This is a genomic window from Acidithiobacillus concretivorus (assembly GCF_018853445.1).
Taxonomy (GTDB): domain Bacteria; phylum Pseudomonadota; class Gammaproteobacteria; order Acidithiobacillales; family Acidithiobacillaceae; genus Acidithiobacillus; species Acidithiobacillus concretivorus.
In genome coordinates this window covers 1-57,671 of the sequence record NZ_JABELD010000068.1, presented here as the reverse complement: position 1 = coordinate 57,671, position 57,671 = coordinate 1, and the positions used below count along the sequence as shown (strand labels likewise).

Here is a 57,671-nt window from a genome sequence, read left to right as displayed (position 1 = left end):
GGCATTGACGGCCTTGTTTCGGGGCACCTTCTTACCGTATCTGGTCCTTCGACTGGTTAAACGACTGGATATTCAGCGCGAATTCACCCCGCTGCTGAAGCCTTCTTCCAGTATGATTCTGGGTGCCGTACTGGTGATTTTTTCTTATGAAGTATCCCGGCAACTGGGCATTGCTCTCCATCTGACTGATAATATTGCTGTACTAGCCCTGACCTGCATGTTCAGTCTCAAACTGATCGGTTTTTTGATGATGATTTTGCGTTCGGAGGCTATCAGTCACATTCTTGGCTTGCTGGTCATCGAAAACGGAATATTTTTGGGTTCGCAAATTCTGGTTCCGGGTATGCCCGCGCTACTCGAACTGGTGATCATTTTTGACTTGCTGACGATCGTCATGGCCTTCGGAATGCTGGTACGATTCCTCCAGACCCATGCTGGCACAACCAGTAGCCGTGGCCTGCAAAAGCTGGTGGGTTAACCCATGATAAATTTTGATGCACTGATTGCCGCACTCTGGATTATCCCCGGCGTTGCCATCATTCTGATGCTGGCCCTGCGTCGGCCGCATCTGGCCGAGTATCTCAATCTGCTGACTTCCATAGCGGTTTTCGGCCTGACTCTGGCGATTCTCGTGGCTGTTCCCGACAAGGCTCTGGTCATCGGGAAGCAATATATTTTATTGACCCCATTGGGCGCCTGGGTCCTGTTTTGTGTGGGCCTGGTATATTTGCTGGCATCCATCTATGCCATTGGCTACATGCGCCTGCTTCCCGAAGAAAAACCCCGGCTGCACAAATACTATGCCCTGCAAGCAGGTTTTGCCCTGACCATGCTCATTGCGCCGTTGATGAATAATCCGGGCATTTTCTGGATTGCCATTGATTTCACCACCATAGTCAGCGCTTTTCTGGTGGGTTTTGAAAAAGAAGCCGAATGCATAGAAGCTGCCTGGAAGTATCTGATTGTCGTTTCTGCGGGGCTGGCTCTGGCGCTGTTGGGTATCATCCTTTTTTACTGGGGTGGCACCTTTGTGCTCGGTCCGACTTATGCCCTGACCTGGGACAATCTCCGTGAAGTCGCCCCCAAGGTTCCCGAAACCCTTTTGTTTTTGGCTTTTCTCCTGACTCTGGTGGGTTTTGGCACCAAGGTGGGTCTCGCCCCCATGCACACCTGGCTTCCGGATGCCCATAGCGAAGGTCCAGCCCCGGTATCCGCCATGCTTTCCGGTGCTTTGCTCAACATTGCCCTGCTGGGGATATATCGTTTTTTATCCATTGTCGACAGTGGTGGTTACAGCCTCATGGGACACACCGCACTATTGGTCCTGGGCGTACTGTCGCTCTTTGTGGCAGGTATGTTTATTGTTCGGCAGGATGGTGCCAAGCGCATGCTCGCCTATTCATCCCTGGAGCACATGGGGGTACTGGCCATTGGTTTCGGCTTTGGTGGCCCCATTGCCTTTGCCGGAGCCATGTATCACATGGTCAATCACTCCATGAATAAATCCCTGATGTTTTTCGGGGCGGGCAACATGATGCGCGCTTACGGCACCAAGTCCATGAGTAAAATGCGGCAGGTACTGCGCTACTACCCGGTGACGGGCGCCCTCTGGTTACTGGGTGCCGTGGCTATTACCGGAGCCCCGCCCTTCGGATTGTTTTTATCGGAGCTGACCATTTTACGAGGTGGCATTCTCAGTCCCAACCCCTGGGCGGTCTGGGTGATGGCCATTTTGCTCATTCTCATATTTATTGCCTTCATGAATCATTTTAGGCGCATGATTTGGGGCCCGGAACCGGAACCCGATGAGGCGCCCACGCTCAAGTTATCCCTGTGGAATAGCCTACCCATGTGGCTGGCCCTGATTCCTGTACTGGTACTGGGACTTTGGTGGCCCAGTGGCTTGTGGGGATTTTTCCAACAGGCATTTATGGTGCAACCATGAATATGCACAGCCCAATGAACAATTGCAGCCTTCGCGCTGTCACGACTGAGCAGCTCGCGGCAGTTGCCCAGGAATGCCTAGATCAGCAGATGCGTTTCCTTATGGCCTGGCATGACTGGGAAGATCAACAATGCGTCGTACGCTATTTGTTGAGTCAAAAAGACAATCCCGAATTTGTCCTGTTGGAAGTACGCGGCACGGATACCCTTCCTTCGCTTGCGGCGCTTATTCCGCTCTTGGGCTGGTACGAACGGGAAATGCAAGACCTCGGTGGCCTTCATTTTACCGGACACCCCGAACCCTTCCCCCTGATTATTCACGAAGGCTTCAGTGTTCCCCAGCCGCCACTCGGGATAAACGGCAGTTCAGGTCATTTAAGCGGCATTTACCAGCCACCTACCATGCCCGAAGTACAGGGTGACCAGGTGCAGGATTTGTATTGGGGACCGGTGCGTGCGGATGTGGTAGAAACCGGTGAATTTCACTATTCCTATATTGGTGAAGCCATTCTTCATTATCACCCGCGCCTGTTTTTCAAGCACCGGGGTATGGAAGCCCGTTTTGCCGGCCAAGACGCGCAGCGCAGTGTTTACCTGGCCGAGCGGGTTTCCGGAGTGGGTAGCGCCTGCCATGCTCTCGCCTATTGTCAGGCCGTAGAAAATGCCTGGGGCATTGAAGTCCCGCCTCGGGCGCAACTGCTGCGGGTGATCCTCGTAGAACTGGAGCGTCTCTATAACCATTTCCACTATTTTGGACAGTTGTCCAAAACCACGACCCTCAAAGTTGGTGCCGCCACCGGTTTCCTGATGGAAGAAAAAGTCAAACAACTGGCTGGAGAATTAACGGGTTCCCGTTATTTGCGCAGCTTGCTGCGGGTGGGTGGGCTCCGCCGGGACTTGCAGGCCGAGCATTTGGCGCACGCCCTGGAGCCCATCATTGACGAAGGCGAGGCTTACCTGGATCGACTGCAGCAAACAGCAACCCACCTGGATCGACTGATGGGCACCGGCGTACTTTCGCAAAGCGCCGCTTTTGATCAGGGTGCCACCGGCCCCGTCGCCCGCGCTTCCGGGCTCGATCGTGATTTGCGCCGGGACCACCCTTATGCGGCTTACCACAAATTACGTTTCAACGTACCAGTGCGCCAGAAAGGTGATGCCATGGCCCGCAGCGAAGTTCGCGCGGAATCCCTGCGGGAAGCCATTGCTCTGCTGGTACAGGCAGCGGGTCGTCTCAAAGCCGGTCCTGTTCATACGGAATACGAAGTGCCAAGTGGAGCACAGCAAGGCCTGGGCTGGGCCGAAACACCGCGAGGCACACTGATTTACGCCGTCCGGATTGAGGATGGACGTCTGCAACGGGTTAAAATCAAATCACCCTCGTTTTCCAACTGGCGGGTGTTTCCACTGACGGTACATGGTACCAACATGATGGATTACGCCATTAACGAAGCGAGCTTCGGCCTCACCATTGCCGGTTGCGACCGCTAGGAGAAAAGCATGCCTTTATGGACCTGGACAGGACTCAAAGCCGGTAAAGCGGCCACCCGCTGGCCCAAAAGTGGACCCGATGGGCAGGAGGGGGTATTAGGCATGCCGCGCCTGAATATTGATGCCTGCCGCAGCGGTTGTGATCTTTGTGTGCAAAGCTGCCCCACTCAGGCCATTCATCAGGTGAATGGCGAACCGGTGATTGATTACGGGCGCTGTATTGTCTGCCAGCGTTGCGTGGAAGAATGCCCCGAGGGAGCCATGCAAAGTTCCTATGACTGGGCTTTTGGGGTGCGTCAGCGCAGTGACCTGATCTGGTCATCCGCACTGGAAAGCAGCGCAGCCGGAGACCTGCGTAAACGCATTGCGGCCAGCCAGCGTCGCAGTCTGCACATTCGCCATGTGGATGCCGGTTCCTGCAATGCCTGCGAGTCCGAAATCAGCGCGCTGGACAACCCCTTTTATAATTTGCACCGACTGGGCATTTTCTTTACGCCCTCACCACGTTTTACCGACCTGCTGATGGTTACGGGACCCGTAACCGCCGCCATGCACGACGTGCTGCTGGCCACCTGGGAAGCCATGCCCGAACCACGTAGTGTCATGGCTACAGGGACGTGTGCCGTCTCAGGCGCGCCCATGGATGAGGGCTATGCCGGTGGATCCGGACTGGAAGACATTCTGCCAGTGGACATCTGGCTGCCGGGCTGTCCACCCAATCCGGCAGCACTTATTCATGCCTTGCTGCTGCTGGTAGAACGCATGCCGCAAAAGGTGTCAGGAGGCCATTATGCTCGATAGTTTCCTGCTGGGCGCACTGCTTTTTGTTCTCGCCATTCTTCTTGGTCTGCTGCGCCTGAGCTTCGGCGCACGTATTGCCCTCATTTTCGGCACCATAGCAATACTGGTGGGTAGTGTCCTCAGTTTGGCTACAGGATCAGGTCCTGATACTGGACAGCTTTGGTCCCTGGGCACCATCCCCGTCACCTGGCACCTGCAGGCGGCTGCCGCCTGGCTGGTATTCTGGGGTGGACTCGCCGCGTTGGCCGCCTTCCTTTCACCCAGCCGCGCCAAAAATCCTGGCATCTGGATGTCCGGGGCAGGATTGGCTTTACTGGGAAGTCTCGGGGTTGCCGGTTTACAGGAAGGAATCGCCTTTCTGATTGCCTGGGAATTTTTGAGTTTTGGCGGTGCCATCATGCTGCTCGCCGACGGGCTGCAACAACGTGAAAAAAGCGGTCAATCCAATTTGTATATGCTCGCGCTGCTCGAGATTGGCGCCGTCGCTTTGTTGTTGTGCCTGCTATTACTAGGGGCCAGAAATACTGAATTTGCGGCCTGGGCGGGGTCTTGGGCAACTTATGGCGCAGCGGCCTTTGGCATTGCCGTTTTGTTCATTATTGGCTTCGGTGCCAAGCTGGGTATTTTGCCCTTCTACGAGTGGTATCCCGGTGCCTACAGTAGTGGCAGCGGCGCATCGGGGGCATTATTATCCGGCATCATCCTCAATGTGGCCTATTTTGCCCTGGGCCGGGCCATGCTTGACTGGTTACCTCGGAGCAGCGCCACCGGCACCGGTATTTTACTGGTTGCATTGGGCACCATCACCGCCATTTTGGCTATTTTATATGCCTTTCAGCAGGAAGACTGGCGCCGCCTGCTGGCTTTTTCCACCGCTGAAAACGCCGGATTAGCGGTCGTCGCGCTGGGCGCTGCCTCTCTGTTCCGGGCTGACGGTTTAAATATGCTCAGCACCCTGGCCTGGACGGTCGGCCTCATTCATCTGGGCGGTCACAGTCTGGCCAAAGGCAGCATGATGCTCAGTGCCGACCGGGTCGCCAGTGTGCGCGGCGATTACAACATAGCGCAGAGCCGGGTGCTGGCACTCGCTCCCTGGACCCTGGGCATCGGCGCACTGCTGGGCGCCATGAGTCTCGCCGCCATGCCGCCTACTGCCGGGTTTGCAGGAGAGTGGTATTTATTTCAGACGGTCTTTCAGGATTTTCATCTGACCAGTTCTGCCGCCAGAGTCACCCTGGCTTTGGGTGGAGCGGGGTTGGCACTGACTGCCGCCATCGCCCTGGCCACCATGATCAAAGTCTTCGGCCTGGGTTTACTGGGTCGCGAGGAAAACCAACACCGCATTACCGGACGCTGGCCCATTCTCGCATTGGGCTTGTTGGTTCTGGGGTATGCTGCGGCACTTCCCTGGACCCTTGGCTTTCTCGCCGAGGACAACTGGCCCGCTGTTCCCGCCGCCCTGGCCAGCATGGTGAAAGGACCAATTCTGATACCGCTGCGTTTTCATTTTGCGTTTATTTCACCGCCTCTGCTGCTGCTGATGGGACTGCTATTATCTTTAATTCCATTAGCCATGCTGGGCTGGAGTCATCTCCGTCAGGGGCGCAAGCGGGTACCGGTCTGGGGTCACGGATTACGCCAGATCCCGGCCAACAATGCGGTCACGGCTTTGGCTTTTTCCAATGCTTTGCGTGAATTCTACAGTTTTGTTTATCGCCCCAGCACCAATACCCGGAAAAGCCATAGCGAAAGAAATTATTTCGTTCGTGAACTGCATTTTGATTACAGTCAGGCCCCGGTATTCGGTCCCTGGTTATTTCGTCCCGTGGTGCGTTTTGTGCAAATTATGAGCGACCGGCTGGGACTGGCCTTACAAAATGGTTCTCTGAATGCCTATCTGGCCTATATCGGAATACTGCTCATCATTATTTTTGCGAGTGTTTTTTATATTTAATTAAGTAAGGAGTAAAAATGTTTGCCACTTTCGGCTTCATCGCCGTATTTGCCGTTTTGGGTGCCTGGGCACGATATGGACAGAGTTTGCTGGTACAAACAGTATTCGGGCGGGGTTTTCCCTGGGCAACACTGAGTATCAATATCATGGGCTGCTTCATCATGGGTTTCCTTTTTTTTGAAACTCTCGAACGCATTTCTCTCAGTCCAGAATTGCGTACAGGTATACTTACCGGGGGCCTTGGCGCTTATACCACCTTCTCGACTTTCTCCCTGGAGACTCTGGTTCTTTTTGAAAACGGCGAAGCACTGAAAGGTTTGCTCTATATGTTTTCTTCACTGTTCCTGTGTGTAGCAGCGGCATTTGCCGGTGCTTGGGTATCCCGCAGTATTTAAGAGAGGTGAAAATCATGACCAGCGTTTCCGTAGTCCGTATTTACATCAAAGAAGGTGATAAACACGACGGCCACAATTTAATGGAGGAGATATTTCGCATGCTCCATGATCAGTACAAAGTGCATGGAGTTACTGCATTCCGGGGTATTGCCGGCTTTGGCAGCAAGGGCGTGGTTCATGCCGATGATGTCTTGCGCCTGAATGTGCATCTGCCTTTGGTGCTGGAGTTTTTCGACGAGCCGGAGACCGTCGATGCGGTCATGCCGCACCTGCTCGAACTGGTACCCGGCAATCACATTCTGCGTTGGGAAGCGGACTGCGGCTGCACATGAATCATCATTATTGCCCACTCTGCTTCGCTGAAATTCCGGTTGCTGTGGAGCTTTGTCCGGCTTGTGGTCGTAACATTGAGGCCTGGGAACGACAAACGCCTTATTATGATCGTCTGATCTGGGCGCTCAAAAATCCTCATTCGGAAGTAAGAATGGGGGCCATACTCAGTCTCGCCAATCAAAAGCATCCAGAGGCTGCCGGCCCTCTGGCTGAATGCGCCCTGGATTATCCTGTTGATGTGGTTCAGGGCATGGCCGTTCTCAATGCCATTGATCATTTGCCTGCAGGTACTGAAAAACGTCAGGCACTCGAAAAACTGTGTAAACATCCGGCCCATGCAGTACGCGTTTCGGCACAAGAAAGGTTTGACCGAATATCTTAAAAATATATAAAAAAACAGAAAATAAAACAGCGATAAAACTTGACGGATTAACTGCATAATAATAAAATAATTGACATGGTGATGAAGTCCACCAAATAACCGCCATTGTGGCTGATGACTTCTACATGACCCCAAATATCATTTGGCATGTGGGAGGCAATTTGATGATTTTTAAATTAATAAAACCATTCATCCTAATAGTTAAAACAGCATACAGGGTTGCGTGGATCTGACTATGCGTCAAATCGTTGCGCTCAAACAGTCCGTCGAAAGTCTCACCGACAGAGTCTTAAGAAAGACCGAAGAATATCCTAAAGTCGGCGTAGATCTTTGGATTTGCAATAATGGTACCGCCCATGTTATCCCTGCAATTCCCAAACTCAGATTTCACAAAAAACCTCCGACAACCGGCTGTGAATTTATCGGACATTATCAGCATCCCTGTTCGTGGCATAATGTAATTGACGATATTGAATGGGTGCTTCATGGCTAGTATCGCTACGGCGAGCAGTTTTGTAGGCGCTGCCATTCCTCTCAGTGTGGCTGTGCTGTTTCCACGTCTGGTTTTTCTCCCCCTAGTGGCTGCCAACCTGACGCTGATGGGCGTCGGCCTCACTCTGGGTCTCTGGGTGCAGGGTGCCCGCTGGAAATGGGCGCTGGGGCTCATGGGAATTGGTGATGTTCTGGCGTTGTTGGGCTACAAAGTAGGCCTATCATGACCCCCATCTGGACACACCTCGCCCTGAATCTCGGCCAAATAGCTTTTATTCTGGTGCTTTCTCCTCTGGTGGAAGGGGTACTGCACCGTATCGAAGAAAATATTCAGGGTAAAAGCGGGGTCAGCATCTGGCAAACTTATCGCGACATCTGGAAACTGTTCGGCAAAGATGAAGTGGTTTCAGAACAATCCACCTGGGTATTCCGCTTCGCACCGATTGTCGCTTTTGTGATGCCTATTTTCGTAGTTCTGCTGATTCCTGCTTTCACGGCTTACCCGCTGTTTTTTGCCTTCATGGGCGATATGGTGGCCGTAGGCTTCCTGATGGCTGTTTCCGGTTTTTTCGTAGCCCTTGCGGGCATGGATACCGGCAATATATACGCTGCGGTAGGTGCCAGCCGGACCCATATGGTGGGCTTTCTGGCGGAACCGGTTTTTATTATGGTGTTTTTCAGCGTGTCCTATGTGGCTAACAGCACCATTCCTTATTTTGTGAATGCCACCTGGGGGGCTTCCTGGAGCAGCATGCTGCAACCCACACACCTCATGGTCATTCTGGCTTTTTTTCTGCTCATTCTGGCTGATGAAGGGCGTATTCCGGTAGATAGTCCCGCAGGAAAAGTGGAAATTGCCATGATTGGTCATTCCAAGGGACTGGAATATTCGGGCAGCAGCGCGGCCCTGATGAAATGGGGAGGGGCCAGCAAGCTCATGGTATTGGCCCTGATTTTTGTAAATGTCCTCGTCACCCCCTGGGGTCTGGCCCCCACGACCCAGTGGACCGCCGTGCTTTCTGCTATGGGTCTGGTGCTCCTGAAATTGCTGGCCTTTGTGATTATTCTGGCACTAGTTGAAACCACCCTCGCCAAGTTGCGGCTATTCCGTATTTCTGAATTCCTGGCCGTAGCCTTTGTTATATGTCTTTTTGCGGTCAGCATCCGCCTGGTAGGCATCGCATGATGGCCCCGGTCAGCACCATTATGCTGAGCATTGACGGCTCGATAGCGGCTCTTTTTGTGGTATTCGGACTGGGAGTCATGGTGTCCCGACAGATGCTGGCCTCCCTGCGCTTTTTTATGTGGCAAGCCAGCGCTCTGACGGCATCTGCTCTGGCACTGGCTTACGCCCTGCAAGCGGTCAACCTGCTCTGGGTGGCGCTGATCACCTTCGCCACCAAAGTCATTGCTGTCCCATTGGTACTGCGCTGGGCCGCTGGCGAAGAAGTATATGGTCGCCGCGAAGTAGATCAGGCCATGGGAATACCTGCCTCGGTGCTGGTTGCCGCCATGCTCGCTCTGGTTGGTTGGTTTGCAGTAGCGCCAGTATTGCCGACCCTACATGGTGTGCCCTTTGCAGCCATCAATCTGCCGACCGGATTGATCATGGTGCTTTGGGGAGCGTTTACGGTCGCCGTGCGCCGCGAAAGCGTTGCGCAATTGATGGGTTTACTCATCATGGAAAACGGCGCCTTTTTTGGGTCCATAGCCATTGTGCACAACCTGACGGTTATTGCCGAAATTGCAGCAGCCGTCGATGTACCGATTGTCGCCCTGGTCATCGGTTTACTCATTCGCAGTATTCGCCGAGTCACAGGTTCTACCCGGGTGGGTACACTGGATAAACTCCATGAACAATGACTGGTTGCCTGCTCTTATTTTATTGGTGCCCCTGTCCGGCGCCCTGCTCGCGCTGCTCAATCGGCGTGCAGCACCTTACTTCAGTGTCCTGGCGGCTTTCATCACCCTGATTTTAGGGATCAGCGCGGCGTGGCATGTCGAAGCCCAGGGTCCTATCCATGCCAGCGATGGTCTGTTTGCCCTGGATGCATTGGGTGCCCTGTATTTACTTCCGGTCTGTTTTGTTTATTTCACGTCGTCCCTCTATGCCATAGGGTATTTATGGGCCAGACAGCAAGAACAAGCTAAGGACGAAGCCGAACCCCGCTATCGCCAATATTTTCCGTTGATGAATGTGTTCGCCCTGGTGATTCTGGCCGTTCCACTGGTTGCCAACCTCGCATTAATGTGGATTGCCATTGAGTTAACCACGGTATTTTCTGCTTTTCTGGTGGCTTATGAAGATCGTGCGGAAGCACTGGAAGCGGCCTGGAAATATGTCGCATTGACCAGCATGGGTGCCATGATTGCTTTGCTCGGCGTCCTGATGCTGTACTACGGAACGCATACAGCCGGTCAAGCACCCACCTGGGATGGCTTGCTGCGTGCCGCGCCGCATATGTCTGCTCCCCTGCTGCTCCTGGCTTTTGTGCTATGGCTGATTGGTTTTGGCGCCAAAACGGGTCTGGTGCCCATGCACACCTGGCTCCCGGATGCGCACAGCCAGGCACCCGCTTCTGTCTGCGCGGTTCTATCGGGCGTGGAAACCAGTGCTGCCCTGTATATGCTGCTCCGCATCTACCCAGCGCTGGCGGCAAATCCGGGCATTCATGATCCGGCCGCCTGGTATATGACTGCCGGTCTCATTACGGTGGGAAGTGCTGCATTCATGTTACTGCAGGTGCATGACTTCAAGAGAATGTTTGCCTATTCCACTATCGAACACATGGGCATCATCCTCACCGCCTGCGGGATTGGTGCCGCTATTCACGAACAGGGAACGGTCTATCAGCTATTTGCCCATGGTTTTACCAAGTCCTTCTGCTTTTTTGCGGCGGGTTTGGCGGGGATTATTTTTGGTACCCAGGAAATTGCCAAAGTAAGAGGCTTGATCAGTCGTTCTCCGGCTGTAGGCTGGGCCTTGGTGCTCGGCACTCTGGCCATCGCCGGCGCGCCACCCTTTGCACTCTTTTTGTCGGAATTCGAAATTCTCTATACGGGTTACAGCAGTGGTCAGTATCTGCCTACCGGCCTGTTAACGGCATTCATTGTCATTGCATTTATTGCCCTCGCCTATCAGGCTACGCGGATTGCTTTTGGCGCCCCGGACAATGTCCCGGAACAGCACACAGCGCCGACCATCAGGATTCCCCGCAGCAGTCTGGCAGCTATGGCCATCGCCTTCATTCCGATGTTTGTTTTTGGCTTTTATCTCCCGGCACCCTTGCTCCATCTGGTGCATGAAGCAGCGCTCATGCTGGAGGTGCCCGCATGAGTACTCCAAAGACATTGCCGGAGTGGTTGCAGAGCATTCCCGGTCTGCAACTGCATAAGCGTTCCGAACAATGGCTGCAGCTGCTCTGTCCTGCCGAACAGCTACCCGAACTGACCCGCCACCTGGTGGAAGAGGAAGAGGCCGAATTTGCCACCCTTCTGGTTGAAGAAAGTGCAGATGCACTGACTGTGCATTACTTTTTTTACCTACCCTCCACCGGCAATCTGCTTGAACTCAAAGTAGAGGCCCCGACGGGTACAGAATTACCGGCTATCAGTGATACGGTGCATGCCGCTGACTGGCATGAGCGGGAGGCCTGGGATTTATATGGCCTGCGTTTCAGTGGACATCCGTTCCTGGGCGATTTTGTCTTGCATGACGATGACTGGCCGGAAGGCCTCGATCCCATGCGCCGCCGTTTTGACGGGAGTCATCGTCCTGATCTGCATGGCTCTGGAGTGGACTGGGCACCCCCCCGTCTTTTGCAGGAAGAAGGGGCCATGGTTTTTCCCGTCGGTCCCGTCTGGGGAGATTTCAACGAATCCGGTCTTTGGCTACTGGAAACCCCCGGTGAACAGATTCGCTATTTACATACCCGCCTGTTTTACAAATATCGCGGCGTCGAAAAAATCGCCGAAGGGCGCACGGTAGATCAAGGCCTGCTCCTGGCTGAACGCTTTGCCGGCGCTTCCGCCTTTGCCCATGCTTGGGCTTATTGTCAGGCGCTGGAGCAGATTGCTGCCTGTCCGGTCCCCACCCGCGCCCAGCAATTAAGAATCGTGTTTGCGGAACTGGAACGTATCCGCCACCACGCTGCAAATATTGCGGAAATTGCCGGGTCCACGGCGCTGTCTGTAGCCAAGGCACTAGCCCAGGGAATTGTCGAAGACTTGCTGCGCCTCAGTGCCCGACTCTGCGGACATCGCTATTTTTTTGGTGTATTGACGCCCGGCGGTCTTCGGGAAGACCTGGATGAAAGCAAAATCAAACTGCTCAGACAAACGCTGCCAGAACTGAACCAACGCATGCAGCAGCTCGAAAAACAACTGGAAAACAGTTCCAGCTTTCTCGACCGCATTGAGGAAATGGGTACTCTGGATAATGAATTGGCGCGTATATATGGCGTAGTTGGTCCCATTGCCCGCGCTTCCGGCAGAAGCATTGATTTGCGTCGCAACTTGCCTTATGGCCAATACGTATTCCTGTCACCGGATATTCCGGTAGAACAGGAAGGGGATGGTTACGCGAGACTGCGCATATTTTTTGCCGAAAGCCGAATCAGCGTAAAAATCATTCTGGAGTTGCTACCTTTCATCGCGGATGGGCCAATACAAACGCCTTGTCCGATTCAGGAAGGTCATGCCCTGTCCTGGGTGGAAGCACCTTCTGGTGCCACCTTTCACTGGTTGCGCTGCACCGGTGACGGCACTATTACCCGCCTGCGCCTTGGCACTCCGGGTTTTCGCAACTGGCATGCTTTTGAAAGAGCCATTGAAGGCGCAGCATTTCAGGATTTTCCCATCATTCTGGCCACCTGGGGCCTGTCCATTGCGGAGAACGATCGCTGATGAGCTTTTGGCCATATTATGGATTGCAACGGGGAATCACCACGACCTCCTGGCCAGATGGTGCGGAAGACAGCCCCGGCATTACGCCGGGGCGCCCCCGCGCCGGAGCGACTGAGCGTGCTGAAGAAATTGCTGCACTTTGCCCCACCCAGGCACTGAAAGTCGTGAGCCAGGATGAGACTGATGGCGTCGCGGTCGATTTTTCCCACTGTATTCATTGCCAACGCTGCCGCCAGGGCGAAAATGCTCTGCCTTGGACCACGGATTTCAGTTGGGGAGCCCCCAGCACTTCCGCCCAGCCTTCTCTGGGATCACGTTTTACGCGTTCTCTTCAGGTGCTGTACGTAGATGCCGGGGCCTGCGGAGCCTGTGTCAATGAAGTCCGCCTGATTGATGCACCTCCCTACAACCTCCATCGTCTCGGTATTTTCGTGACCGCAACGCCCCGCGATGCCGATGTCCTGCTGGTTGCCGGTCCGATTACCGACGCCATGCGCACGGCCATCAGCAAGGCTTACGCAGCCATGCCTGAACCCAAACGGGTTATGGGCATGGGAACCTGCGCCATCAATGGCGGGGTATTTGGCGAGAGTTTTGCCTGTGCAGGTGGTCTGGAAAAAATTGTCCCGGTAGATTTGTGGTTACCTGGCTGCCCGCCACCGCCTCTCGCCATTATTCATGGGTTGCTCAGCCTGGTCGGACGCGTAGCACCTGCCGCTCTGGAGGAACAGCCCTGATGCTTTACATCATTGCTTACCTGCTTTTTGCCGCTGGTCCATTACTGGCGCTGATTCCTGGCCGCCGGATTCCCGCCCTGCTCGCCTGGTTGCTGATGAGCAGCGCCTGTGTGCTGGCGGGCATTCAGGGCATTATAGCTATTGCCGCAGGGCAGAGCCTGCCACTGATCACCCTCAGTCTGCCCATCATTGGCCCCTTTGATTTTGTACAAACTCCACTGGGTGGTCTGCTCATACTTATCACCTCCAGTGTTTTTGCTGTGGCCATTCCCTTTGTGACGCGCGATGCCAACCTTTATGCATCGGGACGACGTGGCCTGTTTCTGGGCATTGCCATGCTGACTTTAGCCAGTATGATCGGCTTTTTCCTGGCTGGCAGTATTGTTGCTTTCATTTTTTGCTGGGAACTGGCCGCACTGGCTATTTGGGGTCTCATCACCTTTGAAACCCGGCAAAGCAAACCTGTTGCCGCAGGACTGCTCACCCTCGCGCTTTCTGAATTGGGGAGTCTGGCCGGCCTGGTAAGCCTGTTGCTGCTCGCCTCTGCCGCTGGCACGCCACAACTGACCGGAATTGCCCATGCGGTTCCGGAAATGTCTCCAACCTTGTTGATGATCGCGGGATTATTGGCATTTTTCGGGTTTGGCATGAAAGCAGGCATCATTCCTCTCAATGTCTGGTTACCTGCGGCGCATGGCACAGCACCACGTTCCACATCCCCCATACTCTCCGGTGCCACGCTTAATCTGGGACTGTATGCTTTTTTGCGCATTGACGCCCCCGTTGCGCTACATCAACCGCAGCTCGGTCTGATTATTCTCAGCAGCGGCGCGCTCACCGCACTCATCGGCATTATCTATGCGCTCGTTGAAAAAGACATGAAACGTCTGTTGGCGCAAAGTTCAGTGGAAAACATGGGAATTGCTACTGCGGGTATTGGTGCCGGTCTAACCTTCGCCGCCTATGGTCATCCCCTGCTCGGCGGTGCCAGCATGGTGGCAGGTCTTTATCACATGATTAATCATTCCACCTTCAAGACCTTGCTGTTTCTCGGCGCGGGTGGCATTGACGCCAGCACCGGCACGCATAACCTGGATGAACTGGGTGGGCTGATGAAACGCCTCCCGGCTCTGGGCAGCTTTTTCCTGATAGGCGCTTTTGCCATTGCCGCACTTCCGCCTTTTAACGGTTTTGTCAGCGAATGGTTATTGCTGGAATCTTTGCTACGCGTCGTCGAAATACCGGATATACCCGTGCGCATCACTTTCGCGCTCTCCGGGGCCCTGCTGGCACTGACCTCCGGGCTCGCCCTGACCTGTTTTATCATGCTCCCCGGTAGCGCCCTGATGGGACTGCCGCGCTCCACTCAGGCTGCCAACGCCAAAAAAGCTCCCCTAACGGTCGTGCTGCCCATGGGCTTGTTGGCATTGCTGGCTTTGTTACTGGGCCTGGCCGCTACCCTCGTCATCCCGGTTTTGTCCAGGTTGGCGGCGACCCTGCTGGGGACGAATCCCACGGCTTCTCTGGTGCCTGATTTCTTCCATATTCCCAGCCAGGTTCCCATGGCTATCCGTCATGCCCTGGATCCCATTGGGGCCAGCCTGGGCGGAGCATTTCTGCCCTTGCGCAGCCTGGTCGTGATGCATCTTGATCAAACCCCTGCCCCGGTGGTCTACGCCATGTCCACTTTGCTCACCTTTGGGGTACTGGTAGTGATGCTTGGCAGCGTGTGGATTTTGGTGCGCGTTATACGCCGGCGCCGGGTCACCCGGAATACCTTGTGGGATGGCGGACTTACCCGCCTGCGTCCGGAAATGACCTACACAGCCACTACTTTTGCTGCGCCGGTACGTGTGGTGTTTCAGGGATTTTTTCATCCCTTGATTGAAGAAAACGAAGAACGCCACGGCGCCTTTGTACTGACACGCAGTTACCATCAGGTTATTACCAACATCTCCGAACGCCTGGTCATCCGGCCCAGCATTCGCGTGGCCCTGTACATCGCGAGTCGCCTCGCCAAAATGCACAAAGGACACGTAAATACCTATGCCAGCTATATCCTCGTCGCCATGGTTGTGGTGCTGGTTATTGTTGCCAGTGCAGGAACCCGTTAAATGGGTGCCTTCCGTCACCCCGATTCGCACAGTGTGCAAAATGGACGGAAATGGATTGTTCTATAATCAAGTCAGGGGGTTTCGACCCCAATAGAAGACTTTTGACTATTTCACTTGCTAATTAAAGGAGTTGTTACGTGAAAGACTTACGAACCACCTTTCTGGATCATGTCAAAAAAGGCCTCAATGGCAAGGCGCTGCCCTTACGGGTCTTTTTTTGGGATGGTCACGAATATGCTTTCGATGAACCCACATTGGTCACCATGCATCTCAAATCCGCCAAGGTCATTACCCAGTTACTCACCGGCAGCGCCCTGGACGTATTAGGCGAAGGTTATGTGGAAGGCAATATTGGCATTGAAGGACGCTACCAGGACATTCTGGCCGTTGCCGAAGGCCTCAGCGACGCATTTCCGGCCAAAAAGCCCAAAACCGGCATTCTCCACAAGGCGTTACACAGCAAAGCCAAGGACAAGGAAGCCATTCACTATCATTACGATGTTTCCAACGACTTCTACAAGCTTTGGCTAGATCGCAACATGGTGTACTCCTGTGGCTATTTCAAAACCGGCAAAGAAGATATTGATGTTGCCCAAGAGCAGAAACTGGATCACATCTGTCGCAAGCTCCATCTGCAACCTGGCGAAAAACTTTTGGATATTGGCTGTGGCTGGGGCGGCCTGCTGACCTGGGCCGCTAAACACTATGGCATTCAGGGGGTGGGCGTTACCCTCAGTGAAGAACAGTTTGCCTTTGCCAAAGAGCGCATTGAAAAAGAAGGTCTCGCCGATCGGCTAGAAATTCGTCTGCAGGACTACCGCGATATTCCCGAACGCGATTATTTTGACAAGGTGTCATCCGTCGGCATGTTCGAGCACGTGGGTCGTGCCAAGTTACCCGAGTATTTTGAAGTCATCAACCGGGTACTCAAGGAAGGCGGTTGGGTCATGAATCATGGTATTACCGCCAGCCAGCAGGATGACGAGGGGGGACATCATTCCGGCAGTGATTTCATGGATAAATACGTGTTTCCCGATGGGGAAATTCCTCACCTCTGGCGCCTCGTCCGGGATATGGCCGGACAGAATCTTGAGGTGATTGATGTCGAAAACCTGCGTCCACACTATGCCCAGACCTTGATTCATTGGGTAGATCGCCTGGAAGCCCATAAGGACGAAGCTATCGCCATGATCGGAGATAAACGCTATCGGATCTGGGCCATTTATATGGCAGGATGCGCTTACGCCTTCTGGCGTAACTGGTCGGCGTTGCATCAGGTGCTGGCCATCAAGCAAACTGGAGAAGAACTCACTCCGCGCCCCTGGGAACGACGCTATCAATATGACAATGATCAATACCGTCTGGCTGAACCGGATTGGGGCGATTTGTAAGCCCGAAATATTCCCTCACGGAATAATCATGCTTAATATACCCTGACTGATCAAACTAAAAAAGGCAGTTGGCTTGGGGGCTTTGCCGCGACTTTGGCCCGCGCCGTTGTTGTTCTTGGTGAAATCCTGCGCCCGTCAGGAGAGCTGTTTGAGCCCAAAGGGCGAGTTCTCTCCTGACAGCAGGGTGAGCCTTAGAACAACAGGCAAGGGACGTTGGAGCAAAAAGCCCCCAAGCCAACTGCCTTTTTTATGATCAAATAGCTGCAGACAGTCAGGGAGAAAGTATGGGCAGAAACCGCTTGGAAGCCTTCAGTGATGGTGTTATTGCCATCATCATCACCATCATGGTCATCGAAATGAAGGTACCTCACGGGGAAAATATGGCAGCACTGTTACCCGTGCTGCCCGTATTTCTCAGCTACATAATGAGCTTCATTTACGTCGGTATTTACTGGAACAACCATCACAACATGCTGCAAGCCAGTGGAAAAATCACCGGCAGTATTCTCTGGGCCAATTTGCATCTGCTGTTCTGGTTATCACTTTTTCCCTTCGTCACCAGTTGGATGGGTGAAAACCATTTCGCCACAGCACCGACAGAATTATACGGCGTGGTCCTTTTCATGGCTGCCATTGCCTATTTCATCCTTCAGCAGCGCATTATCGCAGCCGGAGCACCGACCCTGCGGCGCGCCATTGGTCGGGACTGGAAAGGAAAAGTCTCGCCCGTCTTCTATTTCATAGGCATTATTTCCGCTCAATGGTCACCCACAGGTGCCAAACTTATTTATCTGGGACTCGCTTTTTTATGGTTGATTCCAGATCGCCGGATCGAAAACCTTCTTGTCGACAGCAAAGAATGATAATCATTGTTCCATCTGCCCAAACCGGCCACTTCTGAAATCTGCAATGGCCTGTTGAATTTCCGCTTCCGTGTTCATGACAAATGGACCATATCCGACAATAGGCTCATCCAGCGGTTCGCCACTGAGCAGCAAAAGCACCGCATCACTGTGGGCTTCGATGGAAAAATCCTGGGCCGCAGCATCCAGCACCAGCATCTGCGAAGCCTGTAGCACCTTTTCACCGTTCACCATCACTTCTCCTTGCAACAGCACCAGCGCCACATTCCATCCTTCGGGCAGCGTCCATTGACTGCGCCCCCCGGCCAGCAGGCGAATATCCCAGACCTGTAGCGGCGAAAAAGTTTGGGCCGGGCCTTTTTCTCCGGCATATTCACCTGCAATCACCCGTAATGATCCAGCCTGTTCCGGCAACGCCACTTGCGGAATATCTCCATCTACAATGGCCTGATAAGCAGGCGTCGTCATTTTGTTACGCGCCGGAAGATTCACCCAGAGTTGCACCATCTCCAGCTCGCCCCCGGCTGCCGTGAATGCTGGCGAATGGAACTCCTCATGCAAAATTCCTGAGCCCGCAGTCATCCATTGCACATCGCCGGGGCCAATTATTCCGCCACGACCGGTTGAATCCTTGTGCGCGACCTCGCCCTTATAAACAATGGTGACCGTCTCAAAACCCCGATGCGGATGGGTACCCACGCCACGCGGCTGTTCACTGGGGGTAAAATGCATAGGCCCGGCATGATCCAGCAGCAAAAAAGGGCTCAAGATTTTGCCGTGTTGATGATAAGAAAACATCGAACTGACCGGAAAGCCATCGCCGACCCAATGGGAAGGCGGTGCATCATAAATACCCAATATTTTTTTCATGCTGATCTCCTTGAGAAGCGTCCATACTGGCTACGCTATTAATATAGATCTTGATCCAAAACATGCGTAGTGGCCAAATTTGCTTATCAGCGTCTCATATATAGGACAACGCATCCGTACGCGCCCTGATAGATTTTCTCAAAGCGCGTTTTGCCGGGCTACAGGAAGGCAGTCCGCATTTTTAGCCGACGCCATTACACTTGAAACCAACTTTTGGTCCCAGATATGGTCGTATAGGGTATACTGTTTATGGAGAATCCACATGGAGGAGCCGTCATGCCCATGGTCAATATCATGAGTATCATTGGAGTCATCATTGCACTGGGCATCCTTGCCTTTCTGGTCCTGGCACTGGTCTATCTGATTTCGCCACAAAAACTGGACAGTTTTCTGCGGGGAATCGGCGTTCATCGCGGCATTGGCATATTCACTGCCAAAAATGTATTTACGGTACTGTCGCGCCTGGCCGGAGTCATGATTCTTCTTGGCGCGCTGACCATTGCCATGGTTTTGTTTCAGTCCTGGCCCAGAGGATGGCTGATCCCGGCTGCGCAGGAACTTGTCATGGCTGTCATTTTATTTGCTGTCAGCTACTGGGGAAGTCGGAGCAAAGCCCATGACGGTAGACCGGGAACTTCCCGTTAAGCTAAAATTCAAGGGCTTGGACTGGCTTTGAACCAATCCAGGATTATGTCGGTCAATATGCGGGTCAGTCTCATTTTTGCGGAGCAAAATCATGACGAAGCAACGCTTGGCTTTATGGACCACCCTGATCAGTGCGGCCTGCCTTTCCGGTTGCGCAACTGTTACTCCGGTCAGTGGTAGTTTTCCAAACATCACCCCTGTCGCCGCACAAAGCGGCAACTTCAATGGCCACCAGGTTCGCTGGGGTGGTAAAATCATTGAAACCCGACCCGAAACGCAGCAAACCTGCTTCACCGTCATGGGTGAACCCCTGCGTAATAATGGCAGACCCCAGTCGGAAGAAGGTGAGGCGCATATTGGTCGCTTTGTGGCCTGTGCACCCGGTTTTTATGATCCCATGCTTTATCGTCCCGACCGTGAGGTCACTTTTATCGGAATGATTACCGGCACTGAGCACCATGATGTAGGTCAGTTCAGTTATACCTATCCCAAGCTGGCAGCGAATACCGTGTATTTGTGGCCTATAGAACCGCCCCGTGCACAGGTGGAGCAACAGGTTTTTGTCGGGACCGGCTTTGGTTTCTTTCCTGGTTGGTACGGACCCGGTTGGGGATATTGGCCTCGGGGCCGCTGGTAGCCTCTTCTTGTAGCATAAATGATTGACTGAAATTTCATCTCGCTATGATTGAAAAAAGGAAAACAGAATGCTGAAAAGAGCTTTACTGGTATTACTGTGCAGCACCTCGCCGTTTATTTTTCAGAATGCATGGGCGGCCAATCCCGGCGACTGCAGCATTTCGGCACCTGATCACAGCCAAAAACAATTTGATCGCTTGATGACAGCCCTGGTTCACAAGGATTTTAACCTATGGACACAAAATGCAGATACCCAGTTCACGACAGCGGCTTCAGCGCAAAGCTTTAAGGAAATGGCTGCCGGGCTTGATAAAAAATTGGACCTGCAAAATCACTGGACGGCGAATTATGTGACCACCCTGAACGAAGGAAAATATCGGAGCGGAATATGGCGCCTGACCATGGCCAACGGCCAGCAGGTTCTGGTTCAGATTACCTTTGTTTACAATAAAGTTGCAGGATTTCATGTGCTGTGAGAGATTGCTCGTAGTCAAGCCGGGGGTGGGCGTCACCATGGCCTGCTCCCTAAAAACCTGCTTTATTGAGGATTTGTCATGAAAAAAACCTATATTTCTGCTGCACTCGGTTCCGCTTTTGCTTTGTCCATGGCGGCATTACCGGCAACCGCCATTGCCGCCACCATTGGCACGGCGACCCTGCAGCCAGTAGCCATGATGGGCAGTAGCGCCAAAAATGAAGGTAATTGCTCGCAGATGATGGGCAAGGGTCAACAGGAAGGCAATTGCTCAAAAAACATGAACAAGATGCCCCCCAAAGCTGCAAATAACGCCAAGGCGAAGGAGGCACATTGCGTCAGTAAAACGGCCATCAAGGCCCATGACGGAAAATGCGGCAAAAAAACCATGGAAAAAATGCACAAGTCGGCCATGGCTTCCTGATTGCACCGTCTTCGTCGTTTATGAAGCCCACGTCAGCCCACTCCGCGCTGCCCGAAGCCGCATAAATGCCGGGAACACCTGGCGCCAGTCTGCCTGAAAATGCCATTGGCCTTGGCCTGCGCAGGGAGTTTCTGGACGACTTACTGGCCCATGCCCAAAGTGATGTCCGTTTTTTTGAACTGGCTCCTGAAAACTGGATTGGCTTTGGTGGCCGCCCGGAACAGCAGCTTCGCCAGCTGACGGATAGCTACCCTTTTATTTGTCACGGTCTTTCCCTATCCATCGGCGGGCCGGAACCGCTCGATGTGGATCTCCTGGAAGCCGTGCGCGACTTCATGCAAGAGCACGGTATTCAGCACTACAGTGAGCATCTGGCTTTTTGCGCCGACCGGGGTCAACTTTACGATTTATTGCCCCTGCCGCTGACGAAAGAAATGCTGGAATATGTCGCGCAGCGGGTGATGCAGGTCCAGGATTTCCTGAAAATGCCCTTGATTATCGAAAACACGGCCTACTATGGTGATTACGCACACAGCACCATGAGCGAGCAGGACTTTCTTTTGGGGCTGCTGGCAAAATCTGGCTGCAACCTGTTATTGGACCTCAACAACCTGTATGTGAACAGTTACAACCACCACTACGATGCTTTGGAATTTTTGCAGTCTTTGCCGGCAGAACGCATCGTTTATCAACACATCGCCGGACATCAGCAGCATGTGAACGGCTGGCTGATAGATACCCACGATGCTGCTGTGGACCCTGCCGTATGGAAACTGCTGCAACACAGTCGGGAGCAATTTGGCCTCAAGCCCACTCTGCTGGAATGGGATAACCAAATCCCGCCTCTGGCGGATTTATTGCGCGAGGCCCAAAAAATTGCACAGCAAACAGTAGCTCATGCGGATTTCTGATACGCCCAACGAACAGGACCGACTGAGGATACTGACTGCCCATCTGCGCAATCCGGTCCAGCAACCCCGTCCAGGCTTTATGGATGCCCAGGCGGTAGATCTTTACCGGGAACTTCTGGTGGGTAATTTTGATGCCGCCCTGCGTGCCTGTTTTCCCCTGTGGATACGCTGCCTGGGGGAAGCCCAATATGTGCGCTGGCGGGATGAGTTCATTGCTGAACATGCCTGTCGCAGTCCGTTTTTTCGGCAGATTCCCGATGAATTTATGGCCTATCTGAGCCAAACTCCGGAACGCCTTCAGCAGGATCTGCCTTATGCTCTGGAGCTGGCGCACCTGGAATGGCTGGAATTGGCTCTGGGTGTTGCCCAAGCCGACACAGTCCCAGAGCACACCGGATCAGAATCGCAGGACCCCTGGATCACCCCGCTGCGGCTGAACGCGGTGCATGCGCTGGTTCAGTATGCGTATCCTGTCCAGCAACTGATATTGCGGCCAACATTCTCCGCAGCCCCCGTTCTCGACCCGAATCCGGTTTCCCTGTACCTTTATCGGGACCGGGACGACGCTGTCCAAATGCTGGAGCCTGATGCCTTGAGCCTGCAAATACTGGTCAGTCTGGATGCGGCCCCGCAATCCGGGAGCGCCATTTTTAAGCATTGGCTAGATCACGGGAAGATTGAAGGGAATGCCCAAACATTTGCAGAACAAATGCATAGGCTCTTGCAACAGATGCTGGATCTACAGATGATCGACTTTATGAGCAGCCATGACTGCCGAATCTTACATGACTGAAACACTGGCCGGCTCCCTGGAGCCCGGTTTTATTGTCCTCCACGGTGATCGTCTGGAATGGCTTCGTGATGCCGTCCTCGAATGGCTGCGCAGCCACCCGCTGCAACCCCTCGAAGAAGAGATTTTTCTGGTCCAGAGTAACGGCATTGCCGAATGGCTGCAGTGGACCCTGGCACAGCACGAAGGGATTTGTGCGGCGGTCAAGGTCATGCTGCCTGGGCGTTTTCTCTGGGACAGTTACGCCAGAGTACTGGGCCGGGAGCAGGTCGCCAGTCGTTCTCCCCTTGATAAGCCCGCACTCACCTGGCGGCTGATGCGACTACTTCCGCAACTGCTATCCGCCCATGATTTTGCTCCCCTGCAGCATTACCTCAACGGCAACAGCAGTACGGCTATGGAACGCCGCTGGCAGATGGCAGCGCAAATTGCCGACCTTTTCGATCAATATCAGGTTTATCGCAGTGACTGGCTGCAAGACTGGGCTGAAGGCCGGAATACGTTGCGCAGCGCGCAAGGACAACTCGTCGGCATACCCGAAGATCAGCGTTGGCAGTCTCGACTCTGGCAGGCTGTCCAGCAGGATCTGCACCTGCAGAATCAAAGCGTCGTCATGGGCCGGGCCGAAGTGCATCAGGCTTTTATGAAGGCCATGACAAACGGAGCAACACCACGTCCGGCCCTGCCTCGCCGGGTCGTCCTGTTCGGGGCGGCCACCCTGCCCGAACAAAGCCTGAGCGCCCTGTCTGCACTGGGGCAAAGCATGCAGGTGATTCTCGCCGTGCCCAATCCCTGCCGCTTTTATTGGGGGGACATCATTTCAGGGCGAGAACTGTTGCGCCGCGAAAGACGCCGCCAGCCCCTGCGCCAGGATCGGGATCTGAGCCAAATAGCTCCCGAAAATCTGCACAGTGAATGTAATGTATTACTCGCCCAATGGGGTCGCCAGGGTCGGGATTTTCTGAACATGCTGGAGCAATGGGATGATACCCGGGCCAGACAAAGCGCGCTGGCCATCCCGCGTATTGACCTGTTTAGCGAAGACCGGGGCCAGACCCTGCTCAGACAACTGCAGGTACTGATCCGCGAGCAGGAAGTCATTGCTCCGGAACACTGTCAGCCAGTCTGCGAAACCGATCATTCTGTTGTTTTTCACGTCGCCCACAGCGCCCTGCGCGAGTTGCAGGTTCTCCATGACCAGCTTCTGGACCATCTTGCCACGGGTTCCATGCAGCCTCGGGATATCATTGTGATGGTCCCGGAAATCAGCCGCTTTGCCCCGCTGATTCGCGCCACCTTTGATCAGTATGATCGCGAAGATGCACGCTATATTCCTTACCATATTGTGGATTTGCAGGCGCGCGAAGAATCTCCCCTGCTGCAGGCACTGGACTGGTTGCTGCAATTACCGGAACAGCGCTGCCAGCAAAGTGAAATCCGTGATCTGCTGCATTGCCCGCCCTTTCGTCGACGTTTTGGCATAGAAACCGATGACCTGCCCCTGCTCGAATCCTGGCTTGAACAATCTGGATGGCGCTGGGGTTTATCGGCAGAACATCGCCACGCATTGGGCATGCCTTACTGCGGCGCGCAAAACACCGGAGATTTTGCCCTGCAGCGGCTGAATCTCGGTTATGCCAATGGTCATGATAGTCACTTCGCCCATATCGAGGCCTATGGCGAGGCCGGGGGGCTCGACGCGGCACTGCTGGGTCCTCTCAATCAGATGCTGGAACGTCTGGAAAACTGGCAGCACACGCTACGCACAGCCCGGAGTCCGCAGGCCTGGGCTGAAGCGGCCCGGCAGTTGCTCCAGGACTTTTTCAGTACCGAAGACAGCGATGACCGGGACATTCTTCAACAACTGGATACCGCCCTGCAACAATGGCAGGAAGATTGCCTCCTGGCGGATTTTGCCGAAGACCTGCCCTTGGCAGTATTTCGCGCCAACTGGCTGGACATGCTTAACCTGCCAGAATTACATCGTCATTTTCTCGGTGGTGGAGTCACCTTCTGCACCTTGCTACCCATGCGGGCGGTTCCATATGCCATGATCTGCCTGTTGGGCATGAACGAGGAAGACTATCCGCGTCGCAATCCGCGCCCGGATTATGATTTGATGGCCTTGGCAGGCATGAGTCGTCCGGGTGACCGCTCACGTCGGGATGATGATCATTACCTGATGCTGGAAGCTCTGTTGGCGGCACGGCAAATCCTGTATATCAGCTGGACAGGTCGGGACCCGCGTAATAACCAGCCGCGTCAGCCCGCCTTAATGATCAGCCAATTGCGCGATGCCATCGCCAAGGGCTGGACGGTTAAAGATCCCGCCGCCGACCCCGCGCCCGAAAAAAACCGCCTGCTCCGCCGCATCACCCTGGAACACCCGCTGCAGGCGTTCAGCAGCAGCTATCTGGCGTATCCACAAAAACACTATACCTGGGCGCGCGAATGGTTCCCTGATTCCGAAGAAAATCCCCCACCCGAACAGACACTGGCGATTCCCGAAACAGCCACCAGAAGGCTGAGAGATTTTATTGAGTTTTTTCGTTGTCCTTCCCGGGCGTTTTATCGGCAACGTCTGGACACGTTTTTTCAGGATGAACCCGCTGGCAGCGCCGATAATGAAACTTTTGTCCTGAATGGGCTGGATCAATATGGCCTGCTCAACGCCGTCCTGGAAGCAGGTACAAACGCAGAGCATACCCAATATCCGCAAGTGATTGCGCAAAAAATCGCCGCACAACTGCGCAGCGGTCATTATGCCTTCGGGATTCTGGGACAGCGGCAGGCGGAAACCTTGCGGAGCAGCGCCGCGCCCATTCTCAGCGTCTGGCAAACGCTGATGCAAAGCTGGCAGCCCGACCATCAACGCCATGCGCTTTATCATGAAGCGGGACATCTGTTGCTGGATGACTGGCTTCCGCCTTTGTATCTGAATGCCGAGCATCATCGGGCTTTTCTGCAATGCCGTGCCAGTCGCCTGCTCAATGATAAAAACCAGATTCAGGCTGACAAAATGGCAGATATATGGATACAGCAATTATTGGCCGCAGATTTGGGTATTGCCAGCCGCGCCATGGTGCTGGGCAAGGATGCCGTGATCCACAGCACCCAGCCCTGTGAAAAGGCCTCCGACACCCTCAAAAATTTGCTGAAGTTCTGGGGAGAAGGCCTCCTTCAGCCTCTGCCTGTCACCCTGAAAACAGCGGTTGCCGCATTACAAAATACCAACCCCACTGTCATTTATGAAGGGAATCAGTATAGCGACGGAGAAGTACAGCGTTATCCTGGTCTGGCCCGGGACTATCCGGATTTTGCCCGTTTGAGCAGCCAGCGCTGTGGTCCTCAGCAGTGGGGTTTTCAGGAATATGCCGAAGCCCTGTACCATCCCTTTGCCGACTGGCTGGAAACACTGGAAGTGGAGCCACTCCCATGAGTACGGCGCTAAACCCTCTGGAGATGCCCCTCTGGGGCAGTCGTCTCATCGAGGCCAGTGCCGGCACCGGAAAAACCTGGACCATTGCGGCATTATACTTACGCCTGATTCTTGGTCACGGGCAGGTCGGCCAGCCCGTTCTAGCCCCTCTACTACCCGAAAACATACTGGTAATGACCTTCACCCGGGCCGCCACCCAAGAACTGAAAGAACGGATACGCCAGCGTCTGCAGGAGGCGGCCGCGTATTTTCGTGATCCGGAGCAGCAGCCGGCTGATCCATTTCTGCATACCTTGTTACAGGACTATTCAGAGCCAGCCGCACGTCAGCATGCTGCCTGGCGACTGTCTCTGGCCGCCGATGCCATGGACCAAAGTGCCATTTTCACTATTGATGCCTGGTGCCAACGCAGTTTGCGTGAGCATGCCTTTCTGACCGGCAGTGACCTGCGCGAAAGCCTGCTGCAGGACGACAATGATCTCCGCGCCGATGCCATCCGCGACTTCTGGCGGCAGGAGGTGTATCCACTCCCGGAAAATCTGCTGGAGCCGGTGCTGGCGGTGTTTGCTGATCCCGACCAGGTCCAGAGTAAAGTCGCTCCGTTGCTAGCTGGCGGTGCGATTTTTGACCAGCCTTCCCGGTCTCTGCAGCTGGTACTGTCGCAATCCATAACCGCGCCGCAACAACAGATTAAAATGTTAAAACAGCGTTGGGCTGATCAGCAGGCAGACTTGCGGAACTACTTACTCCAGATTCTGAATGGTCCCAAGGCAGACAACCCGCTCAATGGCGGAAAATATAAGCCAGAAGCCATAGAAACGGTTTTCGAGGCCTTACAAGAATGGCTGGACAGCCCCGAACAAAGTCTTCCTGCCAACCTGGAGAAATGTCAGTTACTCCGCGCCAGCAGCCTCCAGGAAAACTGCAACAAAGGTCGATCCATTGCAGCACCGCCTTCGGCCCGGATTCTGGAAGCGGTTCTTGACGAGCTGGCCACGCTCCAGGCCCGACTCCTAAAAATTCATAATGATATTCAAAGTCATGCCGCCGCATGGATTCAGCAGCGACTGGAAACCCTCAAAGCCGTCCATCATCAGGTCAGCTTTCACGATTATCAACGTCGCCTCGCCGACGCGCTGAGTGATCCGGCCCGTGCCGAACGACTCAAAAGCCGTCTGCAAAGTCAGTATCCGGTGGCCATGGTCGATGAATTTCAGGATACCTCCAGCCTGCAATACCGGATATTCGACGCCATTTACGCCACCGCAAGCAACCACTCCGAGCGCCTCCTGCTGCTCATTGGTGACCCCAAGCAATCCATTTATCGTTTTCGCGGCGCCGACATCCAGAGTTATCTGCAGGCACGACGCCTCACCGCCGGCCGGCACTATCAGCTCGACACCAATTTCCGCTCCAGCGACCCACTGGTGGACACACTTAATGCGCTCTACAGCGAAGCCGAAGCAGAACTATCCGAAGGTGCATTTGCCTATGCCGAAGCAGGTGCCGATAATCCCTTGCCCTATTGGCCCGTCCGGGCCAATGGCAAAAACGACTATTGGCAACTCGACAGGCAACCCGGGCCCGCCCTGACCATCTGGGCCGCTGCAGAAACCTTCAACAAAGCGGATTATTTACAGTATGCCGCCGAACAGGCAGCGGAATACATTGTCCAGATACTCGCCAATCCTGAAACCGGTTTTCGTCAGAAAAGCACTGAGCTAATGCGACGGGTAAGCGGGAGAGACATCGCCATTCTCGTGCGTGACCGCCATGAGGCCGCCTGTATCCGCGACGCCCTGCAACAGCGACGCGTGCGCAGTGTTTTCCTCGCGCAAAAACAATCTGTATATAGCAGCCCGGAAGCACAACATCTGCTGCTCTGGCTGGAAGCCGTTGCTGATCCAGAAAACACCCAACGCCTGCGCGTCGCTCTGGCCCTGCCGCTGCTCGACTTGTCTCATCAGGATCTGGATGCTTTCAATCGGGATGAAAATGCCTGGGAAGAACAACGGGGCAATTTTCAGGACTTGTCGCGCAGATGGCGGCGTCAGGGCATTTTGGCCATGTTGCATCACAGCATCCACCACTTTGCCATAGCCCGTAAGCTGTTGCGCCGCCCTGATGGAGAACGGCGCCTGACCAATCTCCTTCAGCTTGGCGAACTCCTGCAAAGCGCCAGCGCCACCCGCGAAGGACCTGAGGCGCTGATTCATTTTTTGCGCGAGGCCATCGCCGCAGGCCATGATCAGAGTGATGCCCACATTCTCCGCCTGGAAAGTGATGCCGAGCTGATTCGGGTGGTCACCATCCACGCCGCCAAAGGCTTGCAATACCCTCTGGTTTTTCTGCCGTTTATTGCCACTTACCGGAAAGACAAATCTGAGGATTATCATATTCAGGCCGAAGAGGACGGCGCAGCGCGCATTATTTGGGAGCGGGGTGACACAGCCGCGACGGAACGCGCTCGCCTGCAAGAGGATTTACGCCTGCTTTACGTGGCGCTGACCCGTGCGGAGTATGCCCTCTTCCTGGGACTGGCGGCACCCAGTAGTGCTAAATCGCCCATTTTTGACCACAGCGCCATCGCCTATCTATTGGGGTATCAGCACCACCATATGGCCTTGCCCGAACTGCTCATCCGTCTCCAGCAAAACGCCACCCTCAGGGAAAACCTCCAGATCCATCCCCTGTCTACAGAAACCCCGGTTACCCCATTGGTCGCCAGCACCAGCAATACGCAAAGCCGGATTCCCGATTATCATGGTCACTTTGATAAAACCTGGGGAGTAGGCAGTTTTTCCCTGCTGGTGCGTGATCTTTCCTCATCGGCCCCGCTCAGTGCGCGACGTGCCCGACAAGGGGCCATCTGGCACCAATACCCACAAGGAATGCGTGCCGGAACTTTCCTCCATGACCAACTGCAAGCCCTCGCGGGGCAAGGGTTCACAGCCGTTTTGCAAAAAGGCAACGCATCACGCATCGCCCGGGCCTGTGAACAGGCGGGTCTGCCCGACTGGGCAGAAGGCACCCTGGAATGGCTGCAAACCATCGTCCAGACGCCCCTCACGGCATCCGGCCTCACCCTGGAAAACCTGCAGCACTATCAAAGTGAAATGGCTTTCTGGTTTCCCAGCGCCGCACTGCGCAGCCAGGAGCTGGACCAACTCTGCACCCAACACCTGTTTCCCGGATGGCAACGGCCGCGTCTGCCGGATCGCGTTCTGCACGGCATGATGCGCGGCTTCATGGATCTGGTATTTGCCGATGCCGGTCAATATTTTGTCATGGATTACAAATCCAATGTCCTCGGCAGCGAGGACCAGCATTACCATGAACAGGCCATGCAGCAGCAAACCCTGCAACATCGTTATGAACTGCAGGCCAGTTTGTATCAACTGGCGCTGCACCGTTTATTGCAGCAGCGCCTGGGCAGGAATTATGATCCGCAGACGCATTTGGGGGGAACTCTCCTGTTTTATTTGCGCGGACTGGAAGGACCGCAACGCGGAATCCTTCATCTGCCCGCTCATCTGGCACTGATTGCAGACATGGACCGGTTGTTTGCGTCCGGAGAACGCGCATCATGAATCAGGCCACTCGCCATACCCATCCCGAAGCCATTCTGCAGGTTTTGCAAGACTGGACAGAAGCGCAATGGTTGCGAGCCCTCGACCTGAGTTTCGCGCGTTTTCTGCTCAGTCTGGAACCTCAGGCACCGGCCCTCTTGCCTCTGGCTGCAGCACTGCTCGCCCACCTCGAAGGCGAAGGACATACCTGTTTACAGCTCGACCTTTTTCTTCATGCACCCGATCGCTTTCTCAGCGGACCACCGGAACTGATTACGGAAATTCGCCATATCCTCGCAGCATGGTCCCAGCCGCAACAATGGATGGATCTGCTCAGCACTTGCCGGGTGGTGGAGTACATCGACCACACCCACCCGAAAATTCAGGACGACAACAGCGAAACACCTCTGGTGTTGGACCAGGGCTGCCTGTATTTGCGGCGCTATTGGCGCGATGCCCAATGCATCGCCCGGACACTGACAGAACGGGTCAGCCACAGGGCGCTCAATCCCGTCTCGGCAGAAACACTGAACCCACTGTTGACGCAACTGTTTCCCGCTGACCCTTCAGGTGCGCAGGAAAATCTTCCCTGGCAGAAAATCGCCTGTGCGCTGGCCATGCGCGGGCGCTTCACCATCATCACCGGTGGTCCGGGTACGGGCAAAACCTACACAGCAGCGCGTCTGATGGCCTTGCTTATGGCACAGCACAACAGTGAGTCATTGCGAATTGTTCTCGCCGCACCTACCGGCAAGGCCGCTGTGCGCATTAATGAATCCCTGCACAACGCCATTGCCCAATTGCCGCCGCTGGGCCAACAAGCCAAAGATCTGGCTGCTGCCTTTGCGCGCATCGGTCCGGCGCGCACCTTGCACAACCTGCTCGGCGCACGTCCCGGCACTCGACGGTTTCGCCATGACCGCCAGCATCTCCTGGATCTGGATGTACTGATCGTCGATGAAGCCTCCATGATTCATCAGGAAATGATGGCCGCCCTGTTGCGTGCCCTACCCGAGCATGCTCAATTGATTTTGCTGGGGGATCAGGACCAGTTGGCTTCCGTCGAGGCGGGCGCGGTACTTGCCGATCTTTGCACGCATACCGGGTCCTATGACAGCGCAACCTGCACCTGGGTGGAGACCACTTGCAACTGCACTCTGGCAACAGCCCGGCATTCTAGCAACCCGCTTTCCAGCGGGGTGGTGCGGCTGCAACGCAGTCATCGCTTTAACGTCGGAATTGGAGCGCTGGCTGACGCCGTGCAACAGGGACAAACGTCTCTTGCTATCCAGACACTCCACCAGGAAGCCGTGCTCGAATGGTGCGAGACCCCCGAAGTTGCGCAGATCCTGCAACTAGCGGACAGCCACTCAGGCTACCGGCCACTCTGGGAAAATATCCGCCGGGCTGGCAGCAAAAATATTGAGGAACACGCGCTTTGGGTACAGCAGATTCTCGAACAATATAGCGCGTTCCGCCTGCTTTGTGCGCTGCGCCAAGGGCCCTGGGGCGTTACCGGAATCAACCAGGCCATTGAAGACCATCTGCAGGAAACCGGTGTTCTCAAAACCCAAGGACTCTGGTACGCCGGACGCCCTACCCTGATTACCCGCAATGATCCCCAGTTGGGACTGAGCAATGGTGACATCGGTATCGCCCTGCCCGACCCCGCAGGCAAGTTGCGGGTATATTTTCCCGGCAACGACTCATGGCCCCGCGCCATACTCCCCAGCCGCCTCAAATATAGTGAAAGCGCCTGGGCCATGACTGTGCACAAATCCCAAGGTTCAGAGTTCCAGCATACGGCGCTGATTCTGCCCGCGCAGGATAGTGCGGTAATCCGCAGGGAGCTTTTATATACGGCCATTACCCGGGCCCGCGAAAAATTCAGCTTGTTTGCCACGACAGCCATCCTGGAACAAGCCATCACCCGCAGAACCCTGCGAATGAGCGGCCTGTTGTCAGCTTTGCAAAATTCAGCTAATTAATAAAAAATAAAATTCGCCAGACTGCTCATGATCCACTACCCACTTTGGAAAAACCCCACAGAAAAGCATGCCCAGTCCATTTCCCCTAAAGTCCCGCAACTTACTGAGTTCACTGCTTCAGAATCGCCAAGCCGATTTTACGGCCGCCATTGCCCAGGCAGTCGAAAAATTTTATGCGGAAGTCGCCGAACACCCGGAGTTGAAGGTTGTACTGGAGCGTCTGGGTGATGAGCGCTTAGACCGGCTGAAAGCAGAACAATGCAAACACGCCTTATCGCTGCTATTGCCGGACGATGGCGATGATCTTGAACTGCGATCGCGGGAAATCGGCAAAATTCACGCTTTAATGGGTATTCAAAGTGAGTGGCTGATCAGCAGTATGGCTCTTTACAGTGACAGTCTGCTGGAGCTGCTTAATCCTTTTTTTAAAGACACCCCGGAATTACGCGGATATTTGCTGCAAAGACTCGCCACAGATCTGGCCCGACAATTACAAGGCATGGAATCCGCCGCCCAGGAAGAACGTAAAATTCTGGAGCGTATTGATCTACTGCTGATCAGCGATGCCACTCCAGAAGAAAGCGTCCGTCGTATGATCGACAAGTTGATGTCTATTCCCGGTCTACATGGTGCCTGGATCAGCCATTCTGAAGATGGCATTCACCTGCTCCGCGATCAGGTCAGTGGTGAAGAATTGCAGGAATATCTGAATACTGTTGAAATTCGTCTGGACGATAGCCCTTACGGGCAAGGGCCCGCTGGCACTGCCTGGCGCAGCGGTGAAATCATTTATGTAGATGACTGGCAAACGGATTCGATGTCAAACCCATGGCGAATGGCCTCTCAAAAATTTGGCTGGCGTTCCAATGTGACCATTCCCGTCAAGGTAAATGCCAAGCCTTACGCCATTATTGCCCTGTATAGCAAAATTCCGGGGTTTTTCCGTGCGCCCAATCGCCAGAACCTGATACGCCACCTTGCTATCATGTTGGGCATCGCCATTGGTCGCCGCCAACAACAAATACGCATTGATCGCTTAAATAGCCTCTATCGGGCTTTCCTGGCCGAAGGCGACATTCTGATCCGGGCCCGATCCGAAACCGAGATGCTCCGTAAAACCTGTCAACACATTGTTGAAAGGACCTTGTTCAAAACCGCTTACGTCATGAAGCCCGATCTGGATGGCTGTTTCAAGGCTCTTGCGGGTGCCGGTACCGGGAGCGGGATTCTCGGTAGTCTGGGTATCCAGCTTTTTTCAGACCGTCCCAGCCTCTTGCGGGATACCTGGCAATCAGAGCGCCTGCAATACCGCAATGATTACCGCAACGATCCGGCTTTAAGTGCCCAACATAATTTGATGGAACAACAAAACTGGGCCAGCGTTGCTACCATCCCGATTCGGCGTAACGGCCAAATCTGGGCGATTCTCGGTGTTACCAGCAGCGAAACCAATATTTTTGACCAGGAAATCCTGGGCACGCTTGCCCGGGTAGGCAAGCTGATTGGTTATGGCCTGGATGAAATGGATCTCAAAAAACGGATTGATCAGGAACGCATCGCCCAGAGCTGGATGGCACGTCATGATGCGCTCACCCGATTGCCCAATCGGGTAGCTCTTCTGGATAGAATCCCCGAAGCTATCCAGCGTGCCCAACGTGAGGAAAAATTACTGGGCATCTGCATGCTCGACCTGGATGACTTTAAGCCCGTTAATGATCAGCATGGTCATGCTGCCGGGGATGTATTATTGCAAAAAGTCGCCAACCGGCTTGGTCAGGCAATTCGGCAGACCGATTTTGTGGCCCGGGTGGGCGGCGATGAATTTGCTTTGATTCTGGAAAACATCCAGAACATGGAAGATGTTGAAAAACTGATGTTCCGGATATCCGAGGCGCTGGAAAGACCTTATGTTCTTCCTGGAAATATCACGGTCAAAATAGGTGGAAGTCTGGGCATCACCATTTTCCCCTTTGACGAAGGGGATAGCGAAATACTGCTGCGTCATGCTGATCAGGCGCTTTATGTTGCTAAAGCCAATAAAACGGAACGCAAACGTTTTTGGGCCAGTTTCCAGGGAGAAGAGACGTTTTCTGGAGAAACCAATCTGCCGTATTTAACACGGCTTCAGCAGGATGAGAGCCTGATTGCTTATTATCAACCAATTCTGCATCTGGCAACGGGTCGCATCATCGGTATTGAAGCCCTCGCCCGCTTACGGCAAGGAACTGAGATTATTCTTCCCGATACGTTCATTCCCCATCTGGACAACACGGCAGCGCAAATACTCACCAGCAAAATGCTGCGTACTGCCACCCAAACAGCTCAACAGCTTCATCTTGCCGGGTATACGCTGGAAGTTGCCGTTAACCTTCCCCCGGACGCTCTCTTTGCAGACAATTTTTTGTCTGAATTACAGGCTATTCTGGCCGACAGTGCTCTGGCGCCTGAACAATTAACTCTGGAGATTCTCGAAAATGGCGATTTTTTGTCCCTGCAACTGGCCCAGGAAAAAATTGCCGCCATTCGCTCTCTAGGGGTTCGTATTGCTTTGGATGATGTGGGTAGCGCCTACGCCTCGTTGCTGCGTCTGAAAGAAATTGCCGTTGATGAAGTCAAACTGGACCAGTGTCTGGTGCGCGGAATTCCCGAGCAACCCAGTGATCTGATTTTCGTCGGCAGTGTTGCTGCATTGGCCTTGTCCATGGGTTCGCGTTATGTGGTCGAGGGGGCAGAAACGCCGGAGACGCTGGATGCTTTGGCGGTTCTTGGTGTGGACTGTGTGCAGGGTTATGCCATTGCACGGCCCATGCCCGCAGAATCATTGCTTCCCTGGCTTCAGGCCTGGGCACCACAGCCACAAAATAATCAGCCTAAAACCCTGTTGGGTGCTTACGCCTCGCATTTGCAATTCGACAGCTTATATCAGATTGCGCCCGCGATTCTTGGCCAGCTTCCCAGCCTGGGTGACGCTCATCGTTGTCATTTGGGAAAATATCTGGATACCCACGGCCTGGAAGACTCGGCGCTCGCAACAGCGCATCACGCCTACCATGCCTGCATTTCTCGCGAACATAGCTCTGAAAAAATTGCTCGACTCAGAAAGAAAATGGCAGACAACTTTGCGGCTACGCGCGACAACCTTCCCGAAAACCAGGCACGCATTCACCCTGAAAACAACGGTTAGCCAGGAAGCTTTTTGCGCTAATGTCTCTTGCCTGTTGTTCTCAGGCTCAACCTGCCTCGGGTTCAAACCGGAGGGCGGCGGAATTAAGGCAATAGCGCAGGCCAGTGGGTTTAGGCCCATCTGGAAACACATGACCCAGATGGCTGTCGCAGCGGGCGCAACGAATTTCCGTGCGCACCCAACCATAGCTGGTGTCGGTCAATTCGCGGATATGGTCGGGGGCGAAAGGCTCCCAAAAGCTGGGCCAGCCGGTCCCTGATTCAAATTTGCTGGCTGAGCGGAACAAGGGCAGACCGCAAAGAGCACACACATAGTTGCCCGCTTCCTTTTCATGGAGCAAGCCCCCACAAAACGGCGGTTCCGTGCCATGTTCAAATAACACGTGACGAACTTCAGCGGGTAAATCCTTGGCCATTTCGGCACGGGTATTGGCATTAATGGGGGTCAAGTCATATCCTGCAGATGAATTGGGCATTTCCTAAGACTCCTTGGCGTGGAAATACTGCGGAAAAGTATGCCGCAATTTTTCCACCTTGGGCAAAGCAACCGCGCAGATATAAGGTTGATCAGGATTACGGCGGGCATAATCCTGATGATAGCCCTCCGCAGGATAAAAGTTTTCCAGAAGAGATACTTCAGTCACAATCGCTTGTCCGAATAATCCTGTCGCATTGAGTTCTGCAATATAATCATTGGCCATCTGCTGTTGTGCAGCATTTACGGCAAAAATGGCCGAGCGATATTGCGTCCCCACATCATTCCCCTGGCGATTGCGTTGGGTGGGGTCATGGGCCACGGCGAAAAAAACCTGCAACAGGCGGCCGAATGATAAACGCGCCGGATCAAAATGAATTTGCACTGCTTCGGCATGACCGCTTGTACCACTACAAACCGCCCGATAGTTAGCCGTTTCCTGAGCGCCTCCGGTATAACCCGAAACCACCCGGGTAACCCCTTCCAGCGCAAGATAAACGGCTTCGGTGCACCAGAAGCACCCCCCTGCGAGCACAGACATTCCTGGCGTAGAGGCATCTGGTTGCTCACGCTGGGGAGCTGGTATTTGCATGACCATCAATCACCCTCCTGTTTTTCTGGAAAAGACCGCAAAGCACTTGACCCAACGCACCAATCTCATGAGCATAGCCGCAAATCAACGATTGACCAAGCTGGAGACATCATGAATGGAGCAAAAATCTGAAGCGGCCAATCGGGAGTCGGCGCATCTCAACCGCCCCCACAATAATCTGGAGATTCCCATGCTCTGCAAGCAATCAACCTAAAACGGCCGTTGGTTAGGGAGCTTTGCAGCGGCCCTGATATATCGGGATGCGACAAACAAGAGTATTTGCTAGTATGAATGAATTGCACTTAATAAATCAGCGTGGGAGTTTTAAAAGATGGCTTTAAACAGACTGTTCCGCAATACGACATTACTGGCTGGAGGTATGTTGCTTGCAGGTTGTGCCAACGTCACCACCGCTCATCTGAAACCGGCGGAACACCTGGTCCAGCAAAATTTCCATGATAAAATCCATGTCACCAAAGTCTTTCCTGGTCCCGTCCACAGCCTGACGGGTATTGTCGTTGAAACGGACCAGCACCAACAGGGCATATTATGGATGCTGGCCGACAAATATCTGTTATTAGGCCCGGTAGTTAATGCCCAGCAGGAAAACATCACCGGACATTATGCAGACAAGTACCTGCCTCAACCTGCTAAAGTACCTGCTGAAAAAATTGCGCCTGCAGCCTTGGCAGCACCAGGTTTTACCATCGGACATTCGGGACCGCTGATGGTCGCATTCATGGATCCCAACTGTATTTTCTGTCATCTGCTCTGGGAAGCGCTGCAACAACCGGTCGCCGAAGGCAAGGTCCGGGTAAAAGTGGTTCCTGTCGGCTTCCTCAAGCCATCCAGCCCAGCCAAGGCGGCAACCATTCTCGCGTCAAAAAACCCTGCCGAAGCCTGGGCCAATAACGAAAAAGGCTTTGATTTGCATACCGAAGAAGGCAGCACCAAACCCCTGAGTCATATTCCTTCGGTAGACGAGGCAGCGGTTAAGGCCAACACCCAACTCTTACACCAGACCGGAGAAACGGCCACCCCCGCCCTGTTGTACTGCATCAAAACGGCCAAAGGGCTGGAGATGCAGATGAAGCACGGAATTGACGTGCACCGCACACCGGAGTTCATCCAGAAACTGGGGGGCAGCGTCGATGCCCAAGGCTGCATCCCTGGCGCTTGATTGTCTAAGCTGATTGCCCCTTAGTGGGTCTCCCAACGCCAGGCATCAGCAATGATGTTGGCCAGATCCGCATAGCGAGGTTGCCAACCCAGTTGTTCCCGGATTTTGCGTGAGTCCGCTACCAGGCGGGCGGGGTCTCCGGCACGCCGAGGCTCATCTTCACAGGTAATGGTACTGCTCGTCACCTGCCGGGCAACATCTATGACTTCCTGTACCGAAAAACCATTCCCATTCCCAAGATTAAAAGCGCAACTATCACCCCCGGCGAGAAGATGTTCCAGTGCCAGCCAATGTGCTTCAGCCAGGTCAGTTACATGGATATAGTCACGAATACAGGTCCCATCGGGGGTGTCATAATCACGCCCAAACACGCGGATCTGGGCACGCCGCCCGGAAGCTGCCTGTAACACCAATGGGATCAGATGGGTTTCCGGATCATGACGCTCACCCATTTCTCCATCGGGATCTGCCCCTGCCGCATTGAAATAGCGCAAACAAGTAGATTTGAGCCCATAAGCGCGGTCGTAGTCAGACAGCGCCTGCTCCACCATCCACTTACTTCGTCCATAGGGATTAATAGGGTCTTTGGGATGATTTTCATCAATGGGAGTATATTGAGGTTCACCAAAAATCGCTGCTGTAGAAGAAAAAATAAATTTTTTGACATCAAATGCAACCATCACATCCAGAAGATTCAGCGTATTACTGACATTGTTCTGATAATATTTGGCAGGCTCCTGCACGGACTCTCCCACCTGAATATAAGAAGCAAAATGCATGACCGCATCAAATGAATGCGTTGAGAAAATCCGATTCAGTAGACGGGTATCCGCTATATCTCCATAAACAAATGTGCCGCCACTAACAGCATCACGATAACCACCGGAAAGATTATCCAGAGTCACCACCTCGGCTCCACCCTGAAGCAGGCGTTTCACCATGTGGCTACCAATATAACCCGCACCACCCACTACCAGAATTTTCATGAATTGTCTGCCTCTGTCAGATAATGCGTTTACTGAACAATTAATCCTATGGATTCTAGCGAAAAAGCGCAGTATGGGGCAAACTATCCTCAGTTAATCAGGACTCTCATTCCGTTTCCAAAGGACCTTATGAATCCGCCATTTTTAAATCCATGGGTGTACTCTGCGGTATTGTTTATTGGCTTGATTTTATGCGTTTTTATAGGCTTCAAGATCGGCAAACGTAGTCGGGCTGACGGAGGTTCCGGGGCACTGAACGGGGCCGTATTCGGGCTTTTGGGGTTACTGTTGGCGTTTTCCTTTTCCGGTGCCGCCGAACGCTTTGAACATCGCCGCGATCTGATTACCGAGGAAGCCAATGCGGTTGGCACCGCCTATCTGCGGCTAGAGTTATTGCCAGCAACGCAGCAGGTGGCTCTACGCAAAAAAATGCAACAATATCTGCAAATCCGTCTTGAAACTTATCAGCGCATCGGTACCAACACTCCTGCTGCTCTGAACGCCTACCAGCGTAGCGTTCAATTACAGCAACAAATCTGGACAGAAGCGACCCTGGCGGCCCAACACACCGGCAATACAGCCATATTAAGCTTGGTCAGTCGTGCATTGAATGCCATGTTTGATATTACCACCACCCGCCTTGCCGCCACCCGAAATCATCCACCAATAGTCATAGATATTCTGCTTTTCGCACTGTCCTGGATTTCTGCCCTGCTGGCAGGCTATGGCATGACCGACCACAAGCGCATTCCCTGGTTACAGGTCATCATTTTTTCCGCCGCGCTGACCATCACCATTTTCGTGATTCGTGATCTGGAATATCCACGTCTCGGTTTCATCCGTGTCGACTCAGCGGATCGGTTACTGGTCGAAACCCTGCAGGGGATGCAGACAAGCGGTCCCAAGAGGGTCGCAGGTTACCATGGGGACTGAAGCGATATGCTCCGTTGTACCAACCCAACCCGAACAAAGCCAGATTTTGATTATAGTAATGAACAGGTGGATAACCATAAAGTCCCGTGGCGGGGCTACGCTCGGCTTCGAGGCGGGCTAGCTGCACTTTCGCCGCCTCCGGCATCTTATACTGTACCAAAAAAGGGAGAAGTGCTGCCGAAAAACCGCTGGGTCCCGTACCCTGTACCAGCCCCGATTGATAATTCTCTTGTAGCGGTGGCAGATCATGTGTCTTCATGTATAAAGCCATTCCCCAGAGGGAATCGAGTACTGCTTTAGCACCCGGAGTATCCGGATTGGTCATTCCCGCCCAAAGATAGACTCTAATCGCATTGTAACGTCCTTCCACGCCTTGCGGAGCTGGGAAGTAGCCTCGATCGGGACTATAGCTAATCCAGTCAGGCGAAAAACCATGGGGAGATGTCTTGGCGATAACTCTCGGCAGGTATTTAGACATCTCCCGCCAGGGTCCATCAGGGAGGGCATCGGCAAGGCTGGCCAACAGAAATGGGGGCAAGTAACTGGGATTGATCACCAAAGAGGCACCGAAACGGAAATATTTTTCTCCGGGAATGAGCATGGGCCCAGCCCCCTTCATGGGCAAAATCTCTTGGGCGGCAATCTGCTGAGCCAAAGACCTTCCCATTTGGGTGTAGTGTTCATTATTCCATAGACGCCCTGCCTGCAGGAGGTCATAAGCAATCCACAAGTCAGAATCGGCGGCGTGATTGCCGCTGAGGGGACCCCATTGGCCGTCGTCCTGTTTGCCCCAGCGCCAAATGGGTAGATTCTGTGCCAAATTTCCTTGGGCCAGATTTTTCTGAGTCCAACTCAGGATGCGGGCAAATGTCTGAGGCTCATTACTCACCAAGGCAAAAAATAAGGCATAAGACTGCCCCTCGGAGGTGGTGATCCCACCCTCGACCCAGTCTATGACCCGGCCCTGGGGATCAATGAAATGCTGCTGATAAGCACTCCAGAACTGCAACCAAGCGCTTGGCACCGCAGCCGCAGCGCTGAGGGGGCTCATCAAGAGCACTATTAGCCCCAGCAGACGGCACGCTTGTCGCCACCATCGCCTCATGGTAGTGCTCGTCCGGGACTCGCCATGAGTCGGGCTGAGGCCAAGTCAGGCAGACGATTACCTGCAAACACATAGCGGAGATCAAGGCCGAACTGCGCTTGGGAGAATGCAGGACTGGCCTGATAACTGGCCGCCCCATCGACAAACCAATGATGAGAAAGCTGCTGGGTGAACAGGACATTGAGAGCGCCGGAAACATCGCTCGTCTGGGCGGCAGTGTAACTGCTGTTGGCCAAATCCAGACCATCTCCCAGTGATGACAATTGGGAGCGCAAGTTGGGAGCACCTATAAATGGGGCGGCCGCCGTCCGTGCCCACTGATAGCCCAGAGAAGCAGCTACAGAGAGCTTCCCATTGGACCACCAGTGACTGAGCGCCATGGCCAGCTGGGGCTGAAGTAACCAGCTGGGACTGTAATAGTCCCCATAACCAGGACTGGAAAAATTCTGGTTATGGGCGTAACCCTCACCATACGCTGCCGGGCCTATGGCGGCCCACCAATGGGCGTTGCTGAGCACGGGCTTCATTGCCGACAGATACGTTGTCCAGCCTGGATTGTTGTCCAAATTCCGTCCCGTGATGAGATCAAAATGACTACTGACCAGATAATCCCAGGAATTAGGTTCAGGACCTGCCCAATACAAGCTTCCACCCAACTCATTGTGCATAGCGGCACCCCACTGGTAATCCAGCGTATGGGATTGTAGCCCGCTTGATGGATCAGATAGACTTACCTGCGCGTTCACACCCTGGTAAGAAATCCAGGTCTGCTGCACAGCCTGCCGCAAAGCGTCCAGTTGCAGGTAGGATTTGGACTTTCCTAAATCCCAGCGATACTGAACTGCTCCTTGAGGTGTACCACCGCCGATACTGGAGGGAGAGGTCCAACCCAACGCCACACGCCAACTTTGGCCAGGGCGAACATCATCAAGGCCCAAAAGAAAACCAGGGGCCATCCAATTCCTTCCAGACGGCGCCTCGGAACTTAGCATGGCACCTTGGTCATTACGGACAGAAGCATTCAACGAAGCCGAATTAGCCCGCACCGAGGGGACGGAAAGCTGGGCGAAGCCCGCCAAATGCCAATTGAAACCCCATTGTCCCAAAAAACCGGGGGCCAGCGCATTGAAATTGTTGCCATCACTCCCAGAACCCCCACGCCAGATACCTGTTGCTGCAATGGCTAGGTAACTAGATCGTTTTTCTGGCAGCTCGATATGACCATCAGCAGCTAGGCGCCATGGAATTTCGTTGATCCAGGATATATTCCGGGTCATGCTCTCCATGGGTAGGAGGGTAGTCAATATCCCGCTGCGCTTACGCGCCAAATCGTAAGCATGGGAAAGGTTTTTGGCAGCAAAATCTGCAGTGACAATCCCACCGGCGTTAGCACGATCAGGTTTTTTCTCGTACAAGGAGGAAAAACCTCTGCTGGCAGCTGCATATTGTTTGAGATGCAGCAGGGACCAAGCCTGAATACTCTTTAAACCTAGTGGGAGAGCCTTGCTTTTCTGGCTAAGAGCGAGGTCGTCCAGTGTTTTTGCGTAACCCTTCTGTTCGTAGGCCTGTAGCCCTCTCTGCTGGTAATACCACGCGAAAATCGGTTTGGCACTGTTAGCCGCTGGGGAGAGATGAGCCAAGCTTTGTGCTGTAAGATCCAGATCTCCATCAGCCATGGCAATGCTGCCTACTGTCTGCCAATCGGCACTTTTCTTGGACCACTGTGCCGCCATAAACCACCAGTGCAGGGACTCCTTGGGTCTTCCCAACGCGCCCAAAATCGCCGCAATCAGACGGGCATCTTGCGCCTGATGTCGGGCCTCGATAGCAGCCAAATGCGGTTGCAGATCTAACCATGCACGCTCGTTCTGACCAACAAAATGACGTCGAGCAGCATCGCCCAACAAGACGCCCAGATGCCATTTTTGCAGGGAGGGAAGTTGATTTGGATAACGCTTTTCTACGACCTTAAGTAAAATCTGCACGACAGAACTTGGCATGACTTCTGCCGCTTCTTCAAGCTCCGAGAAGGCATCCTTGTAGTTGTTGGCAAGGTGAATCTGCCGATAATAGTAACGTCCGGCCTTGAGCAAACTACCTTGGTGGGCTTCGGCTTGGGCCAACCACTGCTGATTTTCCAGATAGGGAGACGCAAATACAGCCGGAAGACGCCGAGACATGGCCAAAATCGTCGTCCATTGCCGCTTCTTGGCAAGCTCTGGTATTGATTGTGCAGCCAATTCGGTTGACAAGCGCGTCAGCAGGGCTGCGGGAGCATGGTAGTCTGGTAAATCCTTCTGGGCTATACGAATCCGGGTCTGAATTTGTGTTGGTGTTTCCCCATTTTGCTGAGCCCGCCAAAGCTCTCTGTCTATCAATACTGAACGCATCTTTTGAAGTGTTTTTGCCGCGTCGCTGGCGAAGGGACCATGCTGATACTGGTCCGCAAAAACATGAATCTGACCCTTGGCTACTGGTAGAGGACGGTCGCGAAGACTCTGCCAAACTTCCTGCTCTGCTAAAACAAAGCGCATATTGGCACTGGGCCGCCAGCCTTGAAATCTATTTCGTGTCTGGGCAATGAGCTTTCTGGCAGAATCCAGGTCCCGAGCGTTGATAGCCCTCCAGATGGCTGATGTTGCTGAATTGAGGGTTTTACCGGACATTCCTTTGGAACCGGTTATCTGTTCAATCATTGAACTGGAATGTTCTTGCCCCAAGACACTTGCAAGAGCAGAACGTACCGGCAAGAACAGCACGGCAGCCAAACAACCGAGCAACATCAGAAGTCGCCCAAAGGGCCGGGAAGGATTATCCATGAGCCCCCCACTGTTTGCGACGGTGTTGAGACAACCATCCTGCCGAAATGCTGCCCAGGAAAAGAATTGTCAGCACTACGATCACCCACCAGATGGGCCGTAACGAAAAAAGGTAAATCCAGTACCATGAACTTTGATGATTTCCATAAATCTGCTGTTTGCCCAACATCACCGAGTGATAATGGCCATGAGCATCCAACCAGGCAAAGTCTCCGGTCAATGTGGACCAGTTATCCTTTTGGACGAGCAGATTTACCGCAGACTCGGCCGACTCCACTGATGGTACCAAAAACCACAGATTCCAATGCTCCGCTCCTTTACCCGCTGGAGTTTCCAGCAGATACGCCCGGGCCAAAGGGTTTTGGCTACTGTTCCATTGACTCTCGGAACCAGGGCTTTGCCAACGAAGAGCACCGTGTACGAACTGAACTGGCACATTGGTTTGCGCTGCTGATCTCAAATCCGCTGGCGTCCCAAGAATCACCTGACTGCCTCCACCTGGCAATGGATGCCCCATGAAAACGACTGCGGCTGGCAAAGTACTGCGGCTGACCTGAGCTAGTTTGGCAAATAAAGTTAATCCCGCAGATAACAATTCTGACGTGGAGTTCAGATAGATCATACGTAGACTTTTGGCATTGCCGTCGCGAACCAGAGGAAAAGCCGTTCTTGCCAGTAGCTGTAGATTGGGCAGATGAGCATATTGGTGGGTTTTCGGAAGGCGCATGGTCGATCCCGGTAGGATTTTCACATGGGCTCCATGCACATCCAGACTGAGTCGATTGACTCCAGCCACCAAGGCGGAGAAAGGAACAGTGGTCGTATAATGACCCACTCCGGTTCCAAGCTTCCACTGAGAAATCCAGTTGCCATTTGCTCGAACAATCACCAACGGTCTCTGCTCAGAGTGCCTGCCAGGATCAACTGCCAGATTCAAATCCAGGGTCATTTGCTTCTGACGATCTGCGAATTGGCCACCAGGCATCCAAAAGGAGAAATGAAGAAGACTCAATGCCCCCCCCCACAAGGGAGGCATCAATCTGTTCTACGCGTCCAACCTTCGCTACACCACCGGGCTGGAGAACGGGCTGCCCTCGCCACAAGTTTGGGCGCCCTGCCGTCTTTGTATCCACCGATCCGACCTGCCAGTTGTCACCCAGTGGAAGGTCTCCTCGGTTCTGCGCAAAGGCCTGTGCCGCCCGCAACACCGCATCATCGTTACGACCCGTGAAGGACAACTCCAATGCTGTTCGCGAATCATCCACAGGCCTCAGTAGTACTCTCGCATCGGACCCAGAAATTTTGCTCGTCCCTTCAGCAGTCTGGGCCCCAAGTAAAAGAATCAGGGGTGCGGACCGTGCTGTTGCCTGCGCAATATTTGGCAACACCTGTACCGCGACGGTTTTGTCCGTGCGCATTGCAATATCAGCCACCGCCTGTTGCGCGGCCTGAATAAGAACGGGAGATATTCGCCCCAGGAATACTACGGGCAATGGGATTGATGCATCCTGATCTCTTTGAAAAAGAGTCTGGAGATCATTGAACTGGATTGTTCTCCAGGGTTTTGGCTGCAATCGAAACTGCAGCTGCGATTCATACGCGTCAATCTGCGTCCATCCCTTGACGGAATCTCCGATAATACCTTTTGGTGAGCGCAAGGCGATGGAGAGAATCTGATTACCTCCTCCGAGCTCACCGGGTTCCAGCAAAACAGTCAGTTCGCCCTGCGGATAATCTGGATTTTCCCGAACGGCTCCCACATCCTTACCATTGAGCGCAATAACCAGCTCTGTTCCTGGCGCAGTGCTTGGCCCAACAAAATAGTGTAATGCCAGCGTTGAGTGGACGGCCTGTTCCTGCGCAGGAATTTGCCAAGTGGCTTGGAGCTTGGGCTGATTACCGTTAAGACTGATAAACCGCTTGCTCTCCATCAACTGCGCCAGAGATTTTTGTTCTACTGAGGCCCAACACTGGCCAGTCTCAAGCAAAAACAAGGTTCCAAGAGCAAGCAGGAAACCCAAGCAAGGAAAACCGCCCCACTTAATCCTGGACCAGACAATCTGCATCATAAATAGCGCCTCGATCTGCGCACCGCTTTACCCATGTCGTAACGTCGGCGCTGACGCAAATTCCACAGCAGGTATGATTCTCGCCCACGTTGGTAAAGAAACCGTCCCCAATACCAAAGGCCAGCTCCAGTCTTGGCCAGAAAATAGGCATAGGCAGCCAGGAAGCCGAGCCGACGACGACGCGCAGCCAACAAGGCAGTCACCTGATTACTGTGACCATACAAAAACCTAACCACAATCTGGAGTTGTTGCTGATCCACATACGCAAACTGGACCCCAAAACGATCGCCAATCCCATCTATGGACTTAACGGGAATTGCATCACTTCGTATGGAGCTCTCTTCATCTACGAGATGTACTGCCCTGATAACGCTGGCTAACTGGCCAGCACTAGCCGGCCATGCATTACGTGAAAAACCCACGCCACCCATCGAAAGATCCAGCGCTGGTAATCGCAATACACTGCCATCTCGCAGTTCCAGATCGACTTTCATTCCTGCGGGTGCGGGTACCCGATAATTCTCTCGATGTTGGCGACGCTCCAACATGACGACCATGGTTGCAGTAATAATGATGAAGTTAAGCAACTCCCAGAGCAAGGTAAAAACCAACTGTGGTCGCTCACCTGGATGCACATACCAACGCCAAATACCAATGACCAGAGACAGTAGGATGATCCCAAAAAAAACACTCTGTACCTTGGCTGCTGAAGAAATAAAATCGTGATCCAGCTGCTCGCCCTTGGGGGTCACATTGAAGGGTCTTTTCCCTGGTCTAAGCAAGGTGCTGAATAACATGATCGCCGCCAACGGCGTTTGCACCATCTCATATACATCTGATGTCAGTGGCCAGCGCACCTTTCCATAGACAAAATCCGAATAGATCCAGTTCGCCAAAAAATAGGGAGCACCATAGATCAGGTATTGCTCAATGGTTGCGTTATATATCATGACACCAAAGAGCAAAAACATGGATGGCGCCAACATGTTGATCATGCGGGCATACGGAAAAAGCCAGTACGAGAAACTGGTAATATAGGTTAACCGTTGTGCAATGCTGAGGCCATTGGCAAACAAGGGGTTCTTCATTTGCAGAATCTGGATAGCTCCCTGAGCCCAGCGTACCCGCTGACTAATGAGACTGGTAACTGTCTCGGGTTGCAAACCGAGAACCTGCGAACGATCCAAAAATACACTTCGATACCCCAGAGAATGCAATTTCATTGCGGTTTCGACATCCTCGGTTAAGGTCTCCGTCTGTATTCCCCCTATTTCCTGTAATAGGGAACGACGAATAACTGCCGCTGATCCGACAAAAAAACTGGCCTCCCATGAATCCAGACCTGCCTGGATATAACGTTGGAAGAGCTCAGCCTCCGCCGGAGCATCATGAAAAATGTTCAGATTCTTTTCTACCGGATCCGGATTAATGAAGCTGTGTGGGGTTTGCACCATCGCACACTTGGGATCGGCCAGAAAGAATCCCGCAGTATTTTTCAGGAAATCGCGAGTGGGTACATGATCGGCATCCAGAATAACAATCAGGTCGCCATTAAGAGAGGGCAATGCCGCATTGACGTTTCCAGCCTTGGCATGATCATTGTGTTGCCGCGTGTGATAAATAGCACCGACCGCCTCACAAAGCGACTGCAAGTCACGACGTCGAGCCTTGGAGGCCTCCGCAATTTTCGGGTTGGCACAACGATCATCTGTGCCCCCATCATCCAACAGGTGTACACAAAACTTTTCTTTGGGATAATCAATCTGCAAAGCACCCAACAGAGTTACCCTGAGAATTTCTGTGGTTTCGTTGTAAGTTGGGACCAATACGTCCACTGCTGACCACGAGTCAGCATCTAATGGCAAGGGGACAGGTTGGCGATGCCTCGGAGTGAATGTCACAAAGAATCCCAGAATGGCGTACCCCGCAGCATAAAGCTCTGCCAGAAACAGCAAGGTGCCAAAAAAGTCGCTGGCAAAGCCATATCCCCCGATGGTGAATTCCACCCGCCAAACTAAATATCTAAATATCAGATAAATAGCTATGACAATATTGGTGACTCGAAAGGAATCCACAAGCAACTGCGGTAAGACCAAACGTTTGAGCAGAAAAAGTTGCAGCATCAGGATGCCGACCAGGACCACGCTCACCAAGGCCTGAGCCTGATTACTGACTGGCAACAACGCCAAGACAAAAGCCAGGAATATCGAGGCCACAAATCCTGAAACCGCCAACCCGAGCAGCAACGCTTCCAACCATTTGCCTTGCTTAAAAGGCATGACGCAAAGTCTCCCAATTCTCGGCATACCAATGCAAAGTACTGCAAAGACCATCTTCTAGAGGAGTCATTGGCCTCCATCCTAAGTCCACACGTGCGCGCTCAATTTCAAGGTACTTTATCGCCGCTTTCTCCCGTGGAGCCCCGTGAAACAGCGGCGTCCGCCGCTCGCCATCAAAGAGAATGCTCAGCCGTTCCGCAACTTCAGTAATAGAGGTTGCGGTTCCCGTACCGAAATTGAAGGCCTTTCCCGAATGATTTTCTAGAGACTCTCCAAGCCTTAGATACGCATCAGCCATATCACCAACGTGCAGAAAATCAAGACGGGAGCTACCATCATCACGAGCACCAAAATCGTAACCTCTGCCTGCGAGCAGATTGAAAATCGCTCGCGGAACAAGACGACTAAAATTGGTGTCCCCTGGTCCGTAGGTATTCATAAATCGGCACACGCCAACTTGTAAACCATAGACTTTGGCATAGGTCCGGGCCACACAGTCACTCGCAACCTTCGATGCAGCGTAGATGTTACTGGCTTCGAGGGGTGGGTCGGACTCTTGCAGAGCCCGGTCGTCGGTGGTCATGCCATAATAGGCCCCGCTGGAGGCAAACACCATCCGTTCCACTGTATCACTCCGACGCATGGCCTCAAGCAGGGTATACGTACCCATGGCATTCACGCTAAGGGTTTCCATTGGCAGGACATTACTGGATGGTACGATGGGCTGGGCAGCAAGATGAAAAATCGTATCAACGGCAAAACGGGATAAATTCAAACGTAGAAAATCGCTATCACGAATATCGCCTACCCAGACCTGTAAGTGTCTATCAATACCTTGTATCTGCAAATATGAACACTGCGGCAATACCCGATCCAACACAAAAACACGTGCACCGAGCTGGAGCAAACGCTCACACAAGTGTCCTCCGCCAAAGCCAGCACCGCCAGTAACCAGACAATTCTTACCCTGCCAAAAGATGGACATGATTCTCTCCTTCCTTCGCAAGCTGATAATGTTCCCGGTAGAAACGAATCGTTTTGGTCAAGCTATCAAGAAATTCATGGGCTGGCTGAAAGGCAGTATCCTTGACAAGCTTTTCACCATTCAGATGCTGCTTGATAATGGCATGGATAGTGGAGGCGTTCGCTTTTACCTTAACGGCAATACCATTATCCAGGATGGCTTGGGCACGCTGTTGATCCACTGCCTCCTCAACCCCTGCAGCCAGTTCAACAATGGTCCGCAGCATGACCGGTGTACTCATGTAGGTCCCCCCAGCCAAGTTGTAAACTTCTCCCCGACACACGTTACTATGAGCCAGCAGAATAATGGCATTGACCAGTTCATCGACATACAGATAATCACGCTGATGTTCAATGGCATCGAAATACAACTCCGGTGCCATTGGTTCAGGATTACCAAAAATACTTTGCATAGCCTTTGGTAACAGCCGATATTCAGAGTTGAAATCATAGGGACCAAAAATATTACACATTCGTAACGTCACAGTCGGTAATTGAAATGCTTCATGATAGGTTCGTGAAAACACATCGGCCGCCAGTTTTGCAGAGTCATATACTCCGATTCCACGCAACGGTGTCAAATGTTCGAAGTAAGAATCGCCATCCATTTCACCGTAAACCTTATCGGTTGATGAGAGAAAAATCATGTTCGGCTTGTGCACAGAGAGCCGACAAGCCTCTAACACATTGATCCAGCCCATGGTGTTGGCCATTATCGTGTCATATGGGGCGTGCAATGCCTTTTCGATAACCGATGCATATGCAGCAAAATGGAAAATGTAGTGGAAACGATATTGATCAATGATTTCACACATACTTTTCTTATCAGTGACATCTGCCTCAACAACATTGAGTTGTTCACGAAGACCCAGGCGAGGACAATTGATCATGGACAGACGATCAGTGGAAGTATCAATATCAAGCACTGTCACATCTGCGCCGCATTGCAGCAACCGACGCGCGACATGACCACCAACAAAACCGAAACCACCGGTTATGAGGATTTTCTTGGCATGAAAATATTCCTGAAGCTGCCGCAATTTTGCGATATTCGAATCCCTGAATTCTTGTAGCATATTTTTATCCTTTTAATTGTATGGCGTGATCATACCCGCTAGCAGCGATAAAATTTAAGTGATAATGCGGAATAAATATATTTTCTGCTATTTCTAGCAGAAATCATGCCAAAATGTTTTCTGTTGATTTTTAGACTGTTCCTGAACCCATCGTGGGCTCACTGTTTCAGATACCATACACATTAGAAAAATCTTGCATAAGATAGTTTTTATATCAGTAGGTTACCGATCGTTACATACACGTTACAAGATTCTCATCGGCAATTTCTTGCAAGCAAATACAGCATCAAACCAGTTTGAAAAAGTACTTCAAAATTATTCACAACATTTTGTTAAATTGGTGTTTTGAGGAATTTTCAGACGCGAATAGTTATGGATTTTTTGGATATGTAAAGGAGGGTTACGAAAAGACGTTAATAGCGACTTGAGGTATACTGGCAACAGTGAGCAGGGCCGCACCTTGCACAAATGAGAATTTTACCCGTGCATAAGCTGGGAGCACTTGTCCGAGAGTGGTCTACAAGAACCCCGTGTCTGCTGGCCCGCCAGCAGAAATAAGGTAAGGGAACATTTATGCAAACCCAACAAGGGGAGCAACCTATTGCGACCCCCTCCGCTCGCCACAATGAACCGCAAGGCGGCGAATAGGGGATTGAACCCTGTTGTCAGAAAACGGTGCGGCGAGAGAAGGAACCAGATCTGATAAAATCATATAAATCTGAGCACTAGATTGGTGCCCAGGGACGGAATCGAACCGCCGACACGAGGATTTTCAGTCCTCTGCTCTACCGACTGAGCTACCTGGGCCAAGAGCGCGTATTTAAGCGGGCTCACGCCCGGAAGTCAAGGCCAGAGCGCGACGATATAAAAGACGGTGGGCCATTCCGCTTTGCGCTTCAGCAATTCGCACCGCCTGGGTCAGTGGCAACTCCTCGAGCAAAGGGGCAAGCCAGCGATCTGCTTCCTGTTCACCCGGGTCTTGTTCAGGTGCCCCGCCGAGAATCAAAGTCATTTCGCCGCGCACTTTATCCGGATGCTGCGACAGGCGTTCCAGCAACCCGCCCAGAGAGTCGCGCAGACATTCTTCGTAGATTTTGGTCAGCTCCCGACAAAGCGCTGCAGGCCGATTCAGCCCCCAAAGTTCCGCCATATCCGTTATGGTTGCCACAATGCGATGAGGGGCTTCATAAAAAATCATGGTCCTTGATTCCGACTGTAACACCGCAAGACGAGCCCGACGGGCTCCCGCTTTGGCTGGTAAGAATCCTTCAAAGCTGAAGCGATCACTGGGCAGGCCTGACAAAGACAACGCTGCCACAGCGGCATTGGGTCCAGGGATAATGGTGACCGCCAACTGCTGTTCGCGCAACAACGCCAGCAATGGAAAACCAGGATCGGAAATCAACGGCATCCCGGCATCAGAAAGCAGGGCAATCTGCTCACCGGCAGCAATGCGCTGGGCAATTTGCGGGGCCAGTGCCCGCTCGTTATGTTCGTGCAACGCCATGGTTTTGGGCTGTACGCCAAGATGCTGAAACAAACGCTGAGCATGACGGCGATCTTCCACCAGGATTAAGCTGGCATGGGCAATAGCCTGTCCGGCCCGTGGCGAAAGATCCTCCAGATTGCCGATGGGGGTAGCGATAATCGTCAACAGCCCGGAATGCATTTCAGTCATTGAACCACTGCTCCATTCTCCATACACTCTGCTCATGAAACTGCCGACCAGTTTATTCCATTTGCCACGTTTGACCGCCACACTGGCTGTCGCGGCCGCCCTGAGCGCCTGCGCGAGTATGCCACAGAAGCCGGCGTCCGTGCTCAGTACCGCTCCGGCTCCTGTAGCCACTGCGGCAAACCCTCCTGAAGCGGCAAGTGCCCAGCAGGCAGATGCGTTACTCGCAGAGGGGCATGACCTGGAAGCCGCCAAAGACTACATCAAGGCGGCGGCGGCCGTTCAGGGCAAGACACAACTCCAGTATTTGCTGAAGGCTGCACAAGCCTCCCTAGAGGGCAACAGGGCTCCAGTAGCGGTACTGCTCGCCGATGAAGTTCTGCGCCTGGAACATGACGATAACGGTTTACGTGGGCAAGCCTTGTGGGTACGCGCCCAGGGATTGATGGATCAGGGACAGACACCCAGGGCCAAAGGCAATCTGGAAGAACTGCTGACCATCGCCAGCACACCGCAAAATGTGCGGGCCGAAGCCATGGGAACCCTTGCCACGTTATATACGCAAGAGGGGCATGAACTGACTGCCCTGAATTTTCTGATAGAACGGGACAGCCTGCTCAGTGGTGCGGCCATCCGCAAAAACCATCAGCGTATTCACGCTCTTCTGGACTCTGTTTCCTCGGCGCGCATTCAAAACTGGCAGGGACGCAGTGGTAATCCCTTGGTACAGGAATGGCTCGCCATTGCCCTGATTAGTCGCCATAATCCTGATCCGGATCAACGCAAAGCCGCTATCAATGCCTGGATGGCCGCGCATCCTGGCCACCCACCCATCAATTTTACCAGCCATGACGAACTGAACGTCGCAGACACTACCAGCAGCCAGGAGGGCAGCATTTGTGCGCTGCTTCCCTCCACCGGGAGTTATGCGGGACTTTCTCAGGCCCTCAGTGCTGGCATGGAAACGGCGGCACAGCTGACCTCCGGGCCGGCCGTCAAGCTGCTGCAAAGTACTGGAAATCCGAGTTATACCGCCGTGCTTTTTGAGCGCGGAGTCAAGGAAGGTTGCCAGATATTTGTCGGGCCATTGTTACCGCAGGACATCAATGCCGTGGCCAGTGTACGCAAACCTTCAGATCCTCCGGTTATTGCTCTGGGTTCCGATGCCGGGGTACAACAACCGGGGTTATATACTTTCAGTCTGAGTCGGGATGTTGCGGCGCGTCAAATTGCCAATCAGGGCTATGCAGCAGGCTACCGACGGGTCTATGTGTTGTATCCGCAGGATTCCAGTGGCGCTGCCATTCAGGCCGATTTTATCGATACCTGGAAAAAACTGGGTGGCAGTGTCGCAGGAGTCGCCACCTATCTACCTGGTCATTCTCTTAATGGTCAGGCGCAGCAACTGCTTAGCGGGACCAGCTCAACGCATGATTTTGTTTTCCTGGTCGCAGACAGCAAAAATGCCAACGCTGCAGTCACAGCCATTCGTTCCATCAACAGTAATATCCCGATTTTCAGTCCAGCGCTTTTGCATGGAGCCACGCTCCCGAGCGATGCGCAAAATCTTTCCGGAATTGAGTCTGTGGATATGCCCTGGGTTATTCAACCGGCTACGACCAAGCCGCAGGCCGCTGCACTCCTCCACACGAGCCTGCCCAATGCCAGTGATGCGCAGTGGCGGATGGCGGCTTTTGGTCTGGATGCCTACCAGCTTGCCGAAAACATCCTCGCCAAACAATTTAGTCACCCACTCAAAGGCGCCACCGGAACCTTACATTTTGGCAAAGCGGGCCGCGTCGTGCGTGACATGGAATGGATGGAAGTAGAGAATGGCGCAATTGTGCCTTTACCAGCCATTCCCAAACCCGGCAGCTAAATTAACGTATGCCTTCGCCGCGCCAAAACTTCGGTCAGCAAGGTGAGGATCGCGCTTTAGCTTTGCTGCTGAGGGCCGGACTAAAATTGCTGTTGCGCAACTTTCGTTGCCGTTCCGGGGAGATCGACCTGATCGTACTGGATAATGAGGCGCTGGTGTTCGTGGAAGTGCGCCAGCGCACCCATAATCGGCAAGGGTCTGCCGCCGACAGCGTCAATTATCGTAAACAGCAGCGTTTGATTCGCGCTGCCGAATATTTTTTATTGCGTAATCCCCGGCATGGTCTGCGTTCTTGCCGATTTGATGTGATTGCTATTGACGGTGACGCAGCGCCGGAGTGGATTCGCGATGCGTTCAGAGTGCCCAGCCCATGACCATGCCTAACCGGATAAATACCGCCTTGCGCGCCAGCATCGCCACCAAGGAACACGCCGCGCAGAGTCTTGCTGCACCATTTGCCGACGCCAGTGCAAGGCTGATAACCACACTGCAGAACGGCGGCCAGGTTTTAAGTTGCGGCAATGGTGGTTCATCGGGAGATGCCCAGCATCTGGCCTCAGAGCTGGTCAACCGCTTTGAAAGTAATCGCATGGCCCTTCCCGCCGTTGCCCTCAGTACGGATAGCAGCGTCTTGACCGCCATTGCCAATGATTCTGCCTACACGCAAGTATTCGCCCGTCAGGTGGAGGCCTTGGGCCGACCCGGCGATTGTCTGGTGGCTTTCAGCACCTCCGGCAATTCCGACAATGTTCTGCATGCCATCCGTGCGGCCCAGGCGCGGGGCATGTGGACCTTGGCCATGACCGGCAAGGATGGCGGACAACTTGCCGGCCTGCTGGGGCCGGCGGATATTGAGCTACGCGTCCCTGAAAACAGCACGGCACGCATCCAGGAAGTTCATCTGGTCATCATTCATGCCCTCTGCAGCGATGTGGATGCCGCCTTTGCCGAAAATTCAAACCCGCCCCATAGCGTCGCGTCATTTTCGGGACGGATTCTGCACGACCGGGAGCTGCTCAGGCAGGCCTGCATTTACCGTCGTCCACTGGTGTTCACCAATGGGGTTTTTGATATCCTGCATCGTGGCCATGTCCAGTATCTCGCCGAAGCCCGCGCTCAAGGCGCCTGCCTGGTTGTCGCCGTAAACAGCGATGCCTCCGTGCGCCGACTCGGCAAGGGCGCGGATCGCCCGATCAATTCGGAAGACGATCGTATGGCGGTACTCGCGGCCCTGCAGTCCGTCGATTTCGTCACCACTTTTGATGAAGACACCCCCTTGCAACTCATCGAAAAACTGCAGCCCGACGTCCTGATCAAGGGCGGCGACTGGCCGGTGGAACGCATCGTTGGTGCCCGTGAGGTCCAGGCGCGCGGCGGTCGCGTGCTCAGCATTCCTTTCCGGCACGAACGCAGCACCACCGCCCTGTTGCAGAAAATCCGGAATTCCCGACCATGAGCATCGCCGTCATTCTTCCGGCCCTGCGTGCAGCTCTCGATAGCGAGAGAGTACGGGATGACATTGATACCCTGTCCATTTACAGCCGTGATGACACCCCTGGAAGCTGTCTGCCAGCCCTGGTGCTTTTTCCCCGGAGTCATGAAGAAGTGCAGGCTATCGTCCACATCGCCCGCCGCCATCATTTGCCGCTGGTCCCCAGAGGGGCCGGATCGGGTAATGTTGGCGGTGCGCAACCGGTACCCGGCAGCGCCGTCATCAGTTTTGAATGCATGCAGGAAGTTTGTGATTACAGCCCGATAGATCGGACCATCACCGTAGAAGCCGGCATGATTACCGCTGCGATTAATGACCATGTTGTCCAGGACGGACTTTTTTATCCTCCGGATCCGGGCAGCAGTCCCTACTGCCGGATTGGTGGTAATCTCGCCATGAATGCCGGGGGCCCGCATGCTGTCAAATACGGGGTGACCCGGGATTATGTGCTTGGTTTGCGCGCCGTCACCGGCTGCGGGGAAACGCTCTGCTGTGGAGTGCGTACCAGCAAAGGCGTGGTCGGTTATGATCTGACCCGCTTACTGGTAGGGAGTGAGGGTACGCTGGCGTTGATTACCGAAGTCACCCTGCGCCTGCTGCCTCTGCCCATAGCCAAAGCCACGCTTCGCGCTGCCTATGCCAATACCGCCAGCGCCTGCGCGGCGGTCCAGCGGGTCATGGCGCAAAGACATACACCCAGCGCCCTGGAACTCATGGATCCTCATGCTTTGGCAGCCGTTCGCGCTATGGGTGCTGCAACAGACCTGCCCGCTGCCAGTCAGGCGCTGTTGATGGTCGAAGTCGATGGCGAAAGCGAAACCATACCCTCCCAGCTGGAAGCCGTGCGCCAGGCCCTTGCTGGAGAGGGTAATCTGGAGATCCTGGAGGCCACAGATGCCGAGGCCACGGCGGCACTCTGGGCCGCGCGCAAATCCCTGTCGCCGGCCACCAAAGCCATGGCACCACTGAAAATCAACGAAGATGTGGTCGTCCCGGTCAGTCGTCTGCGCGATTTACTGGAAGCCATTGAAGCTATTGCCCAGGAACAATCCCTGCACATTGTCAGCTTTGGCCACGCCGGTAACGGCAATCTTCATGTCAATTTTCTGGTGCATCCCGAAAACCATGAGGAAATGCGCCGTGCCCGTCAGGGTCTGCAAAAACTTTTTCAGACGGTCCTGCGCCTGGGCGGCACGCTTTCCGGCGAGCATGGCATCGGCAGCAGCAAACGGGAATTTTTACCCCTGGAACTCAGCCCTGAAAATCTCAGCATCCAGCGTGCCATCAAAAAACTGTTTGATCCAGAGGGCATTTTGAATCCTGGCAAATTACTTCCCGAAGGATAAATGCATGAGTAGTATTCTTCACGCGATTCAACCCGTACGCCATATTGCCCTGAAAAACTGGGACGAAACTTTCGATATGGATTTGATAGATAATAATCCCGCCCACCGCCTGCTCCGCGACGGGGATGCCTGGGTGGCCATGTTTCGTTCCGGGGTCCTGTGTTTTTTTGGGGCCGGACCAGCCCTGCAGGCGCGCATTGTGGCCAGTGTCCAGGCCCAGTTTACGGCTATCAGCAACCCGAAAGTCGAAGAGTTATTCATTAAAACCGGCGAGCGGGATGCCGTCGGCCGGGATGGCGTAACCCTCAAGCATCTAGATGAAGAGCGCATTCTCCTGGTGGCCCTGCGCCTGGCCCAAAGTCTCGCCCTCGAACTCCACGAGGAAGCCGTCGAAACCCTCCTGGAAACCACCTTGAATTTACTCTCCGAGGTCACCCGTACTGGTCGTCTTCCGGGACGCAGAGGTAGTCACCTGCGTTTTCTGGCCTCGACCTCGGCGACCCGCACCGAAATTTTGTCACGCCTTGCGGTGCTGGATAATCCGGACATTGTCTGGGAAACGCCGGGGCTGGAAATACTCTCCCGGGAACTTTCCGCCGATCTGGAACTGACCAGCCGTTTCCGGGCCCTGGATGAAAAACTCGATGCCATCCACGAAGGGCTGGAAATCATGATTGTTGCCAGTCGCCATAATCGTGAAACCATTCTGGAATGGATCATCATCATCCTGATTACGGTGGAAGCGCTGATCATGCTTCTGGGCAAATGAGCATGTCGGAGGTTTTACCGGAAACCATCGAACCGCCTTACGGCGAAGATGACGCGTTTGTCGCTCATAATACCCGCCTGGCCCGGGCTTATGATCCGGCCCGCCTGCTGCTGGTTGGTCCCGCCTGGGTAGGTGACATGGTCATGGCGCAAGTATTATTGCAGGTCATGCGCCGGCGCTGGCCCAAACTGCAAATTGATGTCCTCGCGCCGCCAGCCAGTCTGCCGGTCGCCTCGCGCATGGCAGAAGTGCGGCGCGGCATTCCTCTGGATATTCCCCATGGCAAGTTAGGCTGGAAGGAACGCCGCCGTATCGCCGAAACCCTCCAGAAAGAAGATTATGACTGGTCCATCTGTTTACCCAACAGCCTAAAATCTGCCCTGGTGCCTTACTGGGCCCAGATTCCCAACCGCAGCGGCTTTGGCGGTAATGCCCGAAAAATGCTGCTCAATGACCGCCGCCATCTGGATAAAAAACGCCTGCCACGTACGGTAGATCGCTTTGTAGCCCTGGGTTTACCCCAACGTTTGCCGCAGCCCACGCAATTACCCGCACCGCGTCTGATGGTGGATCATGGTGCGCTTGCCGTCACGCTGCACCGTCTGAACATCCAAAATTCCAGTGCAGGGCTGGTGGCACTCGCACCCGGAGCAGAATACGGCCCGGCCAAACGCTGGCCTATACGTCACTGGATCAGCCTAGCCCGACAACTCACTCAGGCAGGACGACCGGTGTGGCTTTTCGGTAGCCCGAAAGATGCCGAAATTACCCAGGCCATCGCCCAAGCTGTCCCGACGGTGCTTGATCTGGGTGGGCGCACCAATCTTACGGAAGCCATCGACCTGCTTTCACTGGCAGAAATCACCGTCAGCAATGACTCCGGTCTGATGCATATTGCCGGGGCTGTCGGGAGCCGGGTCATAGCCCTGTATGGATCGACACCCCTGCAAATGACCCCGCCCTTATCAACCGGCGCTGTGGCCCTGCGTCTGGGACTTTCCTGCAGCCCCTGCGCGCAAAGAGAATGCCCCCTCAAGCACCACCGCTGTATGGAAGATCTCCTTCCCGAACAGGTTCTCCAGCAACTCTCCTCGCAATAATCCGAAATACCCGTAAACCTGAAGACGGCCGTGGGGCTGGGGGCTTTGCAGCGACTTTGTCCCGCGCCGTTGTTGTTCTTGGCGAAATCCAGCGCCCGTCAGGAGAGCTGTCTGAGCCCAAAGGGCGAGTTCTCTCCTGAC

At 53.8% G+C, this 57,671-nt stretch carries 47 protein-coding genes, 1 tRNA gene and 1 riboswitch (1 of these 49 running past the window's edge); of the genes, 35 read left to right on the top strand and 13 right to left on the bottom strand.

Features of this window, described 5'->3' with window-relative positions; all coding sequences use genetic code 11:
• From HJG40_RS09585 to HJG40_RS09505, 17 genes are all read left to right on the top strand, one after another.
• Window positions 1–478: the 3' portion of a hydrogenase gene (locus HJG40_RS09585; protein ID WP_215863981.1), read on the top strand. Its footprint begins 203 nt before the window's first position; 478 of the gene's 681 nt are visible here — the last part of the coding sequence; its start codon lies off the left edge, out of view; it ends in the stop codon at window positions 476–478.
• 3 nt (window positions 479–481) lie between these two features.
• Window positions 482–1,945, top strand: coding sequence for a proton-conducting transporter transmembrane domain-containing protein (locus HJG40_RS09580; protein WP_215863980.1), 1,464 nt, complete (start codon window positions 482–484; stop codon window positions 1,943–1,945).
• Window positions 1,942–3,435: a hydrogenase large subunit gene (locus HJG40_RS09575; RefSeq protein WP_215863979.1), complete on the top strand. Its 1,494-nt coding sequence runs from the start codon at window positions 1,942–1,944 to the stop codon at window positions 3,433–3,435. Before HJG40_RS09580 ends, HJG40_RS09575 begins: the two co-directional genes overlap by 4 nt.
• Window positions 3,436–3,444: 9 nt before the next feature.
• Window positions 3,445–4,236 carry an NADH-quinone oxidoreductase subunit B family protein gene (locus tag HJG40_RS09570; protein WP_215863978.1) on the top strand — a complete coding sequence of 264 codons (792 nt, stop codon included), beginning with the start codon at window positions 3,445–3,447 and terminating at the stop codon, window positions 4,234–4,236.
• Window positions 4,226–6,190, top strand: a complete 1,965-nt coding sequence (locus HJG40_RS09565) for a proton-conducting transporter transmembrane domain-containing protein (RefSeq protein ID WP_215863977.1) — start codon at window positions 4,226–4,228, stop codon at window positions 6,188–6,190. The genes HJG40_RS09570 and HJG40_RS09565 overlap by 11 nt, the downstream gene beginning before the upstream one ends.
• A 17-nt stretch (window positions 6,191–6,207) precedes the next feature.
• Complete coding sequence (gene crcB, locus HJG40_RS09560; RefSeq protein WP_215863976.1) at window positions 6,208–6,585, top strand: fluoride efflux transporter CrcB; 378 nt, start codon at window positions 6,208–6,210, stop codon at window positions 6,583–6,585.
• Window positions 6,586–6,599: 14 nt separating this feature from the next.
• Window positions 6,600–6,917, top strand: a complete 318-nt coding sequence (locus HJG40_RS09555; RefSeq protein ID WP_215863975.1) for a putative PII-like signaling protein — start codon at window positions 6,600–6,602, stop codon at window positions 6,915–6,917.
• Window positions 6,914–7,300 carry a HEAT repeat domain-containing protein gene (locus tag HJG40_RS09550; protein ID WP_215863974.1) on the top strand — a complete coding sequence of 129 codons (387 nt, stop codon included), beginning with the start codon at window positions 6,914–6,916 and terminating at the stop codon, window positions 7,298–7,300. Before HJG40_RS09555 ends, HJG40_RS09550 begins: the two co-directional genes overlap by 4 nt.
• 68 nt (window positions 7,301–7,368) lie before the next feature.
• Window positions 7,369–7,431, top strand: a riboswitch (Fluoride riboswitch).
• Window positions 7,432–7,785: 354 nt separating this feature from the next.
• Complete coding sequence (locus tag HJG40_RS09545; RefSeq protein WP_215863973.1) at window positions 7,786–8,019, top strand: hypothetical protein; 234 nt, start codon at window positions 7,786–7,788, stop codon at window positions 8,017–8,019.
• The gene (locus HJG40_RS09540; protein WP_215863972.1) at window positions 8,016–8,978 is read left to right on the top strand and encodes a respiratory chain complex I subunit 1 family protein; all 963 of its coding nucleotides are present in this window, start codon (window positions 8,016–8,018) and stop codon (window positions 8,976–8,978) included. The genes HJG40_RS09545 and HJG40_RS09540 overlap by 4 nt, the downstream gene beginning before the upstream one ends.
• Window positions 8,975–9,655 (top strand): hypothetical protein, encoded by a 681-nt coding sequence (locus tag HJG40_RS09535; protein ID WP_215863971.1) that lies wholly within the window; start codon window positions 8,975–8,977, stop codon window positions 9,653–9,655. Before HJG40_RS09540 ends, HJG40_RS09535 begins: the two co-directional genes overlap by 4 nt.
• Complete coding sequence (locus tag HJG40_RS09530; protein WP_215863970.1) at window positions 9,645–11,129, top strand: proton-conducting transporter transmembrane domain-containing protein; 1,485 nt, start codon at window positions 9,645–9,647, stop codon at window positions 11,127–11,129. The genes HJG40_RS09535 and HJG40_RS09530 overlap by 11 nt, the downstream gene beginning before the upstream one ends.
• A complete protein-coding gene (locus tag HJG40_RS09525) occupies window positions 11,126–12,697 on the top strand; it encodes an NADH-quinone oxidoreductase subunit D-related protein (RefSeq protein WP_215863969.1) in 1,572 nt (523 codons plus the stop codon). The genes HJG40_RS09530 and HJG40_RS09525 overlap by 4 nt, the downstream gene beginning before the upstream one ends.
• Window positions 12,697–13,434, top strand: coding sequence for an NADH-quinone oxidoreductase subunit NuoB (gene nuoB / locus HJG40_RS09520; RefSeq protein WP_215863968.1), 738 nt, complete (start codon window positions 12,697–12,699; stop codon window positions 13,432–13,434). The genes HJG40_RS09525 and nuoB overlap by 1 nt, the downstream gene beginning before the upstream one ends.
• Window positions 13,434–15,548: a proton-conducting transporter transmembrane domain-containing protein gene (locus tag HJG40_RS09515; RefSeq protein WP_215863967.1), complete on the top strand. Its 2,115-nt coding sequence runs from the start codon at window positions 13,434–13,436 to the stop codon at window positions 15,546–15,548. Before nuoB ends, HJG40_RS09515 begins: the two co-directional genes overlap by 1 nt.
• A gap of 137 nt (window positions 15,549–15,685) precedes the next feature.
• On the top strand, window positions 15,686–16,939 hold the full coding sequence (locus HJG40_RS09510) for a class I SAM-dependent methyltransferase (protein ID WP_215863966.1): 1,254 nt from the start codon (window positions 15,686–15,688) through the stop codon (window positions 16,937–16,939).
• A gap of 284 nt (window positions 16,940–17,223) precedes the next feature.
• Window positions 17,224–17,802 carry a TMEM175 family protein gene (locus HJG40_RS09505; RefSeq protein ID WP_215863965.1) on the top strand — a complete coding sequence of 193 codons (579 nt, stop codon included), beginning with the start codon at window positions 17,224–17,226 and terminating at the stop codon, window positions 17,800–17,802.
• 3 nt (window positions 17,803–17,805) lie between these two features.
• On the opposite strand, the gene HJG40_RS09500 is transcribed toward HJG40_RS09505, so the two are convergent.
• Window positions 17,806–18,672: a pirin family protein gene (locus HJG40_RS09500; protein WP_215863964.1), complete on the bottom strand. Its 867-nt coding sequence runs from the start codon at window positions 18,670–18,672 to the stop codon at window positions 17,806–17,808.
• A gap of 276 nt (window positions 18,673–18,948) precedes the next feature.
• On the opposite strand from HJG40_RS09500, the gene HJG40_RS09495 reads away from it, so the two are divergent.
• The 10 genes from HJG40_RS09495 to HJG40_RS09450 all read left to right on the top strand — a co-directional run bounded on the left by HJG40_RS09495 (window position 18,949) and on the right by HJG40_RS09450 (window position 34,733).
• Window positions 18,949–19,317 (top strand): hypothetical protein, encoded by a 369-nt coding sequence (locus tag HJG40_RS09495; protein ID WP_215863963.1) that lies wholly within the window; start codon window positions 18,949–18,951, stop codon window positions 19,315–19,317.
• A gap of 91 nt (window positions 19,318–19,408) precedes the next feature.
• Entirely contained in the window at window positions 19,409–19,954 is a 546-nt protein-coding gene (locus tag HJG40_RS09490; RefSeq protein ID WP_215863962.1) for a Slp family lipoprotein, read from the top strand.
• Window positions 19,955–20,021: 67 nt separating this feature from the next.
• Entirely contained in the window at window positions 20,022–20,429 is a 408-nt protein-coding gene (locus HJG40_RS09485) for a hypothetical protein (protein ID WP_215863961.1), read from the top strand.
• 78 nt (window positions 20,430–20,507) lie between these two features.
• The gene (locus HJG40_RS09480) at window positions 20,508–20,852 is read left to right on the top strand and encodes a hypothetical protein (RefSeq protein WP_215863960.1); all 345 of its coding nucleotides are present in this window, start codon (window positions 20,508–20,510) and stop codon (window positions 20,850–20,852) included.
• A gap of 65 nt (window positions 20,853–20,917) precedes the next feature.
• Window positions 20,918–21,763, top strand: a complete 846-nt coding sequence (locus HJG40_RS09475) for an MbnB/TglH/ChrH family RiPP precursor modification enzyme (RefSeq protein ID WP_215863959.1) — start codon at window positions 20,918–20,920, stop codon at window positions 21,761–21,763.
• Window positions 21,750–22,556, top strand: a complete 807-nt coding sequence (locus HJG40_RS09470; protein WP_215863958.1) for an HvfC family RiPP maturation protein — start codon at window positions 21,750–21,752, stop codon at window positions 22,554–22,556. Before HJG40_RS09475 ends, HJG40_RS09470 begins: the two co-directional genes overlap by 14 nt.
• Window positions 22,531–25,992 carry an exodeoxyribonuclease V subunit gamma gene (gene recC / locus HJG40_RS09465; RefSeq protein WP_226857359.1) on the top strand — a complete coding sequence of 1,154 codons (3,462 nt, stop codon included), beginning with the start codon at window positions 22,531–22,533 and terminating at the stop codon, window positions 25,990–25,992. Before HJG40_RS09470 ends, recC begins: the two co-directional genes overlap by 26 nt.
• The gene (recB, locus tag HJG40_RS09460; protein ID WP_215863957.1) at window positions 25,989–29,582 is read left to right on the top strand and encodes an exodeoxyribonuclease V subunit beta; all 3,594 of its coding nucleotides are present in this window, start codon (window positions 25,989–25,991) and stop codon (window positions 29,580–29,582) included. The genes recC and recB overlap by 4 nt, the downstream gene beginning before the upstream one ends.
• Window positions 29,579–31,549, top strand: a complete 1,971-nt coding sequence (recD, locus tag HJG40_RS09455; protein ID WP_215863956.1) for an exodeoxyribonuclease V subunit alpha — start codon at window positions 29,579–29,581, stop codon at window positions 31,547–31,549. Before recB ends, recD begins: the two co-directional genes overlap by 4 nt.
• A 67-nt stretch (window positions 31,550–31,616) precedes the next feature.
• Window positions 31,617–34,733 carry an EAL domain-containing protein gene (locus HJG40_RS09450; RefSeq protein ID WP_215863955.1) on the top strand — a complete coding sequence of 1,039 codons (3,117 nt, stop codon included), beginning with the start codon at window positions 31,617–31,619 and terminating at the stop codon, window positions 34,731–34,733.
• Between the two features lie 46 nt (window positions 34,734–34,779).
• Here HJG40_RS09450 and msrB read toward each other — a convergent pair whose 3' ends face one another.
• Both msrB and msrA read right to left on the bottom strand, forming a co-directional pair.
• Window positions 34,780–35,208 (bottom strand): peptide-methionine (R)-S-oxide reductase MsrB, encoded by a 429-nt coding sequence (gene msrB, locus HJG40_RS09445; RefSeq protein WP_215863954.1) that lies wholly within the window; start codon window positions 35,206–35,208, stop codon window positions 34,780–34,782.
• Window positions 35,209–35,211: 3 nt separating this feature from the next.
• Complete coding sequence (gene msrA, locus HJG40_RS09440) at window positions 35,212–35,799, bottom strand: peptide-methionine (S)-S-oxide reductase MsrA (protein ID WP_226857358.1); 588 nt, start codon at window positions 35,797–35,799, stop codon at window positions 35,212–35,214.
• 331 nt (window positions 35,800–36,130) lie between these two features.
• On the opposite strand from msrA, the gene HJG40_RS09435 reads away from it, so the two are divergent.
• Window positions 36,131–36,979 carry a thioredoxin fold domain-containing protein gene (locus HJG40_RS09435; protein WP_226857357.1) on the top strand — a complete coding sequence of 283 codons (849 nt, stop codon included), beginning with the start codon at window positions 36,131–36,133 and terminating at the stop codon, window positions 36,977–36,979.
• A gap of 20 nt (window positions 36,980–36,999) precedes the next feature.
• On the opposite strand, the gene galE is transcribed toward HJG40_RS09435, so the two are convergent.
• Window positions 37,000–37,965: a UDP-glucose 4-epimerase GalE gene (gene galE / locus HJG40_RS09430; RefSeq protein WP_215863952.1), complete on the bottom strand. Its 966-nt coding sequence runs from the start codon at window positions 37,963–37,965 to the stop codon at window positions 37,000–37,002.
• A gap of 129 nt (window positions 37,966–38,094) precedes the next feature.
• Here galE and HJG40_RS09425 point away from each other — a divergent pair, with 129 nt between their 5' ends.
• Window positions 38,095–38,898: a bestrophin-like domain gene (locus tag HJG40_RS09425; RefSeq protein ID WP_215863951.1), complete on the top strand. Its 804-nt coding sequence runs from the start codon at window positions 38,095–38,097 to the stop codon at window positions 38,896–38,898.
• On the opposite strand, the gene bcsZ is transcribed toward HJG40_RS09425, so the two are convergent.
• From bcsZ to rsmI, 9 genes are all read right to left on the bottom strand, one after another.
• The gene (gene bcsZ / locus HJG40_RS09420) at window positions 38,801–39,949 is read right to left on the bottom strand and encodes a cellulose synthase complex periplasmic endoglucanase BcsZ (RefSeq protein WP_226857356.1); all 1,149 of its coding nucleotides are present in this window, start codon (window positions 39,947–39,949) and stop codon (window positions 38,801–38,803) included. The genes HJG40_RS09425 and bcsZ overlap by 98 nt on opposite strands.
• Before the next feature lie 50 nt (window positions 39,950–39,999).
• A complete protein-coding gene (locus HJG40_RS09415; protein ID WP_215863949.1) occupies window positions 40,000–42,822 on the bottom strand; it encodes a cellulose synthase subunit BcsC-related outer membrane protein in 2,823 nt (940 codons plus the stop codon).
• A complete protein-coding gene (locus tag HJG40_RS15240; protein ID WP_438263564.1) occupies window positions 42,815–43,711 on the bottom strand; it encodes a cellulose biosynthesis cyclic di-GMP-binding regulatory protein BcsB in 897 nt (298 codons plus the stop codon). The genes HJG40_RS09415 and HJG40_RS15240 overlap by 8 nt, the downstream gene beginning before the upstream one ends.
• A 31-nt stretch (window positions 43,712–43,742) precedes the next feature.
• Window positions 43,743–44,891: a cellulose biosynthesis cyclic di-GMP-binding regulatory protein BcsB gene (locus HJG40_RS15235; RefSeq protein ID WP_215863947.1), complete on the bottom strand. Its 1,149-nt coding sequence runs from the start codon at window positions 44,889–44,891 to the stop codon at window positions 43,743–43,745.
• Window positions 44,888–47,170 carry a UDP-forming cellulose synthase catalytic subunit gene (gene bcsA, locus HJG40_RS09400; protein ID WP_215863946.1) on the bottom strand — a complete coding sequence of 761 codons (2,283 nt, stop codon included), beginning with the start codon at window positions 47,168–47,170 and terminating at the stop codon, window positions 44,888–44,890. The genes HJG40_RS15235 and bcsA overlap by 4 nt, the downstream gene beginning before the upstream one ends.
• The gene (locus HJG40_RS09395) at window positions 47,160–48,155 is read right to left on the bottom strand and encodes an NAD-dependent epimerase/dehydratase family protein (RefSeq protein ID WP_215863945.1); all 996 of its coding nucleotides are present in this window, start codon (window positions 48,153–48,155) and stop codon (window positions 47,160–47,162) included. Before HJG40_RS09395 ends, bcsA begins: the two co-directional genes overlap by 11 nt.
• The gene (locus HJG40_RS09390; RefSeq protein WP_215863944.1) at window positions 48,133–49,269 is read right to left on the bottom strand and encodes an NAD-dependent epimerase/dehydratase family protein; all 1,137 of its coding nucleotides are present in this window, start codon (window positions 49,267–49,269) and stop codon (window positions 48,133–48,135) included. Before HJG40_RS09390 ends, HJG40_RS09395 begins: the two co-directional genes overlap by 23 nt.
• A gap of 731 nt (window positions 49,270–50,000) precedes the next feature.
• Window positions 50,001–50,076: transfer RNA gene (locus HJG40_RS09385), tRNA-Phe, on the bottom strand.
• Between the two features lie 13 nt (window positions 50,077–50,089).
• A complete protein-coding gene (gene rsmI, locus HJG40_RS09380; protein ID WP_368356013.1) occupies window positions 50,090–51,118 on the bottom strand; it encodes a 16S rRNA (cytidine(1402)-2'-O)-methyltransferase in 1,029 nt (342 codons plus the stop codon).
• On the opposite strand from rsmI, the gene HJG40_RS09375 reads away from it, so the two are divergent.
• Genes HJG40_RS09375 through waaF form a run of 6 tightly spaced genes read left to right on the top strand, consistent with a single transcriptional unit; the run spans window position 51,087 to window position 57,530 of the window.
• Entirely contained in the window at window positions 51,087–52,823 is a 1,737-nt protein-coding gene (locus HJG40_RS09375) for a penicillin-binding protein activator (RefSeq protein ID WP_215863943.1), read from the top strand. The genes rsmI and HJG40_RS09375 overlap by 32 nt on opposite strands.
• A gap of 8 nt (window positions 52,824–52,831) precedes the next feature.
• Complete coding sequence (locus HJG40_RS09370) at window positions 52,832–53,197, top strand: YraN family protein (RefSeq protein WP_215863942.1); 366 nt, start codon at window positions 52,832–52,834, stop codon at window positions 53,195–53,197.
• Window positions 53,194–54,279: a D-glycero-beta-D-manno-heptose 1-phosphate adenylyltransferase gene (gene rfaE2, locus HJG40_RS15560; RefSeq protein WP_215863941.1), complete on the top strand. Its 1,086-nt coding sequence runs from the start codon at window positions 53,194–53,196 to the stop codon at window positions 54,277–54,279. The genes HJG40_RS09370 and rfaE2 overlap by 4 nt, the downstream gene beginning before the upstream one ends.
• Window positions 54,276–55,661 (top strand): FAD-binding oxidoreductase, encoded by a 1,386-nt coding sequence (locus HJG40_RS09360; protein WP_215863940.1) that lies wholly within the window; start codon window positions 54,276–54,278, stop codon window positions 55,659–55,661. The genes rfaE2 and HJG40_RS09360 overlap by 4 nt, the downstream gene beginning before the upstream one ends.
• Window positions 55,662–55,665: 4 nt before the next feature.
• Window positions 55,666–56,430, top strand: coding sequence for an RMD1 family protein (locus HJG40_RS09355; RefSeq protein WP_215863939.1), 765 nt, complete (start codon window positions 55,666–55,668; stop codon window positions 56,428–56,430).
• A 2-nt stretch (window positions 56,431–56,432) separates the two neighbouring features.
• A complete protein-coding gene (waaF, locus tag HJG40_RS09350) occupies window positions 56,433–57,530 on the top strand; it encodes a lipopolysaccharide heptosyltransferase II (protein WP_226857354.1) in 1,098 nt (365 codons plus the stop codon).
• Window positions 57,531–57,671: the final 141 nt, after the last annotated feature.

Bases quoted from the DNA above. Each gene is read 5' to 3' on its own strand.
- recD (WP_215863956.1), top strand. From the start codon at position 29,579: ATGAATCAGGCCACTCGCCATACCCATCCCGAAGCCATTCTGCAGGTT.
- crcB (WP_215863976.1), top strand. From the start codon at position 6,208: ATGTTTGCCACTTTCGGCTTCATCGCCGTATTTGCCGTTTTGGGTGCC.
- msrB (WP_215863954.1), bottom strand. From the start codon at position 35,208: ATGCCCAATTCATCTGCAGGATATGACTTGACCCCCATTAATGCCAAT.
- HJG40_RS09370 (WP_215863942.1), top strand. From the start codon at position 52,832: ATGCCTTCGCCGCGCCAAAACTTCGGTCAGCAAGGTGAGGATCGCGCT.
- recB (WP_215863957.1), top strand. From the start codon at position 25,989: ATGAGTACGGCGCTAAACCCTCTGGAGATGCCCCTCTGGGGCAGTCGT.
- HJG40_RS09475 (WP_215863959.1), top strand. From the start codon at position 20,918: ATGCCGGGAACACCTGGCGCCAGTCTGCCTGAAAATGCCATTGGCCTT.
- HJG40_RS09395 (WP_215863945.1), bottom strand. From the start codon at position 48,155: ATGTCCATCTTTTGGCAGGGTAAGAATTGTCTGGTTACTGGCGGTGCT.
- HJG40_RS09355 (WP_215863939.1), top strand. From the start codon at position 55,666: ATGAGTAGTATTCTTCACGCGATTCAACCCGTACGCCATATTGCCCTG.
- HJG40_RS15235 (WP_215863947.1), bottom strand. From the start codon at position 44,891: ATGATGCAGATTGTCTGGTCCAGGATTAAGTGGGGCGGTTTTCCTTGC.
- recC (WP_226857359.1), top strand. From the start codon at position 22,531: ATGACTGCCGAATCTTACATGACTGAAACACTGGCCGGCTCCCTGGAG.
- HJG40_RS09435 (WP_226857357.1), top strand. From the start codon at position 36,131: ATGGCTTTAAACAGACTGTTCCGCAATACGACATTACTGGCTGGAGGT.
- HJG40_RS09425 (WP_215863951.1), top strand. From the start codon at position 38,095: ATGAATCCGCCATTTTTAAATCCATGGGTGTACTCTGCGGTATTGTTT.
- HJG40_RS09550 (WP_215863974.1), top strand. From the start codon at position 6,914: ATGAATCATCATTATTGCCCACTCTGCTTCGCTGAAATTCCGGTTGCT.
- HJG40_RS09580 (WP_215863980.1), top strand. From the start codon at position 482: ATGATAAATTTTGATGCACTGATTGCCGCACTCTGGATTATCCCCGGC.
- HJG40_RS09450 (WP_215863955.1), top strand. From the start codon at position 31,617: ATGCCCAGTCCATTTCCCCTAAAGTCCCGCAACTTACTGAGTTCACTG.
- waaF (WP_226857354.1), top strand. From the start codon at position 56,433: ATGTCGGAGGTTTTACCGGAAACCATCGAACCGCCTTACGGCGAAGAT.
- HJG40_RS09415 (WP_215863949.1), bottom strand. From the start codon at position 42,822: ATGGATAATCCTTCCCGGCCCTTTGGGCGACTTCTGATGTTGCTCGGT.
- HJG40_RS09525 (WP_215863969.1), top strand. From the start codon at position 11,126: ATGAGTACTCCAAAGACATTGCCGGAGTGGTTGCAGAGCATTCCCGGT.
- msrA (WP_226857358.1), bottom strand. From the start codon at position 35,799: ATGCAAATACCAGCTCCCCAGCGTGAGCAACCAGATGCCTCTACGCCA.
- HJG40_RS09515 (WP_215863967.1), top strand. From the start codon at position 13,434: ATGCTTTACATCATTGCTTACCTGCTTTTTGCCGCTGGTCCATTACTG.
- HJG40_RS09360 (WP_215863940.1), top strand. From the start codon at position 54,276: ATGAGCATCGCCGTCATTCTTCCGGCCCTGCGTGCAGCTCTCGATAGC.
- HJG40_RS09495 (WP_215863963.1), top strand. From the start codon at position 18,949: ATGCCCATGGTCAATATCATGAGTATCATTGGAGTCATCATTGCACTG.
- galE (WP_215863952.1), bottom strand. From the start codon at position 37,965: ATGAAAATTCTGGTAGTGGGTGGTGCGGGTTATATTGGTAGCCACATG.
- HJG40_RS09505 (WP_215863965.1), top strand. From the start codon at position 17,224: ATGGGCAGAAACCGCTTGGAAGCCTTCAGTGATGGTGTTATTGCCATC.
- HJG40_RS09480 (WP_215863960.1), top strand. From the start codon at position 20,508: ATGAAAAAAACCTATATTTCTGCTGCACTCGGTTCCGCTTTTGCTTTG.
- HJG40_RS09530 (WP_215863970.1), top strand. From the start codon at position 9,645: ATGAACAATGACTGGTTGCCTGCTCTTATTTTATTGGTGCCCCTGTCC.
- HJG40_RS09570 (WP_215863978.1), top strand. From the start codon at position 3,445: ATGCCTTTATGGACCTGGACAGGACTCAAAGCCGGTAAAGCGGCCACC.
- HJG40_RS09500 (WP_215863964.1), bottom strand. From the start codon at position 18,672: ATGAAAAAAATATTGGGTATTTATGATGCACCGCCTTCCCATTGGGTC.
- nuoB (WP_215863968.1), top strand. From the start codon at position 12,697: ATGAGCTTTTGGCCATATTATGGATTGCAACGGGGAATCACCACGACC.
- HJG40_RS09470 (WP_215863958.1), top strand. From the start codon at position 21,750: ATGCGGATTTCTGATACGCCCAACGAACAGGACCGACTGAGGATACTG.
- HJG40_RS09555 (WP_215863975.1), top strand. From the start codon at position 6,600: ATGACCAGCGTTTCCGTAGTCCGTATTTACATCAAAGAAGGTGATAAA.
- HJG40_RS09485 (WP_215863961.1), top strand. From the start codon at position 20,022: ATGCTGAAAAGAGCTTTACTGGTATTACTGTGCAGCACCTCGCCGTTT.
- HJG40_RS09390 (WP_215863944.1), bottom strand. From the start codon at position 49,269: ATGCTACAAGAATTCAGGGATTCGAATATCGCAAAATTGCGGCAGCTT.
- HJG40_RS09540 (WP_215863972.1), top strand. From the start codon at position 8,016: ATGACCCCCATCTGGACACACCTCGCCCTGAATCTCGGCCAAATAGCT.
- bcsA (WP_215863946.1), bottom strand. From the start codon at position 47,170: ATGCCTTTTAAGCAAGGCAAATGGTTGGAAGCGTTGCTGCTCGGGTTG.
- HJG40_RS09565 (WP_215863977.1), top strand. From the start codon at position 4,226: ATGCTCGATAGTTTCCTGCTGGGCGCACTGCTTTTTGTTCTCGCCATT.
- HJG40_RS09545 (WP_215863973.1), top strand. From the start codon at position 7,786: ATGGCTAGTATCGCTACGGCGAGCAGTTTTGTAGGCGCTGCCATTCCT.
- bcsZ (WP_226857356.1), bottom strand. From the start codon at position 39,949: ATGAGCCCCCTCAGCGCTGCGGCTGCGGTGCCAAGCGCTTGGTTGCAG.
- rfaE2 (WP_215863941.1), top strand. From the start codon at position 53,194: ATGACCATGCCTAACCGGATAAATACCGCCTTGCGCGCCAGCATCGCC.
- HJG40_RS09575 (WP_215863979.1), top strand. From the start codon at position 1,942: ATGAATATGCACAGCCCAATGAACAATTGCAGCCTTCGCGCTGTCACG.
- HJG40_RS09490 (WP_215863962.1), top strand. From the start codon at position 19,409: ATGACGAAGCAACGCTTGGCTTTATGGACCACCCTGATCAGTGCGGCC.
- HJG40_RS09535 (WP_215863971.1), top strand. From the start codon at position 8,975: ATGATGGCCCCGGTCAGCACCATTATGCTGAGCATTGACGGCTCGATA.